At 68.6% G+C, this 56,352-nt stretch carries 52 protein-coding genes and 2 pseudogenes (2 of these 54 only partly in view); 25 read left to right on the forward strand and 29 right to left on the reverse strand.

From position 1 onward, the window contains the following. From glk to rpsD, 7 genes and pseudogenes are all read left to right on the forward strand, one after another. Positions 1–132, forward strand: partial view of a glucokinase gene (gene glk / locus IEW34_RS23755; RefSeq protein ID WP_188611715.1) — the end only. It extends 903 nt beyond the left edge of the window; the window shows 132 of its 1,035 coding nt (coding positions 904–1,035); its start codon lies off the left edge, out of view; it ends in the stop codon at positions 130–132. A gap of 4 nt (positions 133–136) precedes the next feature. Then, positions 137–961 (forward strand): RNA methyltransferase, encoded by an 825-nt coding sequence (locus IEW34_RS23760; RefSeq protein ID WP_188611716.1) that lies wholly within the window; start codon positions 137–139, stop codon positions 959–961. Positions 962–1,041: 80 nt separating this feature from the next. Further along, complete coding sequence (locus IEW34_RS23765; protein ID WP_188611717.1) at positions 1,042–2,265, forward strand: alpha/beta hydrolase family protein; 1,224 nt, start codon at positions 1,042–1,044, stop codon at positions 2,263–2,265. 219 nt (positions 2,266–2,484) lie between these two features. Then, positions 2,485–3,489: pseudogene (locus IEW34_RS23770) on the forward strand (flavin monoamine oxidase family protein); the annotation flags it as partial. Between the two features lie 79 nt (positions 3,490–3,568). Continuing rightward, positions 3,569–3,796, forward strand: coding sequence for an FAD-dependent oxidoreductase (locus IEW34_RS30960; protein ID WP_280516329.1), 228 nt, complete (start codon positions 3,569–3,571; stop codon positions 3,794–3,796). 43 nt (positions 3,797–3,839) lie between these two features. Further along, a complete protein-coding gene (gene murI, locus IEW34_RS23775) occupies positions 3,840–4,688 on the forward strand; it encodes a glutamate racemase (protein WP_188611718.1) in 849 nt (282 codons plus the stop codon). A 262-nt stretch (positions 4,689–4,950) separates the two neighbouring features. Further along, positions 4,951–5,568 carry a 30S ribosomal protein S4 gene (gene rpsD, locus IEW34_RS23780; protein WP_188611719.1) on the forward strand — a complete coding sequence of 206 codons (618 nt, stop codon included), beginning with the start codon at positions 4,951–4,953 and terminating at the stop codon, positions 5,566–5,568. 70 nt (positions 5,569–5,638) lie between these two features. Here rpsD and IEW34_RS23785 read toward each other — a convergent pair whose 3' ends face one another. The 6 genes from IEW34_RS23785 to IEW34_RS23810 all read right to left on the reverse strand — a co-directional run bounded on the left by IEW34_RS23785 (position 5,639) and on the right by IEW34_RS23810 (position 10,968). After that, positions 5,639–6,631, reverse strand: coding sequence for a bile acid:sodium symporter family protein (locus IEW34_RS23785; RefSeq protein WP_188611871.1), 993 nt, complete (start codon positions 6,629–6,631; stop codon positions 5,639–5,641). Positions 6,632–6,922: 291 nt separating this feature from the next. Further along, on the reverse strand, positions 6,923–7,471 hold the full coding sequence (locus IEW34_RS23790) for an RBBP9/YdeN family alpha/beta hydrolase (RefSeq protein ID WP_188611720.1): 549 nt from the start codon (positions 7,469–7,471) through the stop codon (positions 6,923–6,925). Between the two features lie 84 nt (positions 7,472–7,555). After that, on the reverse strand, positions 7,556–7,702 hold the full coding sequence (locus IEW34_RS30355) for a hypothetical protein (RefSeq protein ID WP_188611721.1): 147 nt from the start codon (positions 7,700–7,702) through the stop codon (positions 7,556–7,558). Positions 7,703–7,783: 81 nt separating this feature from the next. Next, entirely contained in the window at positions 7,784–9,088 is a 1,305-nt protein-coding gene (gene purB, locus IEW34_RS23800; RefSeq protein WP_188611722.1) for an adenylosuccinate lyase, read from the reverse strand. Positions 9,089–9,152: 64 nt separating this feature from the next. Further along, positions 9,153–9,836 (reverse strand): ribulose-phosphate 3-epimerase, encoded by a 684-nt coding sequence (gene rpe, locus IEW34_RS23805; RefSeq protein WP_188611723.1) that lies wholly within the window; start codon positions 9,834–9,836, stop codon positions 9,153–9,155. Between the two features lie 145 nt (positions 9,837–9,981). Next, positions 9,982–10,968: a hypothetical protein gene (locus IEW34_RS23810; RefSeq protein ID WP_188611724.1), complete on the reverse strand. Its 987-nt coding sequence runs from the start codon at positions 10,966–10,968 to the stop codon at positions 9,982–9,984. 151 nt (positions 10,969–11,119) lie between these two features. Between IEW34_RS23810 and IEW34_RS23815 the strand changes: the two genes are divergently transcribed. Further along, positions 11,120–12,361, forward strand: coding sequence for an NAD(P)/FAD-dependent oxidoreductase (locus tag IEW34_RS23815; RefSeq protein WP_210324574.1), 1,242 nt, complete (start codon positions 11,120–11,122; stop codon positions 12,359–12,361). A 67-nt stretch (positions 12,362–12,428) separates the two neighbouring features. Here IEW34_RS23815 and IEW34_RS23820 read toward each other — a convergent pair whose 3' ends face one another. After that, entirely contained in the window at positions 12,429–13,424 is a 996-nt protein-coding gene (locus IEW34_RS23820; RefSeq protein WP_188611725.1) for a P1 family peptidase, read from the reverse strand. Positions 13,425–13,694: 270 nt separating this feature from the next. Here IEW34_RS23820 and IEW34_RS23825 point away from each other — a divergent pair, with 270 nt between their 5' ends. Next, entirely contained in the window at positions 13,695–14,423 is a 729-nt protein-coding gene (locus IEW34_RS23825; RefSeq protein WP_188611726.1) for a cytochrome c biogenesis CcdA family protein, read from the forward strand. 190 nt (positions 14,424–14,613) lie between these two features. Here IEW34_RS23825 and IEW34_RS23830 read toward each other — a convergent pair whose 3' ends face one another. From IEW34_RS23830 to IEW34_RS23890, 12 genes and pseudogenes are all read right to left on the reverse strand, one after another. Then, positions 14,614–16,899: a xanthine dehydrogenase family protein molybdopterin-binding subunit gene (locus IEW34_RS23830; RefSeq protein WP_188611727.1), complete on the reverse strand. Its 2,286-nt coding sequence runs from the start codon at positions 16,897–16,899 to the stop codon at positions 14,614–14,616. 3 nt (positions 16,900–16,902) lie between these two features. After that, positions 16,903–17,373, reverse strand: a complete 471-nt coding sequence (locus IEW34_RS23835) for a (2Fe-2S)-binding protein (RefSeq protein ID WP_188611728.1) — start codon at positions 17,371–17,373, stop codon at positions 16,903–16,905. Positions 17,374–17,604: 231 nt separating this feature from the next. Further along, positions 17,605–19,821, reverse strand: coding sequence for a PQQ-dependent dehydrogenase, methanol/ethanol family (locus IEW34_RS23840; RefSeq protein WP_188611729.1), 2,217 nt, complete (start codon positions 19,819–19,821; stop codon positions 17,605–17,607). Between the two features lie 232 nt (positions 19,822–20,053). Then, positions 20,054–21,166 (reverse strand): pyrroloquinoline quinone biosynthesis protein PqqE, encoded by a 1,113-nt coding sequence (gene pqqE / locus IEW34_RS23845; RefSeq protein ID WP_188611730.1) that lies wholly within the window; start codon positions 21,164–21,166, stop codon positions 20,054–20,056. After that, positions 21,163–22,211: pseudogene (gene pqqC / locus IEW34_RS23855) on the reverse strand (pyrroloquinoline-quinone synthase PqqC). The gene pqqE and the pseudogene pqqC overlap by 4 nt, the downstream one beginning before the upstream one ends. Beyond that, positions 22,172–23,068: a pyrroloquinoline quinone biosynthesis protein PqqB gene (pqqB, locus tag IEW34_RS23860; protein WP_188611873.1), complete on the reverse strand. Its 897-nt coding sequence runs from the start codon at positions 23,066–23,068 to the stop codon at positions 22,172–22,174. The pseudogene pqqC and the gene pqqB overlap by 40 nt, the downstream one beginning before the upstream one ends. A 40-nt stretch (positions 23,069–23,108) precedes the next feature. Then, positions 23,109–23,198 (reverse strand): pyrroloquinoline quinone precursor peptide PqqA, encoded by a 90-nt coding sequence (gene pqqA, locus IEW34_RS23865; protein ID WP_188611733.1) that lies wholly within the window; start codon positions 23,196–23,198, stop codon positions 23,109–23,111. A 114-nt stretch (positions 23,199–23,312) separates the two neighbouring features. After that, positions 23,313–24,443, reverse strand: a complete 1,131-nt coding sequence (locus IEW34_RS23870) for a branched-chain amino acid ABC transporter substrate-binding protein (RefSeq protein ID WP_188611734.1) — start codon at positions 24,441–24,443, stop codon at positions 23,313–23,315. A 155-nt stretch (positions 24,444–24,598) separates the two neighbouring features. Further along, a complete protein-coding gene (locus IEW34_RS23875; protein ID WP_188611874.1) occupies positions 24,599–25,270 on the reverse strand; it encodes an ABC transporter ATP-binding protein in 672 nt (223 codons plus the stop codon). 53 nt (positions 25,271–25,323) lie between these two features. Next, positions 25,324–26,160, reverse strand: a complete 837-nt coding sequence (locus IEW34_RS23880) for an ABC transporter ATP-binding protein (protein ID WP_280516328.1) — start codon at positions 26,158–26,160, stop codon at positions 25,324–25,326. Further along, complete coding sequence (gene livM, locus IEW34_RS23885; RefSeq protein ID WP_188611735.1) at positions 26,160–27,602, reverse strand: high-affinity branched-chain amino acid ABC transporter permease LivM; 1,443 nt, start codon at positions 27,600–27,602, stop codon at positions 26,160–26,162. Before livM ends, IEW34_RS23880 begins: the two co-directional genes overlap by 1 nt. Before the next feature lie 10 nt (positions 27,603–27,612). Then, positions 27,613–28,530: a branched-chain amino acid ABC transporter permease gene (locus IEW34_RS23890; protein ID WP_188611736.1), complete on the reverse strand. Its 918-nt coding sequence runs from the start codon at positions 28,528–28,530 to the stop codon at positions 27,613–27,615. Between the two features lie 371 nt (positions 28,531–28,901). Between IEW34_RS23890 and IEW34_RS23895 the strand changes: the two genes are divergently transcribed. After that, a complete protein-coding gene (locus tag IEW34_RS23895; protein WP_188611737.1) occupies positions 28,902–30,911 on the forward strand; it encodes a hybrid sensor histidine kinase/response regulator in 2,010 nt (669 codons plus the stop codon). 146 nt (positions 30,912–31,057) lie between these two features. On the opposite strand, the gene pcaD is transcribed toward IEW34_RS23895, so the two are convergent. Next, entirely contained in the window at positions 31,058–31,837 is a 780-nt protein-coding gene (pcaD, locus tag IEW34_RS23900; protein ID WP_188611738.1) for a 3-oxoadipate enol-lactonase, read from the reverse strand. A 181-nt stretch (positions 31,838–32,018) separates the two neighbouring features. On the opposite strand from pcaD, the gene IEW34_RS23905 reads away from it, so the two are divergent. The 11 genes from IEW34_RS23905 to IEW34_RS30725 all read left to right on the forward strand — a co-directional run bounded on the left by IEW34_RS23905 (position 32,019) and on the right by IEW34_RS30725 (position 43,261). Then, a complete protein-coding gene (locus tag IEW34_RS23905; RefSeq protein WP_188611739.1) occupies positions 32,019–32,474 on the forward strand; it encodes an SRPBCC family protein in 456 nt (151 codons plus the stop codon). 238 nt (positions 32,475–32,712) lie between these two features. Then, entirely contained in the window at positions 32,713–33,918 is a 1,206-nt protein-coding gene (locus IEW34_RS23910; protein WP_188611740.1) for a GGDEF domain-containing protein, read from the forward strand. 400 nt (positions 33,919–34,318) lie between these two features. Continuing rightward, positions 34,319–34,816 carry a (2Fe-2S)-binding protein gene (locus tag IEW34_RS23915; protein WP_188611741.1) on the forward strand — a complete coding sequence of 166 codons (498 nt, stop codon included), beginning with the start codon at positions 34,319–34,321 and terminating at the stop codon, positions 34,814–34,816. Positions 34,817–34,922: 106 nt separating this feature from the next. Continuing rightward, positions 34,923–37,289, forward strand: a complete 2,367-nt coding sequence (locus IEW34_RS23920; protein ID WP_188611742.1) for a xanthine dehydrogenase family protein molybdopterin-binding subunit — start codon at positions 34,923–34,925, stop codon at positions 37,287–37,289. Positions 37,290–37,384: 95 nt separating this feature from the next. Continuing rightward, the gene (locus IEW34_RS23925) at positions 37,385–38,185 is read left to right on the forward strand and encodes an FAD binding domain-containing protein (protein WP_188611743.1); all 801 of its coding nucleotides are present in this window, start codon (positions 37,385–37,387) and stop codon (positions 38,183–38,185) included. 143 nt (positions 38,186–38,328) lie between these two features. After that, entirely contained in the window at positions 38,329–39,246 is a 918-nt protein-coding gene (locus tag IEW34_RS23930) for an AAA family ATPase (protein WP_188611744.1), read from the forward strand. A 26-nt stretch (positions 39,247–39,272) separates the two neighbouring features. Then, a complete protein-coding gene (locus IEW34_RS23935) occupies positions 39,273–40,478 on the forward strand; it encodes a vWA domain-containing protein (RefSeq protein ID WP_188611745.1) in 1,206 nt (401 codons plus the stop codon). A gap of 69 nt (positions 40,479–40,547) precedes the next feature. Then, on the forward strand, positions 40,548–40,871 hold the full coding sequence (locus tag IEW34_RS23940; protein ID WP_188611746.1) for an XdhC family protein: 324 nt from the start codon (positions 40,548–40,550) through the stop codon (positions 40,869–40,871). Positions 40,872–40,893: 22 nt separating this feature from the next. Next, positions 40,894–41,595, forward strand: a complete 702-nt coding sequence (locus IEW34_RS23945; protein ID WP_188611747.1) for an XdhC family protein — start codon at positions 40,894–40,896, stop codon at positions 41,593–41,595. Next, positions 41,592–42,638, forward strand: a complete 1,047-nt coding sequence (locus IEW34_RS30720; protein ID WP_244642166.1) for a molybdopterin-binding protein — start codon at positions 41,592–41,594, stop codon at positions 42,636–42,638. The genes IEW34_RS23945 and IEW34_RS30720 overlap by 4 nt, the downstream gene beginning before the upstream one ends. Then, positions 42,635–43,261 (forward strand): nucleotidyltransferase family protein, encoded by a 627-nt coding sequence (locus IEW34_RS30725; RefSeq protein ID WP_244642167.1) that lies wholly within the window; start codon positions 42,635–42,637, stop codon positions 43,259–43,261. The genes IEW34_RS30720 and IEW34_RS30725 overlap by 4 nt, the downstream gene beginning before the upstream one ends. A 34-nt stretch (positions 43,262–43,295) precedes the next feature. On the opposite strand, the gene sfsA is transcribed toward IEW34_RS30725, so the two are convergent. Continuing rightward, the gene (gene sfsA / locus IEW34_RS23955) at positions 43,296–44,009 is read right to left on the reverse strand and encodes a DNA/RNA nuclease SfsA (RefSeq protein WP_188611748.1); all 714 of its coding nucleotides are present in this window, start codon (positions 44,007–44,009) and stop codon (positions 43,296–43,298) included. Between the two features lie 90 nt (positions 44,010–44,099). Between sfsA and IEW34_RS23960 the strand changes: the two genes are divergently transcribed. Further along, the gene (locus tag IEW34_RS23960) at positions 44,100–44,852 is read left to right on the forward strand and encodes a competence/damage-inducible protein A (protein ID WP_188611749.1); all 753 of its coding nucleotides are present in this window, start codon (positions 44,100–44,102) and stop codon (positions 44,850–44,852) included. A 169-nt stretch (positions 44,853–45,021) separates the two neighbouring features. On the opposite strand, the gene IEW34_RS23965 is transcribed toward IEW34_RS23960, so the two are convergent. The 8 genes from IEW34_RS23965 to IEW34_RS24000 form a co-directional block, all read right to left on the reverse strand. After that, on the reverse strand, positions 45,022–45,333 hold the full coding sequence (locus IEW34_RS23965; RefSeq protein ID WP_188611750.1) for a hypothetical protein: 312 nt from the start codon (positions 45,331–45,333) through the stop codon (positions 45,022–45,024). Between the two features lie 214 nt (positions 45,334–45,547). Continuing rightward, positions 45,548–46,753, reverse strand: coding sequence for a CaiB/BaiF CoA transferase family protein (locus IEW34_RS23970; RefSeq protein ID WP_188611751.1), 1,206 nt, complete (start codon positions 46,751–46,753; stop codon positions 45,548–45,550). A gap of 172 nt (positions 46,754–46,925) precedes the next feature. Then, the gene (locus IEW34_RS23975; protein ID WP_188611752.1) at positions 46,926–47,645 is read right to left on the reverse strand and encodes a glutathione S-transferase; all 720 of its coding nucleotides are present in this window, start codon (positions 47,643–47,645) and stop codon (positions 46,926–46,928) included. A 281-nt stretch (positions 47,646–47,926) separates the two neighbouring features. Next, positions 47,927–48,442: a hypothetical protein gene (locus IEW34_RS23980; RefSeq protein WP_188611753.1), complete on the reverse strand. Its 516-nt coding sequence runs from the start codon at positions 48,440–48,442 to the stop codon at positions 47,927–47,929. 807 nt (positions 48,443–49,249) lie between these two features. Then, on the reverse strand, positions 49,250–50,485 hold the full coding sequence (locus IEW34_RS23985) for an FAD-dependent monooxygenase (RefSeq protein WP_188611754.1): 1,236 nt from the start codon (positions 50,483–50,485) through the stop codon (positions 49,250–49,252). Between the two features lie 205 nt (positions 50,486–50,690). Then, positions 50,691–50,939 carry a zinc-finger domain-containing protein gene (locus IEW34_RS23990; RefSeq protein WP_188611755.1) on the reverse strand — a complete coding sequence of 83 codons (249 nt, stop codon included), beginning with the start codon at positions 50,937–50,939 and terminating at the stop codon, positions 50,691–50,693. Between the two features lie 113 nt (positions 50,940–51,052). Beyond that, positions 51,053–51,790, reverse strand: coding sequence for a phosphatase PAP2 family protein (locus IEW34_RS23995; RefSeq protein ID WP_188611756.1), 738 nt, complete (start codon positions 51,788–51,790; stop codon positions 51,053–51,055). A gap of 37 nt (positions 51,791–51,827) precedes the next feature. Continuing rightward, entirely contained in the window at positions 51,828–52,943 is a 1,116-nt protein-coding gene (locus IEW34_RS24000; RefSeq protein WP_188611757.1) for a DUF2855 family protein, read from the reverse strand. A 146-nt stretch (positions 52,944–53,089) separates the two neighbouring features. Here IEW34_RS24000 and IEW34_RS24005 point away from each other — a divergent pair, with 146 nt between their 5' ends. The 3 genes from IEW34_RS24005 to IEW34_RS24015 form a co-directional block, all read left to right on the forward strand. Next, positions 53,090–53,713: an FMN-binding negative transcriptional regulator gene (locus IEW34_RS24005; RefSeq protein ID WP_188611758.1), complete on the forward strand. Its 624-nt coding sequence runs from the start codon at positions 53,090–53,092 to the stop codon at positions 53,711–53,713. Positions 53,714–53,925: 212 nt separating this feature from the next. Continuing rightward, on the forward strand, positions 53,926–55,596 hold the full coding sequence (locus tag IEW34_RS24010) for a class I adenylate-forming enzyme family protein (RefSeq protein WP_188611759.1): 1,671 nt from the start codon (positions 53,926–53,928) through the stop codon (positions 55,594–55,596). Positions 55,597–55,877: 281 nt separating this feature from the next. Then, positions 55,878–56,352: the start of an ABC transporter substrate-binding protein gene (locus IEW34_RS24015; protein ID WP_188611760.1), read on the forward strand. 872 nt of this gene lie beyond the right edge of the window; only the first 475 of its 1,347 coding nucleotides appear in the window; the start codon lies at positions 55,878–55,880; its stop codon lies off the right edge, out of view.

Raw genomic sequence — 56,352 nt, forward strand, 5'->3', positions numbered from 1 at the left:
ACCTTCCTCATCACCCATACGGATGCGACGTTCCTGGGCCTCAAGGCGATCGTCGACCTGCATCCGGCCGCCGCATCATCAGCCGTTCTCGCCGGCAGTGCGACGGTCCAGCCCGAGAGCGTGCGCCGATAGTCCGATGGCGGGAACAGATCACACCAAGCCGCCGATCTCCGGCGGCCCGATCGTCGTCCTGGTGCGACCGCAGCTCGCCGAGAACATCGGCATGGCGGCCCGGGCCATGGGCAATTTCGGCCTCGACCAGCTGCGGCTCGTCGCGCCCCGGGGCGGCTGGCCCAAGAAGGGCGTGCGGGAGGCGTCCTCGGGGGCCGTCCATATCCTCGACGGCGTCGCGCTCTACGACGATCTGCGTTCGGCCATCGCCGATTGCCACCTCGTGTTCGCCGCCACGGCGCGCGAGCGCGGCCAGGCCAAGCCGGTCGTCGGTGCCGACACGGCCGCCACCGCGATGGCGAGGCGCTTCGGCGCCGGCGAGCGCGTTGCCGTCGTCTTCGGGCCGGAGCGCAGCGGGCTCGACAACGACGAAGTGGGGCTGGCCGATCAGGTGATCAGCTTTCCCGTCAATCCGGCCTTCGCCTCGCTCAACCTGGCCCAAGCCGTGCTGCTGGTCGGCTACGAGTGGTTCAAGGCCGCGCGCATCGCCGAGCCCGCGCCCTTCGTCGTCCGGTCGCCGGCGGCGACGCGCGAGGCCTTGCTCTCGTTCTTCGATTTTCTCAAGCGGGAGCTCGACGACGCCGGCTTCTTCGTGCCGGCCGAGAAGCGACCGATCATGACGCGCAACCTGCTCAACATCTTTCACCGCATCTCGATGACCGACCAGGACGTTCGCACGCTGCGCGGTGCCGTCGTGGCGTTGGTGAAGGGGCGTCGGGGGAAGCTGGCCATGCCGCCCGATCCCTCCACCGCGGCGGGCCCGGCGGCCGGCCCGTCGGACAACCGCTGAATTGAACGTTGCCGTCGCCTCGGCCCCCTTGTACCGTTCCGGCCGCTCTGCGAGCGTCCGATCCACCGGAGAGCGTTCCCATGCTGGTCTTTCGTCGTGCGGTCCTGACCGTCGCCGTGGCCGTCGCCGTGTCGACGGCAGTCTTGCGCGCCGAAGCGGCGGCTCCGCCGCCGCAAGCGGCCAAGGGCCCGGGCGGGAGCGACTATGTCACCGCGGACGTCGTCAAGCAGGCCTTCGGCACGGGCAGCGGCCAGGGCCTCGTCTTCCGTCCGGCGGGCCCGGCCACCGCGCCGCGCCCGGTGGTGATCTTCGTGCATCCGCCGGGGGCCTTCTCGCCCAAATACTACGGCGCGTGGATCGAGCATCTGGCCCGCAAGGGCTTCATCGTCATCTATCCGCGATACCAGGAGGATGTCGGCAAGACGCCATTCGAGAAGATGGCGGAGGAGGCGGTCCAGGGCATCAAGGCGGCGCTCGCCGGCCTCAAGGCCGATCCTGATGCCAATCCCGATCTCGGCAAGGTGGTCGCGGTGGGTCATGCGGGCGGCGCCCTGATCGCCCTTGATGTCGCCAGCCGGGCGGCGCGGGATGATCTGCCGCCGATCAAGCTCGTCTTCGGCGTGACCCCCACCAAGGCGGCGGGCGAAAAGGTGCGCGGCGTGCCGCTCGCCGATCTCACGGCCCTGGATCCCAAGTCCGTGGTGGTCATGATGACCGGCGACCGCGACACGGTCAGCGGCGACCAGGGAGCCCGCGCGATCCTGCGTGCCGCCGCCAATCTGCCGCCGGAGCAGCGGTTGCTGATCCGCGCCGGGTCCGACAATCATGGGCAGCCGTCGCTCTATGTCGGCCACTACGCGCCGGTGTCGCCGAACGCCGCCTACGATCTCGCCGCCATCCCTGGCGCCAACGCTCCGCCGGCGCCGGCGCCTGCGGCCGATGAGCCGAAGGGCAAGCCTCCCCAGAAGGTCACGCGCAAGGAAGCAGCGGAGCTGTGGCGCGTCGGCTACGAGGAGCGCAAGGAATTGCCCTCCTTCGACAGCCAGAGTGTCGATGCGACGGACTATCTGCTGTTCTGGCGCACCTTCGACATCGCCGCCGCAACGGTCCTCGGCGGTGGCGATGCCCTCGCCATCAAGCGGGATGGCCGTCTCTACGATCTCGGCCAATGGAGCGATGGTTGGCCGCTGAAGCGGCTGACCACGGAATCGCCGAAGCCCGAGGCGCACAAGACCGACGCGCCGACCAGCGAGGCACCGGTGCCGCCGCCGCCCGCGACCAAGACCAAGCCCGGCCGCACCTGAGCGCGCGGCCTCGGCGTGGCCGCGGTGGCCGCGCGCAGGGGCGATGCGTCGGGATCGGGTGGAAGCATTCAGTCGCCGAGAAGCGCTGCGGATTCATTGGGACCTGGAGCATTTCTGCTTCATCGGATGATCTCATCCAATTGCGGAATGCTCTGGCGCCGGCACCGGGCCATCCTACATAAGGGCGGCCGCCTTCCGCCGTCATCGAACGCCATGGCCATGACCCGTCGCACGTTTGTCGCCGCCGCCGCGGCCGGAGCCGTCGCGGGGCCGGCCGTCGTCCGCGCCGCGGAGGCGCCTCACCATGTCGTCGTGATCGGGGCGGGGGCTGCCGGGCTTGCCGCGGCGCGCGAGCTGCTTCGCCTGCGCCGTCAGGTGACGGTGCTGGAGGCCCGCGAGCGCATAGGCGGCCGAGCCCACACGGACACCAGCCTGGGCCTGCCGTTCGACGCCGGGGCGGCCTACATCCACTGGGCTGAGGACAACCCGTGGCTCCGCTATGCGCGCGAGAGCGGCGCCAGCCTCGTGGTCGACCGCTGGACCCCAGGGGCCGTGCGTGTCTTCGACCGCGGCGCCGCCGTGCCGGCCGAGCGGGCGGCCCGGCGCCGCGCGTCCTTCGGCTCGCTGAGCCGGCTGACCGAGGACCGTGCCGCGAGCGGCGAGGACGCCTCCTTCGCCGAGCTGAGCGCCGGCGACGCCGAGTTGCGCCTCGCCGCCGGCGGCCTGACCCGCCTGGCGCTGGGCGAGGACCCCGAGCGGGTCTCCGTCGCCGACTACGTTCGGCTGGCATCCGGCACGGACTATCTGGTCGAGGAGGGCTATGGCCACCTCGTCGCCCGCTACAACGGCGCCGTGCCGGTCCGGCTCGGCACGGCGGCGACCGCGGTGCATTGGGACGGCGCCGGCGTTGTCGTCGACACGGCCGGGGGCAGCGTGCGTGCGGATGCGGCGGTGGTGACCGTGCCCGTCGGCGTGCTGCAGGGCGGCACCCTCGCGTTCAAGCCTGGCTTGCCGGCAGCCACGTGCGAGGCGATCGATGGCCTCGCCATGGGCGCGCTGACCAAGATTGCGCTGCGCCTTCAGGGCAACCGCTTCGGCTTCGCCGACGGCATGGACCTGTTCGACATCGGCGACGCGGACAACCCGGTCGACCTGGAGCTCTGGTCGTTTCGGCGGGACCTCGTGGTCGCCCATCTCGGCGGCGACGGAGCCCGCGCGCTGTGCGAAGCCGGCGAGCCCGCCGCCGTGGCGTTCGCGCTCGACAAGCTTACGGCCATCGTCGGCGGACGCCCGACGCGCCTTCGTGCAGGGGCGTCTGGCGGCCTGGTGGACGGATCCCCTGGCCCGCGGCAGCTATTCGCTCGCGCGGCCGGGCCATGCGGCGGCGCGGGCGGCGCTCGGTCGGCCGGTCGCTGGCCGCCTGATCTTCGCCGGCGAGGCGACCGCCGGGCCCGGGGCGATGACCGTCGGCGGCGCGACGCTTGCGGGCACGCGTGCGGCGCAGACCATCGTCCAGGCCAGGTCCGGCTGATGAACGTCGACGGCGGACTTCGAACATTGTATCGCCAGCGGCCATGACGCATCCCGCAATCCTGGTGTTCGATTCGGGCCTGGGCGGCCTCACCGTCTATCGCGAGGTGGCTCGGGCGCGGCCGGACGCCCGCTTCGTCTATGCAGCGGACGATGCGGTATTCCCCTACGGGCGGCTGGCCCCCGACGTGCTCGTGGCGCGCGTCATGGCGGTGCTCGAAGAGCGCATCGCCGCCTACGCGCCCGAACTCGTCGTCATCGCCTGTCACACCGCCTCGACGCTGGTGCTGCCGCACTTGCGGGCGCGGTTCACGATGCCGTTCGTCGGCACGGTCCCGGCGATCAAGCCGGCGGCGGCGGCCTCCCGCTCCAGGCGTGTCAGCGTGCTTGCGACGCCCGGCACGGTGGCGCGCGACTACACCCATGAGCTGGTGCGCGCCTACGCCGGCGATTGCGACGTCGCCCTCGTCGGCTCGACCCGGCTTGCAAGCTACGCCGAAACGATCATGGCCGGCGGCGCGGTGGCCGACACGGCGATCGCCGCGGAAATCGCGCCGTGCTTCCGCGAGGACGCGGAGCGCCGCACCGACACCGTCGTGCTCGCCTGCACGCATTATCCGCTGCTGCTCGACAGGCTGGAGAGGCTGGCGCCCTGGCCGGTGTCGTGGATCGATCCGGCCCCTGCGATCGCGCGCCGTGTCCTCCAGTTGATCGGCGACGATCCGGTCGACGGGGCAGCGCCGGGAGGGGGCACGGCGATTTTCACCGATGGCGCGGCGATCACGCCGGCGCTGGAGGCGACGCTCGCCGGCTACGGTCTGCCGCTGGTGGTGCGCGCGCCGCTGCGGGCCGACGAGGCCTTGTCGCAGCGGGCGGCCCCCGCCTCGGTTTGACAGGCGGGAGGCTTGGGTCTATGAGGCGCGCTTCTGCGCGGGCCTACTTCGGCCCGCGTGGTCGTTTCGAGCCCGCGCCCGCGGCAGCTGCCGCCGGGTCGGTCGAAACGAAGGGAGACGGCGGCCACAGGTCGCCGTTTCGCTCCAGCGCACCCGTGATCCCATCGGACCTCATCCCGTACCGGATCTGTCGGCCTCCCCCCGGGAGGCAGAGGAGGGCGCGTTCCTCGATAACCAACTCGTCTGACGAGAGGATACGCGTATGTCGAAGAGAATTGCGGCGAAGCACAAGATCGATCGCCGTATGGGCCAGAACATCTGGGGCCGCCCGAAGAGCCCCGTCAATCGCCGTGAGTACGGCCCCGGCCAGCACGGCCAGCGCCGCAAGGGCAAGATCTCCGACTTCGGCACGCAGCTGCGCGCCAAGCAGAAGCTCAAGGGCTACTACGGCAACATCACCGAGAAGCAGTTCAACAAGATCTATCAGGAGGCCATCCGCCTCAAGGGCGACTCGGCCGAGAACCTGATCGGTCTGCTGGAGCGCCGCCTCGACGCGGTGGTCTACCGCGCCAAGTTCGTGCCGACGGTTTTTGCGGCGCGCCAGTTCGTCAACCACGGCCATGTCCGCGTCAACGGTCGCCGGGTGAACATCCCGAGCTACAAGGTACGCCCGGGCGACATCATCGAGGTGAAGGACGCCTCCAAGCAGCTCGAGCTCGTGCTGGTGGCGAGCCAGCTCGCCGAGCGCGACGTGCCGGACTACATCGATGCCGACCACGGCAAGATGACCGCGACCTACGTGCGCGTGCCGACCCTGTCGGACGTGCCTTATCCGGTGCAGATGGAACCCAACCTGGTGGTCGAGTTCTACTCGCGCTGATCGGGCTCGCCTACGCGATGCATTCAGGGCCGCCTCCGGGCGGCCCTTTTGCGTTGGCGGGGCCTCTGGCTCATCGCGGGCTGGCGGCCGCCTCCAGCTCGCCCTCGGTGGGGGCGCGACGGGCGTAGCGCCGCGCCAGCACGGCGCAGACCATCAGCTGGATCTGATGGAACAGCATCAACGGCAGCACGATGATGCCGACGGTCTGCGGCGAGAACAGCACGCTCGCCATCGGCAGGCCGCTCGCCAGCGTCTTCTTCGATCCGCAGAACACGATGGCGATCTCGTCGGCCCGATTGAAGCCGAGCAGCCTGCTGCCGTAGGTCGTCGCGACCAGCACCAGCGCCAGCAGCGCCGCGTCGATCAGGAACAGGACGACGAAATCGTCGATGCTCAGGCTCGTCCACAGGCCGTGCACGACCGCCTCGCTGAACGCCAGGAAGACGACGAGCAGGATGGAGCCGCGGTCGACGACGTTGACCAGTTGCTTGTGGCGGCCGACGAAGGCGCCCACCCATGGCCGCAGCAGCTGGCCCAGCACGAACGGCACCAGGATCTGCCCGACGATGCCGCCGACGGCGCCCCATGAGACGCCGCCCTTCAGGTTCATGAAGAGGGCGACGAGCAGGGGCGTGAGGAACACGCCGAGCAGGTTCGAGGCCGACGCGCTGCACACGGCGGCCGCCACGTTGCCGCCGGCGATCGAGGTGAAGGCGATGGAGGATTGCACGGTGGACGGCAGCAGGCAGAGGTAGAGCAGGCCCGCGGCGAGCATCGGGTTGATGAGGCCGGCGAGCGCCCCGTTGATGGCGAGCCCGAGCACCGGGAACAGGATGAAGGTCGCCGCCAGCACCGTGAGGTGCAGGCGCCAGTGGACGAGGCCGGCGATGACGGCGTCGCGCGACAGGCGCGCCCCGTGCAGGAAGAACAGCAGGGCGATCGCGGCGGTCGTGATCGCCGAAAAGATCGGAATGCCCGCACCGTACACCGGCAGGAAAGAGGCCAGCGCCACCGTCGCGACCAGGAGTAGGGTGAATGGATCGGGACGAAGCAGGGAAAGCATACGCACGAGCCCCTCGCCAGGGATTGCGGTGCGCGCGCCGAGCCGCGCGCGGGACTGCGTTTCCTCTAGAGCATGTCGGGTGCCGGTGGATACCGGGAAGCGAAGGCCTTTTGCACGAATTCGCCGCCCACGGAGCCTTTTTTGCGATCGGGCGGTGGCGCTGATCACACCGCAAACGCGCCGGATCTTCTAGAGCATTTCCGCGTTTCTTCGAATCGTCGAAATGCTCTATCTGTTTGATTTGTCGCGTTTTATTCGCGCGAACCGGCGTCCGCTTGGCTCGAAGACGAACTAGAGGATCTTGAGGAATCCGGCGAAGCGCATCAGACCTTCGGGCCACGGTCCATGGCCGCTGGAGACATTGATGTGCCCGGCCTCGCCGGCATCGACGAAGGCGGAGCCCCAGGCGTACGACAGGTCCTCGGCCTCGTCCGGCGGGCAATAGGGATCATTGCGGCTGGCGATGAGCACCGACGGGAAGGGCAGCGGGTCGCGTGGAAAAGGCGTGAAGGCGGGGTCCATGCCGGGGATCGCGTTGACGGCCCGTTCGCCGGGCGGCGCCACCAGAAAGCCGCCGGCGACCTCGTCGGCAAGCAGCGGCGCCGCATGGGCGATGAGGATATTGCCCAGGGAGTGGCCGACCAGGACGACCGGGCGGACCGAGGCCATGCACGCATCGACCAGTCGGTCGGTCCAGCGCTCCAGGTCCGGGCTGTACCAGTCGGCTTGGGTCACGCACCGCGCGGTGCTGAGCTTGGCTTCCCAGCGGTGCTGCCAATGGTCGGGGCCGGAGCCAGACCAGCCGGGGACCATGAGAATTTCGCAGTCGGCGGTGCGCATCCCCCGCCGATAGCCTGTGCGCGGCTCCGGATCAATCGCCGTCCCCCGACGATCGAGCAGCCGTGACCGGTGGCCGTGCGGCCGTCACTCGACGTCGGCGTGGCCGACGACCGCGCCGCCGGCAGGCCCGAAACCTTCGAACAGCGCGATCAGAAACTCGATCATGGCCCGTCCTCCCTCGATGGAGAGAGGATCGCCGGTCGGTGATCGGGGGGCGATGCGCCGGCGCACACACGGGTGCCGCTCGCTCGCGAAGGAAGGCCCCAGACAAAGGGCTTCCGACCAGGACCCGTTCTCCGACCAGGACCCGTTCTAGGCCCCAAACACCCGCGCGAAGATCGTGTCCACGTGTTTCAGGTGGTAGCCGAGATCGAACTGCTCCTCGATCTCGGCATCGCCGAGATAGCGCGTCACCTCCGGATCGGCCTTGAGCAGGGTGAGGAAGTCGCCCTCGCCGCGCCAGACCGGCATGGCATTGCGCTGCACCAGCCGATAGGCGTCCTCGCGGCTCGCTCCCTTCTGGGTGAGCGCCAGCAGCACGCGCTGCGAATGCACCAGGCCGCCCAGGCGGTCGAGATTCTTCTGCATGGTCTGGGGATAGACGAGCAGCTTGTCGACCACGCCGGCGAGGCGCGCCAGGCCGAAGTCGAGGGTCACCGTGGCGTCCGGGCCGATCATGCGCTCGACGGACGAGTGCGAGATGTCGCGCTCGTGCCAGAGCGCCACGTTCTCCATGGCCGGCAGCGCGTAGGCGCGCACCATGCGCGCCAGGCCCGTGAGGTTCTCGGTCAGCACCGGGTTGCGCTTGTGCGGCATGGCCGAGGAGCCTTTCTGGCCCTCCGAGAAGAACTCTTCGGCTTCCAGCACCTCCGAGCGCTGCAGGTGCCGGATCTCGATCGCCAGCCGCTCCATGGACGAGGCGATGACGCCGAGGGTGGCGAAGAACATGGCGTGCCGGTCGCGCGGGATGACCTGCGTGGAGATCGGCTCGATCTCGAGCCCCATCTGCTCGGCCACGTAGGCTTCGACCCGCGGGTCGATGTTGGCGAAGGTGCCGACGGCTCCCGAGATGGCGCAGGTCGCCACCTCGCGCCGCGCGCCGACCAGGCGTTCGCGGTTGCGCGCGAACTCCGCGTAGGCCTGGGCCAGCTTGAGCCCGAAGGTGACAGGCTCGGCGTGAATGCCGTGCGAGCGGCCGATGGTCGGCGTCATCTTGTGCTCGAAGGCGCGCCGCTTCAGCGCCGCCAGCACCGCGTCGATGTCGGCGAGCAGGATGTCGGCGGCCCGCACCAATTGCACATTGAGGCAGGTGTCCAGCACGTCGGACGAGGTCATGCCCTGGTGGACGAAGCGCGCCTGCGGGCCGACGATCTCGGCCAGGTGGGTGAGGAAGGCGATGACGTCGTGCTTGGTCTCACGCTCGATCTCATCGATGCGGTCGATATCGAAGGTCGCGGGCGTGCCGAGCTCCCAGACCTTGTCGGCGGCCTCCTGGGGGACCACGCCAAGCTGGGCAAGGGCGGTCGTGGCGTGCGCCTCGATCTCGAACCAGATGCGGAACCGGGTCTCGGGCGACCAGATGGCGACCATCTCGGGCCGGCTGTAACGGGGAATCATCTGCTGCCTTCATGCGTCGTCGGCGTTGCCGAGGGGGTTGCTGCCGATGGTCGTGCGTGGGCGCTCACACCCACTCGCCGCGGGCGCTCTCGGCCGCCTTGCGCAGCGCCTCGATGTTGGCCGCGTAGTTCTGCGGCCCGCCGAGAAAAGCATAGGAGCCGGCGACGAACGCGTCCGCTCCGGCCCGTCCGGCGATGGCCGCGGTCTCGGGCGTGATGCCGCCGTCGACCTCCACGTGAATGGGCCGCCCGCCGATCAGCGCCTTCACGCGGGCGATCTTGTCGGCCGCGGCGGGGATGAACTGCTGGCCGCCGAAGCCGGGATTGACCGACATGATCAGCACCAGATCGACATCGTCGAGCACGAACTCGATGACATCGACGGGAGTCGCCGGGTTGATCACCACGCCGGCCTTCTTGCCGAGCTGACGGACGGTCTGCAGCGAGCGGTGCAGGTGCGGTCCCGCCTCGGCCTGAACGGTGATGCGGTCGGCGCCGGCCTTGGCGAAGGCCTCCAGGTAAAGGTCGACCGGCGAAATCATCAGATGGACGTCGAACGGCTTGCTCGTGCACGGCCGCACGTGGCGCATGACGTCGGGCCCGAATGAGATGTTGGGCACGAAATGCCCGTCCATGATGTCCACGTGGATCCAGTCGGCGCCGGCCGCATCGATGGCGCGGACCTCCTCGCCCAGGCGGGAAAAATCGGCGGACAGGATCGAGGGGGCGATCACGATCGGGTTTCGCATGAGCATCTCCAGCCGTGGCATGCCGGGAATGCGCTCCGGACGGGCGGCTTCGTCCGGCCGAAGCCGAGCGCTCCTGAGCCGGGAGGCTTCGCGCATCTCCGGACGGCCGGCCGGAGGCGCTCCGGAGCGCTGCACAGCGCGGGCTCTAGCACCCGGGCGGCGGCGAGACAATCGGTGCCGCCTCCTCGTCGCGCCGCAGGCGCCGCGCAATGGGCTGCAGCAACTGCGGCATGACGAAGATGGGGATCTGCGCCAGCGCGAAGAAGAGATAGGTGTTGTCCGGCGTGCCGGCGCCCATGGCGGCGATCAGCAGGCCCATGTTGCGCTGCCCGGTGCCGTAGCCGAGCATAAAGCGGTCCGACGGCTTCAGGAAACGGAGCGCCGGCGCGGTCATGATGAAGCCGGCGAGCGATAGCGCGAAGGCGAGGGCCAGATAGGCCACCACGGTCACGGGCCGCTCGAAGGCGGCGCGACTGACGCCGTCCATGGCCGCGGTGGCGAAGACGGCGAACAGCAGCACGACGACGCCGTCCAGAGTCGTGCGCACGGCGACGATGCGCCTGTGCCCCGCGATGGCGCGCACCACCAGGCCCGTCACGATGCCGCCGCCGATCAGGCCGACGAGCCGCAGGGTGAGCACGCTCGCATCGAGCGGGACGGCGGTGCCCGCCAGCCAGGCGGCGGCATGGGGCGCGATGAAGGGCGTGAGTGCGGTGGTGATCACCACCGCCGCGATGATCAGCGCCGGCTCGAAACCGTAAAGAATGGCGATCGCCGGCGACGAGATGATCGGCGGAGCTGCCGCCATCACCGCGAGCCCGAGCATGAGCCCCGGGTCGATGCGATCGTGGCCGATCAGGGCGCTGGTCACCATGACCAGCGCAAGGGGTGCCACGATCAGCCAGATGCAGGCACCGACGAGCGGGAGCGGCCGTCGCAGCCGTCCCACGATCGGCTCGAGCTCCGAGCGGGCAAACACCAGCGCCAGGAAGCCGAACAGCACAACCGGCAGCAGAGGGCGAAATGCCGAAGCCAGCCCGGGCAGCAGCAGGCCGAGGACGACGGCGGCGACGAAACCCTGCGTCCCGATCCGACCGAGGGTCGCAAGAGCCGTCTCAAGGGCACGCAGCACGGACACAACGCCTAGTTCGAGGGGGTGGGCCCGACGGATCAGGCGGAATCGGAATGATGACGGCCAAGCCCAGCCACATTAGAGATGGCCCGCGAGCCGCGACAATCTAGGAGAGGGCGTGCCAGCCATGCAAGTGGACGTCGATGGGGACATCTCGGCCGATGCGGCGGTCCTGGGAGCTGGCATCGTCGGCGTATCGGTGGCCCTCCACCTCGCCAAGCGCGGACTTTCGGTCGCGCTGATCGACCGCCGGGGCGCGGGCGAGGAGACATCCTTCGGCAATGCCGGCCTGATCCAGCGCGAGGGCGTCTACCCCTATGGCTTTCCGCACGATTTCGGGGCTCTGCTGCGCTACGGCCTCAACCGCACCATCGATGCCTCCTACCATCCCTCGGCGTTGCCGCGGCTGGCGCCGTTCCTGTTCCGCTACTGGCGGCATTCGCGGCCGTCGCGCCACGCTGCGATCGCGCGGCAATACGCGACGCTGATCGAGCATTGCGTCGACGAGCATCGGGGGCTGGCGGCCGAGGCGGGCGCCCAGGCACTGATGAAGCCGGACGGCTGGATCAAGGCGTTTCGCACCGAGCGCGAGCGGGATGCACGATTTGCGGAAGCCGAAGGCTGGCGTCGCGAGTTCGGCTTGAACTACCGGGCGCTGGACGCGGCGGCGATGCAGGCGAGCGAGCCCTACCTGACCCCCGGCCTGGTGGGCGGGCTGCACTGGACCGACCCGCTGAGCGTCGTCGATCCCCAGGCCCTGACGCTCGCCTATGTCGCCTTGTTCGAGCGCCTCGGCGGCCGCTTCGTGCAGGGCAACGCCGCATCGCTCGCCAGGGACGGCCAGGGATGGACCCTCCGCACGGCGGCAGGCCGCATCAGCGCCAGGAGCGCCGTCATCGCGCTCGGGCCCTGGGCCGACACGCTCACCAACTCGCTGGGCTACGACCTGCCGCTCGCGGTCAAGCGGGGCTACCACATGCATTATCGGGCGGCAGGCGCCGCCAAGCTCAATCATCCCGTGCTCGACGTGGAACGCGGCTATTTCCTGGCGCCGATGCGGCGCGGCATCCGCCTGACCACCGGGGCCGAGTTCGCGCTTCGCGACGCCCCGAAGACACCGATCCAGCTCGCCCGGGCCGAACCGATCGCCCGCGATTTCTTTCCGCTCGCCGAGCGGCTCGAGCCGGAGCCGTGGGTGGGCGCGCGGCCGTGCACGCCGGACATGATGCCGATCATCGGCCCCGCGCCCAGGCACCGGGACCTGTGGTTCGCCTTCGGTCACGCCCACCACGGGCTGACGCTCGGGCCGGTGACCGGGCGCCTCGTGGCCGAGATGATGTGCGGGGAGGCCCCGTTCGTCGATCCGGCTCCATTCAAAGCCGACCGGTTCTGAGCGGGCGACTTTCGAGCGGATGGATGGTCGGGCTTGACCCGACCATCCATCGACTTTAGCCCCGGCTCTAGCCCGCGCCGAACCGCTCGCGCCACGCGGGCAGGGCGCCGGGGAAGGGCAGCGCCGTCGCCTCGTAGACGCCGCGCGCCACCGCCCGCGCCATGGTGTCGGCGGCGGCGATGCACAGCTCGGTCAGTTCGCGCAACGGCTCGCCGAGGGGGCGTGCGCCGGTGGCCGCGGCGAAGATGATGTCGCCGTCGAGCGGCGTGTGCGCCGGCCTGATGGCGCGGGCGAAGCCGTCGTGGGCCGAGAGCGCCAGACGCTTGGCTTGGCCCTTGGTGAGCTGCGCGTCGGTGGCGACGATGCCGATGATCGTGTTTTCCACCCGCACCCCCTTGAGCGGCGTCGTCAGTGTCGCGCCGGAGATCGCCGCGGGCCAGCCCCGCCCGCCGTACTCGCCGTGCCACTCGAACGGTGCGGCCCAGAAGTGCGGGCCGTCGCCCACCGTCACTGAGCCCAAGGCGTTGACGACGACGAGGGTGCCGAGCGTATGGCCCGAGCCGGTGACCACGCTCGCCGAGCCGAGCCCGCCCTTGAGGTTGGCCGTGGTGGCGCCGTAGCCGCCGCCGGCCGTGCCGAGCGCGAAGACCGTCTCGGCCGCGGCGACCGCCTCGGCGCCGAGCCGGCGGTAGGGCGGCTCGTCTCCCCAGGCCTTGTCGCCGCCGTTGGTCAGATCGAAGCAGATCGCCTGCGGCACGATCGGGATCGTCGCGGTGCCCACCGCGAAGCCACGGCCCTGGGCGGCGAGCGCCATCATCGCCCCGTCAGCAGCGGCCAGACCGAAGGCCGAGCCACCCGACAGCACGATGGCATCCACACGCTCGACGGTCATCTCGGCTTCCAGCAGCGCGGTCTCACGCGCCCCGGGGGCGCCGCCCAGGACGGCCGCCGAGGCCACGGCGGGCTCGGCGAAGATCACCGCCGTGACGCCCGATGCGACACGGGCATCATGGGCATGCCCGACGCGCACGCCCGCCACATCGGTAATGAGATTTCGGCTCATGAGGTTCTCGCTATCGCCTGCCGCGGCACGGCGATGTCTCCGTTTGGGGTAGACAAGCGGCGCGGCGCATGGCCGGGTAGCCTATCGTGAAGCACCCGGTGTCGCCACTCCGTCGTCCCGACGGTGCGTTGACAAGGCGGCCGTCCGAAACGCAGTCGGAGAGGAGGCTCGGCGCGATCGCGTCGGAGCCTGAAAGCGGTAGAGTGAGTTGCCGTCGGCATGATCGCAAATCGAATTCCCCTCCCGGCGCCGTTGCCCTAGGAACCAGGCATGCCTGACGTGTCTTTTCCGGCAGCCGTGGTTGCCGGGCTGCAGAGCTTTTTGACGCCAGCCGTGCTGCTGCTCGTGCCGTCCTACCTCGCCTACCTCGGTGCCGAGACGCTCGACGAGATCCTCGATCGGCGGGAGCAGGACACCAATCGCCGCGCCCTGGCGGCCGCGGCGGCGTTCGTCGTGGGCTTCGCCACCGTCGTCATCCTGACCGGGGCCGGTTCGCCGCCGGCGGGTCTCGAGCTCCGACGCTATGTCGAGACGCTTCGCGTGCTGGGCGCCATCGCCGTGCTGCTCATGGGCTTCCATTTCTGCGGCGCCTTCAACATGCCGTTCGCCGCCAAGGGCACCCGTGCGCGGGTGCCCAAGCCGCCCGGCCTCTGGGGCCCCTACGTCATGGGTCTTGCCTTCGCCTTCGGCTGGACGCCGGTGGTCGGGCCCAAGCTTGCGGGCATCCTGTCGATCGCCGGTTCCCGGGACGGCGCTTTTTCGGGCGCCCTGCTGCTCGCAGTCTATGCGATCAGCCTCGGCATTCCGTTCCTGGTGCTGGCCTTCCTGGTCAGGCCGTTTGTCGCCCTGGTGCGGCGGCTGCACGCGCGCTTCTCCAAGGTGGAGCGCTGGCTCGGCCTCTTTCTCGTGTTGACTGGGATGCTGTTCCTGACCGGCACCATCGCCCGCTGGTCGCTCTGGGCGCTCGACGCCTTCCCGGCGCTGCAGCGTCTGGGGTAGACACGGCCGGCGCCCAGTCTGTCTGCGTTCGACCCCCGCAACGCCGCCAGCCGCCGCGCACAGGCACCGAAGAGGGCTTGACGTGCGACCCCGCCGCCCTCGCCGGCGCCGCGGCCGGGAAGCGCTCGAGACTCAAGGACCTGGGGCATTGCCGCGCAATCGGACGACGTCATCCGATTGCGAAACTACGTCAGGCCTTGATCGCGGCCTTGACGGTCTCCGGCGTGATCGGCAGCGATCGCACCCGCGCCCCGGCCGCCCGGAAGATGGCGTTGGCGATGGCCGGCGCCACGACGGTCACGCCCGGTTCGCCGCAGCCCGACGGCGGCTCGCCGTTGGCGATGATGCTGATGTCGATGTCCGGGACCTGGCTCATGCGGAGCGGTGTGTAGCTGTCGAAATTGGCCACCTGCAGGGCGCCGCCCTCGAGCGTCGCGTGCTCATACAACGCCAGCGACAGGCCCCACAGCACCGAGCCTTCGATCTGTGCCCTGACGCCGTCGGGATTGACGGCGGTGCCGACGTCCATCGCGATGGTCAGCCTGTTGACCTTGAAGGCGCCGCTGTCCGGCTCCACGTCTACCTGCGCCGCGCAGGCCGTCCAGGTGGCCGTGGCCCGCTCCTGCGAGCTGACGCAGGCCACCCCGATGCCTTGCCCTTTGGGCAGCGCCAGCGCGCCGTAACCGGAGCGGCCCACCGCCGTACGCAGGGCGTTGGCGAGTCGTTTGGCGCCGACGGCATTGGCGCCAGCGCCATCGAGGAGGGCGAGGCGGAAATCCACAGGATCCTTGCCGGCGGCGGCGGCAAGCTCGTCGATGAGGCTCTCGACCGCCCAGAAGGTCCATCCCGGCGCTACCGACCGCAGCTGGCCGGACGGCGTCGCCCGCTGTGCCACCTCGTTCAGCACGGCCCGCACCTGATGGTTCGGCACGGTGTACCAGAAGTCCGCGCCATTGACGACGAAGCTGTCGAGAGCGCCCTTCTTGTCGACCGACGGCGTCAGAAACTCGGGGATGCCCCAGCGGGCCGTCGGCCAGGCGCAGACGACGTCGTGCTCGAGGCCGACCAGCCGGCCGTCCCCGTCGAGACCGGCCCTGACCTTCTGGTAGGTCAGAGGGCGGGTGAAATCCATCTGCATGTCGTCTTCGCGGGCGTAGATCACCTTGACCGGCTTGCCGACGTCCTTGGCCGCCAGCACCGCCGGGATGACCATGTCGGCGTCGAGACGCCGGCCGAAGCCGCCGCCCAGGTAATGCTGGTGTACCACGACCGTCTTGGGATCGACGCCGAGGGCCGCAGCCGCGATGCCGCCGGTGCGGGTGGCGAACTGGTTACCCGTGTAGATGTGCCAGTGGCCGTCCTTTTGCTCGGCGAGCGCGTTCATGGGCTCGAGCGCCGCGTGGATGTTGATGCTGGTGAAGTATTCGGCCTCGACCACCTTCGCCGCTCCGGCGACCGCGGCCCCGGGATCACCGGCCTTGACGAAGAACTGGCCGGCGCTGGGGTCCAGCTGGAGGCGCTTGGCCTCCCGGATGATGGTCTCGTCCGAGACGGCGGCATTGGGGCCCTTGTCCCACTCGACCTTGAGCGCCTCGGCCGCGGCCTTGGCCGCGGGATAAGACCTGGCCACCACGACCAGCCAGCCCGTGATCGTCGCCGTCTTGTCGTCCAGGACGACGACCTTGACGAACCCGGGCACCTTTCGAGCCGCACTGTCGTCCACCGACTTGACGGTCGCGCCGTAGCGCACCGGTGGCACGACCGGCTTGCCGTAGAGCATGTCCGGCACCGCCGCGTCGATGCCGAAGGCCGCCGTGCCGTCGGTCTTGGCCGGCACGTCGAGCTGTGGCACCGATTGGCCGATCAGCTTGTACTGGCTCGCCGGCTTCAGCTTGATCGCCTTCAATTCGTCCGGCGTCCACGTTCTGTCCGCCTTGCCCGATCCGACGATCGGCCCGTAGCCGATGCGCTTGCCGGACTTGCCGTGGATCACCTGCGAGTTCTGGGCGAAGCACTCCGCCTCGGGCACGCCCATGATCTCGGCTCCGGCCTTCACCAGGGTGACGCGTCCGGCCGCACCGGCGCGGCTCATGGGGTCGAAATTCATCCGCACGCTCCAACTGCCGCCGGTGATCTGGGCACCGAGCAGCGGATCGTTGAATTTCGGGTCGTTGGTGGGAAAGACGACGGCGACCTTGCGCCAATCCGCCTCCAGTTCGTCGGCGACGATCTGGGCCATGGCGCTCGAGACGTGCTGGCCCATCTCGGCCTTGCCGCAGACGACGGTCACCTTGCCGTCGGGCGCGATCGTGTACCAGACGGTCGGCTCGAAGCTTCCGGCGCCCAGCGCCTTGGCCTCGTGCGGGCCGGTCCGCATCGCGCTGTAGCCGAGGAGAAGGCCGGTAGCCCCGGTGCCGATCAGGAAGGCGCGGCGGTTGAGGGTCGCACGTTCCGGCCAGCGGTCCATCTTGCCCATGGCTCAGGCTCCCTTCTGCGCGCGCAGCTCGCCCGCTGCCCGCATGATGGCCCGCTGGATGCGGGCGTAGGTCATGCATCGGCAGAGGTTGCCGTCCATGTGCGCGACGACCTCCTCCCGGGTCGGGTTGTCATTGCGGGCGAGCAGGGCGGCGGCCTGCATGATCTGCCCGGACTGGCAATAGCCGCACTGCGGCACCTGCTCGGCGATCCAGGCCGTCTGGAGCACGTGCGGCTCCTTGGCGCCCAGGCCTTCGATCGTGGTGACCTGCTTGCCGGCGGCGTCCACGACGCTGGTCTGGCAGGATCGCACCGCCTCACCGTCGAGATGGATGGTGCAGGCGCCGCACAGGCCGGCGCCACAACCGAACTTGGTGCCGGTCATCCCCAGCTGTTCGCGGATCACCCAGAGCAGGGGCGTATCGTCCGCGACCTCGACCTGCCGGGCTTGCCCGTTGACGGAGAGCATGACCATCGCAGTCCTCCCGCGGCTCTGCCGCCTGTTGCCGATGCCCTTGCGCGCCGGCTGATTGGATGACCCGGGCAACTCCCCTTGCCATCCAGCCAGGCACATACGTTGACTTGACCGTTGTCTGGAGCGGGACGACTTTCGTCGAACCATCCCGCTCCAAAGCATCGCCTCAAGCATGACCTAATCTAGAAAGCGGTCTTAGCCTCTCGGGGTCATGCCCTAGCTATTCTTTTCTTAGTTGTTCTTGACTTGGCTGCTTTGGGGCCGGACCGCGTCGGCCGTGCCTTGGATAAAAGCCTTGATCTTCACCACGTCGGCCGGCGTCAGCTTGCCCGTGAAGTCGGGCATGCCGCGCTCCATGAACGGCCCCTTGAAGACGATGCTCTCCAGGTGCTCGATCTCCTCGCGCGGCACGTAGCCGAGGTTGCGGATATTGCCGCCGCGGTCGACCCCCGGCACGCCATGGCAGAAGGCGCAATTGCTGACATAGAGCAACGTTCCGTGCGGCACGTCCGCCGGGTCGTACTTCACGCCCGCCAGCAGGTTCTCCGTCTGGTACTCGGCGAACTTGGGCAGCGGCGCCTTGCCGCCGGCGACGAAGGTGAACACCGTGCCCGGCCCCACCTTGTTGGTCGCCCGCTGCGCCTGGCCGTAAGCCCCGCCCCAGCCGACAGCGACCGACACATACTGCTTGCCGTCCACCACATATGTCGACGGCGCCGCCACGACGCCGGTGCCGGTCGGCGATTCCCACAGCTTCTCGCCGGTCTTGGCGTTGTAGGCGATGAAGCGCCCGTCGGCCGTGCCCTGGAAGACCAGGTTGCCCGCGGTGGTCAGCGTTCCGCCGTTCCAGGGCGACACGTGCTCGACCCGCCAGGCTTCCTTCTGCTGCACCGGATCCCAGGCGATCAGACGGCCGAAGATCTTGCTCTGGGGCGGCGTCGCGTTGATGAACATGGCCGTGTTCCAGCCCGTACCGGTTTGGGGCTGGCCCGGCTTGTTGGAATTGTGCACCCACTCCTTGTCGTCCATCAGCGTGAGCGGGATGTTCTGGGCCGGGATGTAGGCGAGGCCGGCCTGCGGATTGAACGACATCGGATGCCAGTTGTGCGCCCCGTAAGGCCCGGGGATGGCCTCGGTCGACTTGTCCCTGCCGCGGGCGTCGGCCGTCTCGATCGGCCGCCCCTTGTCGTCATAGCCCTTCGCCCAGTTCACATCGACGAAGTTCTTGGCGGAGATGAACTGGCCGCTGGCCCTGTCGATCACGTAGAAGAAGCCGTTCTTCGGCGCGTGCATGATGACCTTGCGCGGCGCGCCGTTGATCTGCAGATCAGCCAGGATCAGCGTCTGCGTCGCGGTATAGTCCCAGTCGTCGGCCGGCGTCTCCTGGTAGTGCCAGGCATATTGTCCGGTATCCGCGTTCAGCGCCACGATCGAGGACAGGAACAGGTTGTCGCCGCCGGCCGGGCTGCGCAGCTTGGCGCTCCACGGCGAGCCGTTGCCGGTGCCCAGGTAGAGCAGGTTCAGCTCCGGGTCGAAGACCATGCTGTCCCACACCGTGCCGCCGCCGCCGTTCACCCAGTACTTGCCGGCCGGATCCCAGGTCTTGGCGGCCATCGCCATCGACTCGTCCTCGAACGGCTTGGACGGGTCGCCCGGGACGGTGAACCAGCGCCACTTCTGCGCCCCCGTCTCGGCGTCGTAGGCGGTGACGTAGCCGCGCGCGCCGAACTCCGCGCCGCCGTTGCCGATGACCACGTTGCCCTTCACGACGCGGGGCGCGCCGGTGATGGTGTAGGAGTGGGAGCGGTTGACGATCGTGTCCTTCTCCCAGGCCTTCTTGCCGGTTGCCGCGTCGAGGGCGATCAGCCGCCCGTCGTAGGCGCCGACGAAGACCTTGCCGCGATAGAGCGCGACACCGCGGTTGACGACATCGCAGCAGCCCCGGTAGCCCAGCGCCTTGTCGACCTCGGGATCAAAGCTCCAGAGCCGCTTGCCGGTGCGCACGTCGATGGCGTGGACGACGCTCCAGGACGCCGTTACGTACATCACCCCGTCGACGACCAGCGGCGTTGCTTCGACGCCCCGGGTCGATTCCAGGTCGTAGGTCCAGGCCAGGCCCAGATCCTTGACGTTGGTTTCGTTGATCTGGTTGAGCTTGCTGAAGCGCGTCTCGGCGTAGTCGAGCCCGTAGGTCGGCCAGTCCTTGCTGGTCGCCGTGTTGGCGGCAATCCACGCGCCGTCGATGCCCGCGGTGGCCGCCGCGATCTGCCCGCCCGACGGCTTGGCGTCCTGCGCGCTGGCGCCCGGGCCCACCGCCGCCAGCGCACAGGCGCCGGCCAGCAGCCCTAGTCGCAGGAGGCCGGCGGAGGTCGATCGCGAGATCGGCCAGGTCGGCCGAAAGCCAAGCCGTTGGGCGCGCGCCAGCGGCCCGTGAGCAGCACGGTCCATCGTTTCCTCCTACGGTCTTCAGCGAGACCTGTTTGCCGCACGATGGCGGACTGATCCGTCCACCGGCAGCTTGTTTTGTCGCCCGGTGCGATCGTGGCGCTGCTCAACGGCCAGCCTGGGATCGCACTCAGACTGAAACAATTCTAAGCGTGTGCGCGGCGTAATGTCACGTGCGATCTTATGGTCGACGGATTTCCCGCGCGCAGCAGCGCGGCCCTCGCCAGATGCCGGCTCACGCGCCGCTGCGGCGGTCGAACGAGCGATAATGGTAGGGGGGCATCTGCGCCGAGGCTTCCGCCAGCGCCAGCGCGGCGACGCGGTCGTGATCGTGGCTCTTGACGCAGGCCGGATCGGTGGCCGCAGCATCGCCGGCGAGCGCCAGGGCCTGGCAGCGGCAGCCGCCCCAGTCCTGTTCCCTGCGATCGCAGCTCCGGCACGGCTCGCGCATCCAGCCGGTGCCGCGGAAGGCCTCGAAGGCCGGGGAACGCCGCCAGATATCGCCGAGGCTATGATCATGGACCGACCAGAATGTCAGCTCGGGAATGGTTGCGGCTGCGTGGCAGGGCATCACCTCGCCCGACGGCGTCACGTTCAGCAGGCGCCGCCCCCAGCCGCCCATGCAGGCCTTGGGGTGACGAGCGAAATAGTCGGGCACGACGAGGTCGATGACGAGCGTGCCGGCAAGCCTGCGCCGTGCGGCCTCGACCGCTGCGACGGAGCGGCTGACATCCTCGCGCCGCGGCATGAGCGCGGCGCGGTTGGCAAGGGCCCAGCCGTAGTATTGCGCGTGCGCGATCTCAAGCCGCCGCGCGCCCAGCTCGACGGCCAACGCGATGAGAGCTTCGACTTCGCCGATATTGCCCCGATGGATCACCGCGTTCAGCGTCAGCGGCAGCCCAAGCTGCGTCACCGCCGCGGCGAAGGCGAGCTTCTCGGCATGGGCGCCGGCCCGGCCGGCGATACGGTCGGCGCAGGCCGCGTCGGCCGCCTGCAACGAAAGCTGAACGTGATCGAGGCCGGCGTCGGCAAGCGCCGGCAACCGGCGGCCGGCTGGCGCGACACCCGAGGTGATCAGGTTCGTGTAGAGGCCGGCCCGTGCGCAGTGGCCGGTGAGAGGCGCGATATCGGCCCTTGCGGTGGGCTCCCCGCCGGACAGATGCACGTGCAGCACGCCGAGTTGCGCCGCTTGGTCGAAGACGCGCTGCCAGCTTGCCGTGTCGAGCTCGCCGTGTCGGCGCTCCAGCTCGACCGGGTTGGAGCAATAGGGGCAGCGCAGCGGACAGCGATGGGTGAGCTCGGCAAGCAGGCCGATCGGCGGCGCGAGCGGCGGTCGCTCGGCGCTCATCGCTCGACGACGCGCTTGCGCGCCAGCTCGTCGAGGAGCTCGATGACGTCGGCGGCGATGGCCTCGGGCGGCGCGTTGAACTCCTGCGCCAGCGCGGCAACGATGGCGCCGACCGAGCGCTCGCCGTCGACAAGGCCCAGCACCTTGACGGCCACCGGGTTCAGCGTGAATGCGCGCTCCGGCGCCAGCAGCATCACCGTGCCCCGGACCGCATCGCTCTTCAGCCGCACGCCTGCCGGAAGGTGCGGCACGTCGGTGTCGGCGAACGTCATGCGCCGTTCTCCCCTGATCGCCAGGCGCCGGGCGGAATGAGGCCCGGCGCGACATAGGCGAAGTGGAGCGCGTCGAGCTGGGCCCACAGCACGTCGCATTTGAAGCGCAGCGCCGCCGCCACGGCGGCCTGGGTGTCGGCCGTCGTGGCGTGGCGTTTCACGTAGTCGAGTGCAAAGTCCGCGTCGCGCGGTGCCTGCGTCAGGCGGTCGTCGAAATAGGACAGCGTCTGGCGCGAGATGAAGTCGTAGTTCGCCAGCATGCCTGTCACCCGCTGGGAGATGATGTTGGGGCTGAACAGTTCCGTCAGCGACGAAGCGATCGCCTCCAGCAACGATCGCTCGCGCACGAAATGCACGTAGGCCTCGACGGCAAAGCGTGTGGCGGGCAGCGCGCCGCGCCTGGACACCACGTAGTCGCGCGGCAACCCGAGTCCATCGGTCAGCCTGAGCCAGCGCTCGATGCCGCCCTCGCCGGGCGCGTTGCCGTCATGGTCGATGATGCGCTGGCGCCAGATGCGCCGCAAGGCAGGATCGTCCATGCGCGCGACGATCGCGGCATCCTTGATGGGGATGGCGGCCTGATAGAGATAGCGGTTGAGCGCCCAGGCCCGGACCTGATCCTTCGACAGGTGGCCGCCGTGCAGCAAGCCATGGAATGGATGCAGGTCGTGGTAACGCTCCCGGCCGATGGCCCGCAATTGCTCCTCGAGGGCGCCGGGGGAGAGCACCGGGCTCACAGCGAGGCCCGCCAGCCGTCGTAGCCGATCTCCCAGCCGGCCCGCTCTGCCTCGCGGTGTTCGGGCGAGCCGTCGATCAGCACCGGATTGGTGTTGTTGATATGCACGAAGACGCGCCGGGCCACCGCCACGTCCCTCAGCGCCGCGATCGAGCCGCGTTCTCCCGCCATGGATATGTGTCCCATGCGCAATCCCGTCTTGACCCCGACCCCCTCGGCCATCAGTTCGTCGTCGTGCCAGAGAGTGCCGTCGAAGAAGAGCACGTCGGCGCCTTCGAGCCGTGCCAAGACAGCCGAATCGACGGCGGCGCAGCCCGGGATCGACACGATGCGGCGGCCTCCTGCCGAGATGTCGAGGCCCACGGTCGACCCATCGGTGCCGCCGGCCGTCGCCACGCCCTCCTGCCACAACGGCACCTTCCCGGGCACGGCGAACAACGTCACCGTCATGCCGTCGAGGGGGACGAAGGGATCGCCCAGGCGAACCGCCCGGCGCGTCACCAGCGCCTGGTCCAGCACCCGGAAGATGGGATTCGCCTCGATCAGTCCCAGCACGGCCTCGCTGGCGTAGAGCGCCAGCGGCTGCCGCTCGCGCAGCGTCAGCAGCCCGGCGACGTGGTCGACATCGCCGTTGCTGAGCACCACGCTGGTGATGGGTGAATGACGCAGCCCCTCGTGGGGCGTCAGCTCCGGCGTGTCGGCGATCTGCTGGCGAAGATCGGGTGAGGCGTTGATGACGACCCAGCGCGCGCCGTCGGTCGACACGGCCAGGCTCGACTGGGTCCGCCAGCGCACACGCGGGTCACGTGTCCAAGCCAGCCGGCAGATCGTGCACCGGCAATTCCACTGGGGCACGCCGCCGCCGGCGGCCGAGCCGAGGAGAATGGCCTCCAGCATGCCGAGCCGGCGTGCCCTGGTGGGAGTGGCGGCGCGGTCAGAAATCCGGCGGCAGGTCCGCGGACTCGTAGCTCGTCACTTCCATGCCGACGCAGATCTCGACCGCGAGCGGTTTCTCCCAGGCCATGGCTTTCCTCCGTTCGTCGCTGTTCATTGCGTTCCGGGCGACGTACGGCTCAGCATACAAGCCAGACGCCGCCCGGCAAGCGAGAAGGCGGCCGCGACGCGGGCGGCCGCCGGCTCAATTGGTCAGCTGATTGCCGGCATAGTTGATCGAGCCGTCGCCGGTCCGCTTCCACTCGTAGACCACGTAGTCCGGCCGGGTGATGTCGCCCTTCTTGTCGTAGGCGATGTCCCCGATCACGGTCTTGAACACCTTGCCCGAGTGCATCACGTCGGCCATCTTCTTGGGATCGAGCGACTTCGCCTCGTCGGCCGCCTGCTTGAGGATCTCGACGGCGGCGTAGCTGTAGAGGGTATAGGCCTCCGGATCGAAGCCCTTCGCCTTGAAGCGCTCCACCACCTCCTTGGCCTGCGGGTTGCGCCGCGGGTCGGGCGCAAAGGTCATGAGGGTGCCGGCGGCGCCCGGGCCCGCGATTTGGGCGAACTCCTTGTCGGCGATGCCATCGCCCGACATGAGGGGCGCCTTGAGGCCCTGATCGTTCATCTGCCGGATGATGAGGCCGGCTTCGGGATGCAAACCGCCGAAATAGACCAGATCGACATTGGCGGACTTGAGCTTGGAGACGAGGGCCGAATAGTCCTTCTCGCTCGGGTTGATGCCCTCGTACAGCACCTCCTTCACGCCCTTGGCGTTCAGGGTCTTCTTGGTCTCATTCGCGAGGCCCTGGCCGTAGGGGGTGCGGTCATGGATGATGGCGACATTCTTGCCCTTGAACTTGTCGGCGATGTAGGTGCCGGCGATGTCGCCCTGCTGCTCGTCGCGGCCGCACGTGCGGAACGTGTTCCACATGCCGCGCTCGGTAAACTTGGGATTGGTCGATGCCGGCGTGATCTGGACGATGCCCGACTCCTCGTAGACCTCCGAGGCGGGGATCGAAATGCCGGAGTTGAAGTGGCCGACCACCATCTTGACGCCTTCGCTGGCGAACTTGTTGGCCACCGACACGCCCTGCTTGGGGTCGCCGGCGTCGTCGCCGATCGACAGCGAAACCTTCTGACCGAGGATGCCGCCCTTGTCGTTGATGTCTTGGACCGCCTGCTCGGCGCCCTTGCGCAACTGAGCGCCGAAGGCCGCAATCGATCCCGTCAGCGGTCCGCCGACGCCGAGCTTGACCTCGGCATGAGCCATCGAGGCGCCAAAAACGCCCACGCCGAGCGCGAGCGCGGCCAGAATTGGTCTCGTCGTCATCGTCTCCCTCCGCTTCGATTTATCGAATGCCTGTCTGTTCGCCCATCGCGACAATAGATGATCCGCAGACGGCGGCATGACTATTTTTGCAGCTCTGTTCCGCCTCGGCGCCGCGCGCCGGTTGGCGCGCTTGCGGCGATCAGCTGGACCCGCCTCTAATGCCGGCCGCCCTCCAGGTAGGCCGCCTGAACCTCGCTGCTGCGCAGCAGGTCCGCGCCGCTGCCGGTCATGGTGATCTCGCCGTTGACCATGATGTAACCGCGGTCGGCGAGGCGCAGGGCATGGAAGGCGTTCTGCTCGACCAGCAGCACGGTCATGCCCTCCTTCTGGTTGAGCTCGCGGATGACGCTGAAGATCTGCTTGACGATGAGCGGGGCGAGGCCAAGGGATGGTTCGTCGAGCAGGAGCAGCCTGGGCCGGCTCATGAGCGCGCGGGCGATGGCCAGCATCTGCTGCTCGCCGCCGGAGAGCGTGCCGCCGCGCTGGTCGAGGCGCTCGCGCAGGCGCGGGAATAGCCCACAGACGCGCTCCAGGTCCTCTTCGTAGTGGGCGCCGCCCAGCACGGCGGCGCCCATTTGCAGATTCTCGCGCACCGTCATGCGCGGGAAGATGCGCCGACCTTCCGGCGACTGCGCGATCGAGAGGCGGGCGATCTCGTGCGTGGGCAGGCGCGAGATGTCGCGGCCGCCGTAGACGATGGCCCCATCCTGGGCCCGCGGGTTGCCGAAGATGGTCATCATCAGCGTGGACTTGCCCGCGCCGTTGGCCCCGATCAGCGTCACGATCTCGCCCTCGTTGACCTCCAGGTCGACGCCCTTGAGAGCCATGATGCGCCCATAGAATGCCTTGACGCCCCGGATCGACAGCAGCGGCGCCGGGCTCACGAGCCCACCTCCGCCACGACCGCGGGCAGTTCCTGGTCCTCCACGCCGAGGTAGGCGGCGATCACCCGCTCGTCCCGGCGCACCTGGGCGGGCGTGCCGTCGGCGATCTTGCGGCCGTAGTCGAGGACGATCACGTGGTCGGAAATCTCCATGACCACCGACATGTCATGCTCGATGAGCAGGATCGATGTCGGCGTGGTCTCGCGAATGCCGAGCAGCAGGTCGGTCAGGGCGGCGCTCTCGCGCGGGTTGAGCCCGGCCGCTGGCTCGTCCAGGCACAGCAGGATCGGATCGGCGCACATGGCCCGCGCGATTTCCAGCCGCCGCTGGTCGCCGTAGGCCAGCTCGCCCGCCGCGACGTCGGCCCGGCTGGTCAGATTGATCTTGTCCAACCAGTGCCGTGCCTTGTCGATGGCGGCGCGCTCGGCCGCCGGGTAGGCGATGCCGAGGAGGCCGAGGAAGCTCATGCCGGAGGCCCGCATCAGGGGATTGTGCTGCGCGACCAGGAGATTCTCCAGCACGGTCATTCCGGCGAACAGGCGGATGTTCTGGAACGTCCGGGTCACCTTGGCCTTGGCCGCGATGGCGTGGCCCGGCATCTTCTCCAGTGCGAAGGTCTGCGCGCCGCCGCGCACCGTGAGCGCCCCGCCGCTCGGCCGGTAGAAGCCGGTGATGCAGTTGAACACGGTTGTCTTGCCGGCGCCGTTGGGGCCGATCACAGCAGTGATGTCGGAGCGGCCGACGTTGAACGACAGGTCGTCGACGGCAACCAGCCCGCCGAAGCGCATCACGAGGTGCTCGACCGAAAGCAACGGATCGTTCAGCCACCGCATCAGCGCGCCTCCGCGGGGGCGGCGGCGGGACTGCCCCCCCCGTGCAAGAGGACGCTCGGTGTGCGTTGCGAGATCAAGCCGCGCGGCCGCCAGACCATCATCGCAGCCATCGCGAGGCCGAACAGCAGCAGGCGATACTGGTTGGGGTCGAAATGCTCGCCGAAGACGACCTGAAGGATCTCGAGCCGCCGCAGCAGCTCGGGGCCTGCTACCATGGCGACGGCGGCGATGGCGACGCCCACCTGCGAGCCCATGCCGCCGAGCACGACGATCGACAGGATGATCGCCGATTCCATGAAGTTGAAGCTCTCGGGGCTGACGAAGCCCTGGCGCACGGCGAAGAAGGAGCCGGCAAAACCGCCGAACATGGCGCCGATCGCGAACGCCGTCAGCTTGGTGTTGCGGGTGTTGATGCCAAGCGCGCGGCAGGCGATCTCATCCTCGCGCAGCGCCTCCCAGGCGCGGCCGATGGGCAGCCGCCGCAGCCGGAGCGTGACCGCGTTGGTCACCAGCGCCAGCACCAGAATGAGGTAGTAGAGGAAGATGATCCGCTGCATCGGATCGAAGGCGAGCCCGAAGGTGGCGGCGAAGCCGTCGTCCTCCCTGGTGAAGGGGATGCCGAAGAACGAGACGCGTGGAATCGACGAGATCCCGGCGCTGCCGTTGGTGAGGCTCACCCAGTTGATGAGTACGAGGCGGATGATCTCGCCGAAGGCCAGCGTCACGATGGCGAGATAGTCGCCGCGCAGCCGCAGCACCGGGAAGCCGAGCAGAATGCCGAAGAAGGCGGCCATGATGCCGGCCACCGGCAGGCAGATCCAGAACGAGACGCCGAAGGTGGTGGACAGCAGCGCGTAGGAATAAGCGCCGACCGCGTAGAAGGCAACATAGCCCAGGTCGAGCAGACCGGCGAGGCCGACGACGATGTTCAGGCCCCAGCCCAGCATCAGATAGGTCAGCACGAGAATGGCAAGGTCGATCCAGTAACGCGCCGGGGTCAAGCCGCCGAGGGCGTAGGCCGCCAGGAACGGGAAGGCGATGGCGGCGCCGGTCAAGGCGTAGCCGAGGAGCCCGGCGACCCGGCCGACAACCGGCCTCGTGCCGACGGGGGACGCCGCCGCCATGCGCCGCGGATGGCTCCGGCGCCAGGCCCCGCGTACGAAGGCGATCGCCAGGCGGCCGAAGAAGACGATGGCGCAGGCCGCCACCACCAGCGGCACCCGCGGCGTCAGAACCAGCTCGTTGTTGGAACCCACGTCCGAGCGCAGCAGCAGGATGGGGAAGGAGAGGCCGAGCATCACCAGCGCGGCAAGGGCGGCGTCCTTGAGTGCGGCCGCCATGGCGCCTTGCGGCGAGGGCGCCTGGGGGACCGCGCGGGCGCCGCCCCGTGCCGTCCCGGGGCGGTCTGCGGCTGCCGTCGTCGCGCGGGCGAGGTTGGTCATCGCGGAACGCTCACACCTTCTCGACTTCCGGGCGCCCGAGCAGACCGGTTGGCATGAAGATCAGCACGATGATGAGAATGCCAAAGGCGGCGACGTCCTTGTATTCGATCGAGAAGTAGGACGACCACATAGTCTCCACGAGGCCGATGATGAGGCCGCCGACGACGGCGCCGGGCAGGGAGCCGATGCCGCCCAGCACCGCCGCGGTGAAGGCCTTGATGCCGGGAACGAAGCCGTCGGAAAACGACACGACGCCGTAGTAGAGAAGGTAGAGCGTGCCAGCGACCGCGGCGAGCGCAGCGCCCATCACGAAGGTGAGCGAGATGGTGCGGTCGACGTTGATGCCGAGCAGGGCGGCCATGCGCCGGTCCTGCTCGCAGGCACGCTGCGCCCGGCCGAGCGGCGTCTTCTGCACCACGTACCAGAAGACCGCCAGCAGCCCGGCGGTCACCGCCATGATGATCAACTGCTTGTAGGACACCGTCGCCTCGTAGTGACCGTCGGCGAACAGGACGATGACGTCACCGACCATCGGCGGTGTCGGCTTGGGCCGGGCGCCCTGCGTGACCTGGATCAGGTTGGGCAGGAAGATCGAGATGCCGATCGCCGAGATCAGCGGGGCGAGGCGGAAGGAGCCACGCAGCGGGCGATAGGCCAGCCGCTCGATGGTCCATCCCCACAGCCCGGTGAGGCCCATAGAGATGACCATGACGATCAGCAGGGAGAGGATGATGGCGCCGGCGCCGAGCACCGCGTTCACGAACAGGAAGAGCAGCAGGGCGATGAAACAGGAGACCATGAAGACGTCGCCATGGGCGAAGTTCACCATCCCGATGATGCCGAAGACGAGAGTATAACCGATGGCAATGAGGCCGTAGATGGAGCCCAAGGTAAGCCCGTTCACCAATTGCTGAACGAAATCTGCCATTCTTCAGCCGTCCCTCTGATAAAACCCGGTCGTTCGAGGTCGGAGGTCGAGGCGCGCCCCTCTGGTTGCACTTCCGCCGCAAACCTCAGACCAAGTGTAGCAAGCCTCAGACCAAGTACCGCTCCACGTTTGTCTTATCCTGCCTGCGCGCACGATGCCAAGCGACAGGCCCGATTTTTGCCGGGAAGGGCTGGCCCAGCTAGGCAGGAGATGGCTCCGGCGGCCGTCCGCGAGGGGCGCCGCGGTCCGCGCGATCGGTCGGCGCGCCGCGGCGCCGACGCGAAGCCGGAGCCACGCTGGGCGGGGCGTGCTATAAGCTGATGCTGCCAGCGGCGTTGCGGCGCCGGCGGCCGGTAGGTTGGGGCGGTTCCATGGCGAGTGTCGATCACTCCGCGCCGGATTTGGTGCGCACGTCGCTTCAGGCCGGCAACGGTGGCGTCTGGGCCAGCGCCGCCGTCGACGCGGCGGCATTGGCCGAGATCATCGATTCGCTTCCGGTGTTGATCGCCTTCATCGATCGGGATTTCACCTATCGCTTCGCCAATGCGGCCTACCGGGACTGGTTCCATCGTTCGCCGGAGGACGTCGTCGGCAAATCGGTGACGGATCTGGTCGGGCCCATCGGGTTCGCCGAGCGGTTGCCGGCCATGCGCCGGGCGCTCGCGGGCGAGCCGACGGCGGTCGAGCTCTACATCCCGCATGTCGATGGCCGATCGCGGTGGGGCGAGTGCCGCCTGACGCCGCGCCGCACCGAGACCGGCGAGGTGGACGGCTTCTTCCTGTTCGTCGTCGAGAGCACCAAGCGGCGGCTGGCGGAGGACGCGCTGCGCCAGAGCGAGGAGCGCTTCAGAAGCCTCGCCCAGAGCATCCCGGTGCCGATCTGGATGGAGCGCGTCGACGGAGGGCTGGGCTTCATCAACCAGGCGTATGTCGATTACGTCGGGCTGACCCACGATCAGGTGCTCCAGACCCGCTGGCGCACCGGCGTCCACCGTGACGACCTGCCGAGCGTTCTGGCGGCGATCGAGGCCGGCCGCGTCTCGCTGAAGCCGTGCGGGATGGAAGCGAGGGTCATGCGCTGCGACGGGCAATGGCGATGGCTGCGCGCCACCATGCAGCCCGTGTTCGGCCCGGCCGGCGAACTGGAGGGCTACATCGCCGCGGCGCACGACGTGACGGAGGCGAAGCAGGCGGAGACCGACCTCCGGCGCGCCAACGCGCAGCTCGAGGAGCGGATCCTGGAGCGCACGCGCGAGCGCGACCGCCTGTGGCGGACCTCGAAGGACATCCTCGTGGTGGCCGACCGCGAGGGCCGCTGGCTCGACGTCAATCCGGCGGCGGAGCGCTGCCTCGGGCGGAGTCGCAAGGAGTTGATCGGCCGGACGCCGGAATGGCTGGAGCTTCCGGAGGAGCGGGCGCGCTCGCGGGCCGAGCTGCTCATGCATCTGGCAGGCCCCGGCCGCGGCACTTACGAGAACAGGCTGGCCACGCGCGGCGGAGACATCGTCTGGATCTCCTGGTCGTCCGTCCATGACGGGGACCTCATCTACTGCATCGGCCGTGACGTCTCGGCCCAGAAGCGGGCGGCGATGGAGCTGGAGGCGGCCCAAGCGCAACTGCGCGAGGCCCAGAAGATGGAGGCGATCGGGCAGCTGACCGGCGGTATCGCGCACGATTTCAACAACATGCTCACCGCGATGATCGGGTCGCTCGACCTGATGCGGCGCAAGCTCGAGAGCGGGCGCGTCTACGAGGTCGGCCGCTACATCACGACCGCCACGGCATCGGCGGAGCGTGCCGCGGCGCTGACGCAGCGGCTGCTGGCGTTCTCGCGGCGCCAGGCGCTCAATCCGCGGCCGCTCGATGTCAATGAGTTGGTCTGCTCGATGAGCGATCTGCTGGAGCGCACGCTCGGCGACGCGATCCAGATCCGGACCGTGCTCGACGGCCAGCTGTGGACCGCCTACACCGACTCCAATCAGCTGGAGGCGGCGATTCTCAACATCGCGCTCAACGCTCGCGATGCCATGCCCGCCGGCGGCGTGCTGCGCATCGAGACCGCCAACGTCGAGGCGACATGCGGCACCGGCGGCAGCGCGGATTGCGCCCCCGGGCCCTATGTCCTGATCGCCCTGTCCGACACCGGCACGGGCATGGATGCGCGGGTGCTCAACCGCGTGTTCGAGCCCTTCTTCACCACCAAGCCGGTCGGGCAGGGGACCGGCCTCGGCCTGTCGATGGTGTACGGCTTCGTGAAGCAGTCGGGCGGCCATGTCCGCATCGACAGCGAGGGCGGCAGCGGCACGACGGTCAGGCTGTTCCTGCCGCGCTTTGGCGCCGATGCCGGCGCTGGCGGCGCCCAGGCGCAGCCCACGAGCTGACGCCGCTCCACTGGGCGATCGCCTCCGGGGGAGCATCCATGTGCGTTTGGATGAGGTCATCCAACGGCGCAATGCTCATGGTCTTTTGAACTGGCGCGCTTCTCTTTGCGATGCGTAGTCCCCCGATCGCGAAGCGCTCAAGGCGCTCATCCCAGCAGGAATTTCAGGAGCGCGCGGGTGAAGGCGTCCGCCTGCTCGACGTTGGAGAGATGCGCGGCATCGAGCTCGACGACACGGGCCCCGGCGATCCGTCGCGCGATGAGGCGGCCGGCCGCCGGCGGCGTGCCCGGGTCTTGGGAGCCCACGATGACAAGCACCGGATTGCGGGCTCCGGCGATGGCGGCGCGCAAGTCCATGTCACGAAGCGCCCCCGAGCAGGCCGTAAAGCCATGCGGAGGCGTGGCAAGGACCAGGGCCCGAATGCGGTCCACCACGGCCGGGTGCGCTGCGCGGAACCCCGGCGTGAACCAGCGCGCCATGGTGGCGTCGGCAACGGCGGTCATGCCGGCCTGCCGCACGAGGCGGATGCGCTCGTTCAGGCCATCGGGCTGTCCGGCGACGGCCGCGGTATTGGCGAGCGCCACACGGGCCAACCGATCTCCCGCATGCGCCAACAGCCACTGCCCGACCATCCCGCCCATGGACAGGCCGCACCAATGGGCGCGGTCGATGTGCAGGGCATCGAGAAGGCTGAGCGCATCGCGGCCGAGCTGATCGATGCCGAAGGGCCGCGCCGGGCCGACCGAACCGCCGTGGCCGCGAGCGTCGTAGCGGATGACCCGAAAGTGCTGCGCCAGGGCCGCGACCTGCGGCTCCCACATGGTGAGGCCGGCGGCGACGGAGTGCGCCATGACGAGAGCCGGCGCGGTGTGAGGGCCGTCGCTCGACACATGGAAGCGGCCCGCGGCCGTCTCGATCATCGACATGGGGATTCTCCTGGCGTGGCATCGATCCTATGGCTGGCCGCTCGGCGGCCGGCTGGGGCATTTCGCAGTGGGATGAGATCATTCAATTGCACAGAAATGCTCCCGCGCTCTAGGCTTGGACTCAGCGCGCCGCTTACGGTGGTTAGCCTGTTCCAGACCGCGGGCCTCAAGGAGCGAAGCAATGGCGATGACGATGACGGGCGAGGTGGTGTTGTCCGCCGATCGGAACACCGTTTGGGCCAAGCTGAACGACGCTGAGGTCCTGAAATCGTGCATCCCCGGATGCGAGTCGCTCGAGAAGGTCGGCGACACCGAGTTCAGGGCCACCGCGAAGGTCAAGGTAGGCCCGGTGAAGGCCACCTTCAAAGGCAAGGTTCAGCTGAGCGACATCAAGCCGCCGGAGAGCTACCGCATCAACGGCGAGGGCGAAGGTGGCGTCGCGGGGTTCGCCAAAGGGGGGGCCCTGGTGACGCTGACGGAGGTGGAGGGTGGAACACGCCTCGCCTACGACGTGGAGACGCAGATCGGCGGCAAGCTGGCGCAGCTCGGCGGCCGCTTGGTGAACGGGGTGGCCAAGAACTACGCCGACAGCTTCTTCGAGAACTTTGCCAAAGCGGTAACCCCCGCTGCGGGCTGATATTTCGCCGGTCGGGTGAACATAACATGACAGACCCGCGCGGCGCGCGGGGGCAAAGCGGAACCAAGGGGTTGGGCGCGCAATTGGGCCCATGGAGAACTCCCCAGGCGAGGCCGGTTTTTCCGAAAGCGTCCGCAGGCGTGAACTGAACGGTTCGGCGGCGGTGTCGTTGCGGCTATCCGGTCCCGCGGAGCTAGGCTAGTGTAGGCGGAAGCGCGCGGGGGGGGCGTTGACAGCCATGCAGCTCGACTCGGCCACCCTGTTGATCGCCAGTTTCTGCACGACCCTGGTGCAGGGTCTGCTGTTGTTGTTTTTCTGGTGGCAGGATCGCAAGGCCAAGGCGCTGGGCGTTTGGGGCAGTGCGTTCATCATCGGCAGCGTCGGTGTCGGGCTGTTTGCCGGGCGCGGGGTCATTCCCGACGTTTTATCGATCATCGTGGCCAACGCGCTGATTTTGGTGGCGTACGGACTGTGCTGGGCTGGCGTGCGCCTGTTCGAGGGCCTGCGCACAAGCGTACTGGCGATTGTAGCGGCGCCGCTCATCTGGGTGCTGGCGTGTCTGGACGAGCGGATTATCGGCTCGCAGCCGACCCGCACGGCGATCATGTCCGTCCTGATCGCGGTGCTGTGCGGCGCATCGACGGTGGAGTTCTGGCGGGGCCGGGCGGAGCGGCTGGCGTCGCGCCGCCCGCTCATCGGGCTGTTCGGCGCATGCGCGCTCATCTACGGGGTCCGCAGCGTCTACGGCAGCCTGCCCTATCCGGTCGGAGGCAATCCGGCGGCCGGCCCCGGCTGGTACGCCGCATTCGCGTTCTTCATCTTCGTGTCCATCTCGATCATGGCTTTCCTGTTCGTGGCGCTGTCCAAGGAGCGGATGGAGGCCAGCCAGCGTCACAACGCGGCTGTCGATCCGGTGACCGGCGTGCTGCGGCGGGGCGCCTTCATGCTGCAGGCGGCTCGCCTGGTGGCCCACTATGCAATTGAGCGTCGCCCCGTCTGCCTCCTGCTCATCGACTTCACCGCGCCCGGCGGCATCGTCGATGATGCGATGCTGCGAAGGTTCGCGGCGCAGACGCTCGACCTTCTCAAGCCGAACGACCTGCTGTCCCGCATGGGGCAGAACGAGTTCGCGTGCGTGTTGACGAACGTGACGCACAACGACGCTGTCCCGATCGGCGAGAGCATCCACGCCATGGTTGCCTGCGACCGGGCGCTGCCACAGGGCGCCCGCGCCCGGATCGGCATCGCGAGCTCGACCCAGGTCGGCCACGACGTGCGGACGCTGGTCGAAGCGGCCGATGCCGCGCTGGAGCGTGGCCGGCAGCGCGACGAGGGAGTGGTGCTCTACCACCCCTCGCTCGAGCGGGCGGTCGGAGAGGCCATCGCCAGCGCCGCCGGCCGCATCATCCCCTTCACCGGCCGCGACCGGGCCTGGCACCGGTAAGCGTTCGACGGGCGGGCCCGTCCTGTCGGCGGCGAGCGGTGCATCGTCCAATAGGGCATTCCCGTCACGACGTAGGTGCGCGCGGCTCTCATGCCGCGGCGGCTTCCACTCACCCACACCAAGCCCGGCCTTCTTCCGACAGCGGTCCGGATCTGATGGGGATGGCGCCAAGCGCCGACCCCTGGCCGCCATCACGTCGTGCCGGGCGTTTTCGGGGCGTTTTCCTGGCTAAGACCCACCCATCGTCTACTTGACCCCCAAAACACGGGGGTTCAGATTTGATTTCGACAAATTCCAAACGGCAGCTTAAAAGCTGCCGCCGCGCCCCCCGGCCTCTCGGCCCCGGGGCATTCCCACCCGCGCCGGCGGAGCGGGGCTTGCCGAGGAGGAGGAGAGCCGCATGGTCGCCGTGAACATGACGGTGAACGGAAAGCCGGCGTCCGCGGAACTGGATCCGCGCACTCTGCTCGTTCAGTTTTTGCGCGATCACCTGCGCCTGACGGGCACGCATGTGGGGTGTGACACCAGCCAGTGCGGCGCCTGCGTCGTCCACATGGACGGGCACGCCGTGAAGAGCTGCACCGTGCTGGCGGCGACCTGCTCGGGATCACAGGTCACGACGATCGAGGGCTTGGCCAATGCCGCCGGGCTGCACCCGATGCAGGAGGCATTTCGCGAGAACCATGGCCTCCAATGCGGCTTCTGCACGCCCGGCATGATCATGACGGCGGTCGACCTGGTGCACCGCAAGGGCTTTGCGCTCGACGAGACGACGATCCGCGAGGAGCTGGAGGGCAACCTCTGCCGCTGCACCGGCTACCACAACATCGTCAAGGCGATCGCGGCGGGCGCGCAGGCGATGGCGGCCGAGGGGCCGGCGCAACAGGTGGCCGAGTAGCCGGACAGCGGCTCCGGCAACCCGCCGGTGAATCATAATCAACGAGCATGCGGTCATCGCGGCGCTCGCACATGCTGAGCATGCTCTCGTCCTGGGGAGGACCATCATGGGCGTGACGAAGATCGGCACGGCGGTGCGCCGAAAAGAGGACCAGCGCTTCATCACGGGCCGTGGCCAGTATACCGACGATCTCGATCGGCCGGGCCAGGCTCACGCCGTATTCGTGCGCTCGCCCCACGCTCATGCGCACGTCCGCGGCATCGATGCGGCCTCCGCTCGCGCCATGCCGGGGGTGCTGGCGGTGCTGACGGGGGAGGATGTCGCGGCCGACAGCGTCGGCGGCCTCATCTGCGGCTGGATGATCCATTCCAAGGACGGCAGCCCGATGAAGGCCGGGCCGCATCCGGCGCTCGCGCAGGGCAAGGTGCGCTACGTGGGCGACCATGTCGCGGTGGTGATCGCCGAGACGCTGATCGCCGCGCGGGACGCCGCCGAGGCCGTCCTCGTCGACTACGAGGTCCTGCCCGCGGCGGCAGATACCGCCAAGACTCAGGCGGCGGACGCCCCGCAGGTGCACGAGGTCGCCCCCCGTAACACGGTCTACGAATGGCAGCTGGGCGACAAGGCGGCCACCGAGGCCGCCTTCGCGCGCGCAGCCCACGTGACCAAGCTCGACCTGGTCAACAATCGCCTCGTTCCCAATCCGCTCGAGCCGCGGGTGGCGATCGGCGAATACGAGCCTGGCACCGAGGTCTTCACGCTCCATACCACCAGCCAGAACCCGCATGTGGCACGGCTGGTGCTGGCCGCGTTCATCGGCATCGCCCCCGAGCACAAGCTACGGGTCATCGCCCCCGACGTGGGCGGCGGCTTCGGCTCCAAGATCTTCATCTACGCCGAGGAGACCGTTTGCGTATGGGCCGCCAAGCGGGTCGGGCGGCCGGTCAAATGGACGAGCGACCGCACCGAGGCGTTCCTCTGCGACGCGCATGGGCGCGACCACGTCACCCATGCCGAGCTGGCGCTCGATGAGCGCGGCAAGATCCTCGGCCTCAAGGTGAAGACGATCGCCAATCTGGGCGCCTACCTGTCGACCTTCGCGTCGTCGGTGCCGACCTATCTCTATGCGCCGCTGCTGTCGGGCCAGTACGACATTCCCGCCATCTATTGCGAGGTCGACGGCGTCTACACCAACACGGCGCCCGTCGACGCCTACCGCGGCGCCGGCCGGCCGGAGGCCACGTTCGTCATCGAACGGCTGATGGAGATTGCCGCCCGCGAACTCGGCGTCGAGCCCGTGCAGTTGCGCCGGCGCAACTTCGTGAAGAGCTTTCCTCACCAGACGCCGGTGATCATGGCCTACGACGTCGGCGACTACAATGCCTCGCTGGCGCGGGCGCTGGAGCTGATCGATTACACGGGGCTCGCCAAGCGCAAGCGCGAGAGCGCGCGCAAGGGCCTGCGCCGCGGCATCGGCTTCTCCGCCTACATCGAGGCCTGCGGCATCGCCCCCTCGCAGGCCGTGGGCTCGCTCGGCGCCGGCGTCGGCCTGTGGGAATCGGCCGAGGTTCGCGTCAACCCGACCGGCTCGGTGGAGGTGCTCACCGGCTCCCACAGCCACGGCCAGGGCCACGAGACCACGTTCGCCCAGTTGGTGTCGGACCGGCTCGGCATCCCGATCGAACAGGTGTCGATCGTGCACGGCGACACCGACAAGGTGCAGTTCGGCATGGGCACCTACGGCTCGCGCTCGGGCGCCGTCGGCATGTCGGCCATCGTCAAGGCCATGGACAAGGTGATCGCCAAGGCCAAGAAGGTCGCCGCCCACGTGCTGGAGGCGTCCGAAGGCGACATCGAATTCAAGGACGGCCGCTTTTCGGTGGCGGGCACCGACAGGGGCCTTGCCTTCGGCGAGGTGGCGCTGCAGGCCTACATCGCACACAAGTTCTCGGGGCAGGAGCTGGAGCCGGGGCTCAAGGAGGGAGCATTCTACGACCCCACCAACTTCACCTTCCCGGCGGGCATGCACGTCTGCGAGCTGGAGATCGACCCGGACACCGGCATCGCGACGATCGACAAATGGGTCGCAGTCGATGATTTCGGCAATGTCATCAATCCGATGATCGTCGAGGGGCAGGTTCACGGCGGCATCGCCCAGGGTGTCGGCCAGGCCCTGTTCGAAGGTGCCGTCTATGACAGCGCCGGACAGCTGGTGACTGCGAGCTTCATGGACTATCGCATGCCGCGGGCGGCCGATCTGCCGTCGTTCACGGTGGACATGACGGTGACGCCGTGCCCGTCCAATCCGCTGGGGATCAAAGGGTGCGGCGAGGCTGGCGCCATTGCGGCGCCCCCCGCGGTGATCAACGCCCTGACCGATGCGCTCGGCCACGAGAACATCGAGATGCCGGCGACGCCGCAGGCAATCTGGCGGGCCTGCCGGAACACGCCGGCGCAGCTTGCCGCCGAATAGGGACCGCCCCCGCGGGCGAGGTGAACGAGCTGCCCATCGGCCTTCTCACGAGCATCTGACGAGCCCGCGCCGCAGCGGGAGAGCGGAGAGCCACAATGTACGCTTTCGACTACCATCGCCCGACGACCGCCCGGCAGGCTGCGGGCCTGCTCGGCAAGGACGAGGACGTCCGTCTGCTCGCCGGGGGCCAATCGCTGCTGCCGATGATGAAGCTGCGGCTGGTCCAGGCCGGTGACCTCGTCGATCTCAACGCCGTCGACGAGCTGCGCGGGATTGCGCGAAGCCCGCGCTCGCTGACGATCGGCGCCATGACACGCCACGCCGAGGTGGCCGATTCGCCCGACGTCGCCGAGGCGATTCCCGCGCTCGCCGCGATGGCCTCGACGATCGGCGACCCGGCCGTGCGCGCCATGGGCACGCTCGGCGGCTCGATCGCGAACAACGATCCGGCCGCCGACTATCCTTCCGCGTGCCTGGCACTCGGCGCCACTATCGTCACCAACAAGCGCAAGATCGAGGCGGACGACTTCTTCAAGGGCCTGTTCGAGACCGCGCTGGAGCCCGGCGAGCTCGTCGTCAAGGTGAGCTTCCCGGTGCCCGCCAAGGCGGGCTACGCCAAGTTCCGCCATCCCGCGTCGCGCTTCGCCCTGGTCGGCGTGTTCGTCGCCAAGCGCAGCGCCGACATCCGCGTCGCCGTCACCGGTGCCGGCGCCAATGGCGTCTTTCGCTGGCTGGAGGCGGAGGAAGCCCTGAAGGCGCGGTTCATCGTCAAGTCGCTCGACGGGCTGGTCGCGTCCACCGACGGCCTCAACAGCGATATCCACGCAGACGCGGAGTATCGGGCGCATCTGATCGCCGTGATGGCCAAGCGGGCGGTGCAGCAGGCCACGGCCTGACGCAGCCGCGGATCGGTGCAGCAGCGGGGAGCAGAGCCTCCAGGAGTCCGTCTCCCGCCGCGCCCGCGACGTCACGGCGATTTCCTTCACGTGGAAAGCGCTTTAAGACCGGGAGTGGTTTGCCGTCGTTCCATCGGATCGCCATGCCCCACTCGCCGCCCACCAGCATCGACCAGACCCTGAAGCTGCTGGAGGCCGGCGGCTATGTCGCCGACCGGTCTTTGGCGACCGTGCTGTTCCTGTCGCTGCGCATGGGCCGGCCGCTGTTCCTCGAAGGTGAGGCCGGCGTCGGCAAGACGGAGATCGCCAAGGTCCTGGCGCGGACTCTGGGGCGGAGCCTGATCCGGCTGCAGTGCTACGAGGGCCTCGACGTCGCGGCCGCCGTCTATGAATGGAACTACGCGGGCCAGATGATGGCGATCAGGCTCGCCGAGGCGGCCGGCGACATCGACCGCGAGACGCTCCAGAGCGATATCTTTTCGCAGCGCCACCTGATCAAACGGCCGCTGCTGCAGGCGCTGGAGCCCGATCCGGCCGGCCCGCCGGTGCTGCTCATCGACGAACTGGACAGAACCGACGAGGCGTTCGAGGCCTATCTGCTCGAGGTGCTGTCGGACTTCCAGATCACCGTGCCCGAGCTCGGCACGATCCGCGCCGAACGGCCGCCCATCGTCATCATCACCTCTAACCGCACGCGCGAGATCCATGACGCCCTGAAACGGCGTTGCCTCTACCACTGGGTCGACTATCCCGACAGCGACCGCGAGCTGGCGATCCTGAGGGCACGACTGCCCGAGGCCCCAGCCAAGCTGTCGAAGGCCATCGTCGGTCTGGTGCAGGCGATGCGCAAGGAGGACCTGTTCAAGCTCCCGGGCGTGGCCGAGACGCTCGACTGGGCGTCGGCCCTGATCGAGCTCGACGCGGTCGCCCTCGACCCGGCCGTCGTCGCCGACACCCTCGGCGTGCTCCTCAAGTATCAGGACGACATCGAGAAGATGAAGGGTTCGCGCATCAAGGAGATGCTCGACAGCCTGGAACGCGATCTCAAGGCGGCTGAGTGACCGCCGGTGGCGGACAAGCATCGGACATGACGGGCGCGGAGCAAGCGGAACAGGGCCGGCTCGCCGACAACATTGCCCATTTCGCGCGGGCGCTGCGGGTGGCGGGGCTGCCCGTAGGCCCCGGCGCGGTGCTCGACGCCATATCCGCGCTTCACCTCGCCGGCCTCGGCAACCGTGACGACTTCTACTGGACGCTGCACGCCGTGTTCGTCACGCGCCGCGAACAGAGCGTCATCTTCGAGCAGGCATTCCGTCTGTTCTTCCGCCGCCGCGGCCTGATCGAAAAGCTGATCGCCATGATGAGCCCCGTGGCGCCAGCGGCGGCGGAGCACAAGCCACCCAAGCCCGGCTCGACGCGCGTCGCCGAGGCATTCGCGCCCAAACGCCGCGAGGACGAGCCGCGGCCGCAGGAGGTCGAGCTGTCGGCGCGCCTCAGCGTCTCCGACCGCGACATCCTGCAAGCCAAGGACTTCGCTCAGATGAGCGCGGCGGAAATCGCCCAGGCCAAGCAACTGATTGCCGCGCTGCGCCTGCCGGTCGACCGCGTCGTCACGCGCCGCTTCGTGCCGGATCCGCGCGGGGCGCGTATCGACGCCCGCCGCTCCTTTCGCCGGTCGCTGCGCTCCGGCGGGGCGATGATCGAGCTGGCGCTGCGCGAGCGGGCTACGCGCCACCCGCCGGTGGTGGCGCTGGTCGACATTTCCGGCTCCATGGCCGAATACACGCGCCTGCTCCTTCACTTCATGCACACGCTGGCGGAGCGCGGTCAGCGCGTGCACACGTTCCTGTTCGCCACGCGCCTCACCAACGTCACCCGCGAGCTCGCGGGCCGCGACCCGGACGAGGCTTTGGCGCGGGCTTCCAAGGCCGTGCCGGACTGGGAGGGCGGCACGCGCATTGCGGCAGCCTTGCAGCGCTTCAACCGGCTGTGGTCGCGCCGTGTGCTGTCACAGGGCGCGGTCGTGCTCTTGTTCACCGACGGGCTGGAGCGCGACGTTACCGGCGAGCTCACCTTCGAGCTCGACCGGCTGCGCCGCTCCTGCCGCAAGCTGGTCTGGCTCAACCCCCTGCTGCGCTACGACGGCTTCGAGGCGCGCGCCGCCGGCATCCGCGCCATGCTGCCCCATGTCGACGAGTTCCGCTCCATCCACTCGGTCGCCTCGATGCAGGATCTCGTAGCGGCCCTGAGCGGGACCAGGGCCGGTGACGAGCCAAAGCGCTGGTTGCGCTGACCTGCGCCACGCGCGGCCTTGTGCGCCGGCGGGCAAGGCTTACTTTGAACTGGCGTGGAGGCGAGCGACATGCTGGCAAGCGACGACGATATCCTGAGGGAAGCGGAGAAATGGCGTCGCGCCGGCAAGGGCGTGGCGCTGGCCACCGTGGTGGAGACATGGGGCTCGGCGCCCCGCCCGGTCGGCAGCCATCTCGTCATCGACGAGGAGGGCAATTTTCTCGGTTCGGTCTCCGGTGGCTGCGTCGAAGGCGCCGTGGTGACGGAGGCCCTGGACGTGATCGGCGAAACCCGGCCCAGGATGCTGGAGTTCGGGGTGGCCGACGAGACGGCCTGGCAGGTGGGCCTCTCCTGCGGCGGCCGAATCAAGGTCTATGTCGAGCCGGTGAACTGACCGGCGGCCGGGAACAGGTGCGATGCAGCTCGACATTCTCGCCGCCCTCAACCGCTCGCGCCGCGAACGCAGGGCGGCCGTCCTGGTGACGGATATGGAGTCGGGCGCACAGCGCCTGGTGGAGCCGGAGGCGATCGGGGTCGATCCCTTGGGCCCCGTGCTCGCCGAGCGGCTGGCGCAGGGCCGCAGCGGCTTGGTCGAGGCGGACGGACGCAGCTATTTCCTGTCGATCCACGTGCCGCCGGTGCGGCTGGTGGTGACGGGAGCTGTCCACATCTCGCAGGCCCTGGCGCCGATGGCGCGCCTTGCCGATATCGACGTGACGATCATCGACCCCCGCACGGCGTTTGCGACGCCGGAGCGCTTCCCCGACGTGCGGCTGCTGCCGGAGTGGCCCGACGAGGCGCTCGCGCGCGCGCCGCTCGATCGCTACACCGCCTTCGTCGCGCTGACGCACGACCCCAAGATCGACGATCCGGCCCTCACCGCGGCGCTCCGCTCGGACTGCTTCTACATTGGTGCGCTGGGATCGCGGAAGACCCACGCCAAACGGCTCGACCGCCTGCGGGAGGCGGGCTTCGGCGAGACCGACGTCGCCCGCATCCACGCCCCCATCGGCCTGAACATCGGCGCGGTCAGCCCGGCGGAGATCGCCGTTGCCATCCTGGGCGAGATCGTTGCGACGCTGCGGCGCGAGCGCGCCGAGCGGAAGCGGGCCGCATGAGGTTCGGCGCCATCCCCGTTGCCGAGGCGGAGGGCGCTATTTCGGCCCATGCGATCCATACGGGCGATGTGCACATCAAAAAGGGAACGCGGCTCACGGCGGCGCATGTGCGCCAGCTCCTGGCCCTTGGCCTGCCATCGTTGATCGCGGCACAGCTCGAGGCGGATGACGTCGCCGAGGACGAGGCGGCGGAGCGGCTCGCGGCTGCCGTGAGCGGGGAGGGCGTGCGCCTCGAGGCGCCGTTCACCGGCCGCTCGAACCTGTTCGCGACCGTCGCCGGCGTGCTCGTGGTCGACCCGGCCGCCGTCGACGGCATCAATGCGGTGGACGAGCGGATCACCATCGCGACCTTGCCGGCTTTCAAGCCGGTGGTGCCCGGCGAGATGGTCGCAACCGTCAAGATCATCCCTTACGCAGCGCCGGGCCATCTGCTGGCGCGCGCCGAGCAGGTGGCCCGCGCCGCGCATCCCGTCGTGCGCGTCGCCCCCTATGTGATCAGGCGCCTCGGCGTCGTGTCCACGGTGCTGCCGGGCCTCAAGGACAGCGTCATCGCCAAGACCCTGCGGGTGCTCGCGCGCCGTCTGGACGGAACCGGCGTGCGCATCATCGCCGAGCGGCGGGTAGCCCACGCCGGCGATGCCCTGGCGGTCGCGCTGGCGGACCCGGTACTGGCCGAGGCGGACCTCGTCATCGTCTTCGGCGCGTCCGCCATCGCCGACCGGCGCGACGTGATCCCCGCCGCGATCGAAGCGGTCGGCGGCCGGGTGGAGCGGCTCGGCATGCCCGTCGACCCGGGCAATCTGCTGCTGGTCGGCAGCCTGCCCACCGGGACGGGCCGCCGACCGGTGATCGGCGCCCCCGGCTGCGCCCGCAGCCCGAGCGAGAACGGCTTCGACTGGGTGCTGCACCGGCTGCTGGCCGGCCTCTCCGTGTCCTCCGCCGACATCGGCGCATTGGGTGTGGGCGGGCTGCTGATGGAGATCGGCTCCCGGCCGCAGCCGCGGGCCGGCGGGGCGAGCACCGACGAGGACGACACGGAATGAGCATCGCCGGCATCGTCCTGGCGGCAGGTCGCTCGACCAGGATGGGCAGCAACAAGCTGCTGGCGACCTATCGCGACCGGCCACTGGTCGTTCATGCCATCGCCGCCGCGCTCGCCAGCCCCCTGCAATCCGTCGTGGTGGTCACCGGCCACCAGGCCGCCACCGTGGCGGCTGCCATCGCCGCGGCGATGGCCGGCGGCGATCTGCCCGACGCCGCCGACCGGCTGCGCGTCGTGCACAACCCGCGCTTTGCCGACGGGTTGGCGGCATCCCTGCAGGCGGGGCTCGCGGCTCTCGGAGGCGATGTCGACGGCGCGATGGTGATGCTCGGCGACATGCCGCTGGTCACCCCGGCGCTGGTTGCCCGTCTGCTGGCGGCACATGCTGCGCATCCCGAGGCGGCCGCGATCGCGCCATTGATCGAGGGGCGGCGCGGCAACCCCGTGCTGATGATGCGGCCGCTGTTTCCTGCGCTTGCGACCCTGGTGGGCGATGAGGGCGCCCGGCGGCTTCTGGCCGGCCGAGCCGACGTGGTCGACGTCGAGATCGCCGATCCGGGCGCGGCCCTCGACATCGATACGCCCGATGCGTTGCGCGATCTGCTCGCGACGCAGCGAACCTAGAGAGCGTTTTCGAGCGAAGTGGACGCCGGTTCGCTCATAAACGTTCTAAGGGGATCGTCCGGGTGATGCGGGCATCCTGGGAGTCGATGGTGCAGGTGGCGACGATGGTCTCCACGCCGCGCGCCGTGGCCTTGGCGAAGGCGGCGGCATAGCCCGGGTCGAGATCGGCGGCGAGGCGGAAGGCCGTGGCACGCATCTGCACGACGAACAGCATCACCGCGCGGTAGCCGTCCTCGACCATGTCGCCCAGCTCGACCAAATGCTTGGCGCCGCGCAAGGTGACGCAGTCGGGAAATTCGGCGAGGCCCGGCTGGCGCATCAGATGGACGTTCTTGACCTCGACGTAGCAGAGTGGCCGATCTGGCGTGTCGAGCAGGATGTCGATCCGGCTCGACCTGCCGTATTTCACCTCGCGACGCAGCCCCGTGTAGCCCGCGAGGTCGGGCAGGATGTCATTGCGGATGGCTTCCTCGGCCAGCGCATTGGGCCGGCCGGTGTTGATGCCGACCCATTGCGGGCCGTCTCCCAAATCAATTTCCACGAGCTCCCACGACAGCGGCAGGGCGCGGGCGGGATTGGCGGAGCGGGACAGCAGCACCCGGCTGCCCGGCGCGGTGAGGCCGAGCATGGCGCCGGGATTGGCGCAGTGGACGGTGGTGACCGTCCCGTCCACCAATTCGACATCGGCGAGGAAGCGCTTGTAGCGGCGCAGGAGGCGCGCCTCGATCAGGGGCGAGGGAAACAGCATGAGCCCTGCCCCATAGCGGGCGGCGCACCACTTCTCAAGCTTGAGGCATGCGCGGCGGAGGGATAGAGGGATGGGACAGGAGGCCCCCCAATGGACCAAGAAGAAGCGGTGACCGCAGCCGTGCTCGTGATCGGGGACGAGATCCTCTCCGGGCGCACCAAGGACAAGAATATCGGCTTCATCGCCGAATACCTGACCAGCATCGGCATCGACCTCAAGGAGGTCCGCGTGGTGCCGGACGAGGAAGACGAGATCGTCGCGGCGGTGAACGCGCTCCGGGTGCGCTACACCTACCTGTTCACCACCGGCGGCATCGGCCCCACGCACGACGACATCACCGCCGACAGCATCGCCAAGGCATTCGGTGTCGGCATCTCGGAGGACGAGCGGGCCATCGAGGAGATGCTGACGCGCGTGAGCCGGGCCGACCTGACACCGGCCCGGCTGCGCATGGCGCGCATACCCCACGGTGCCGACCTGGTGCGCAATGCCGTCTCCAGCGCCCCCGGCTTCCGGCTGGACAACGTGATCGTCATGGCCGGCGTGCCTGCGATCATGCAGTCGATGATGGATTACGTGACGCCGACGCTGCGCACCGGCAAGCGCATGCTGTCGGTCAGCCTTCGTGCCGACGCGCGCGAGGGCGATGTCGCGGAGCCGTTCGGCCTGCTGGCCAAGGCCTATCCCGACGTGATGATGGGCAGCTACCCGTTCAACGACGAGCACGGCTACAACACCAACCTGGTGCTGCGCAGCCGCGATCCGGACCGACTCGCCGCTGCGAAGGCGGAGGTCGAGGCCATGCTCGCCGCGCTGCCCGGACGGGCTGGCAAGATCCCTTGACGGGCTTGAGCATTCCCGATCGGGCGTAACCGCCCGATCGGCGAAGCGCTCAGGGATCAGAGGCCTGAAGCAATCCTGTTTCGATAGCACTCGGGAGCGCTCTTGATTGCCCCCGGACGCCATCGTCTGCACCTGGGAGCCGCCGTGCGCGCTCTGCAGGTGCAACGCATCAGCGGCTGGTGCCGTCGCCGCCCGGGTTGCCGCCCGTGCTTCGATTGGGGCCGCCCTTGATGCTGCCTGTCGCGTCGGTCCGCGCCGGATCGGACGCACTGTTTGGTCCCTTGGTGCCCGAGCGCTTGCCTGAATCCATCTTCCCCGGGGCCATGGCGCCGCCATCGGCACCGCCGGTACCCATGCGGTCAGAGGTTGGCGAGTTGGCGCTGCCGCCCATGGTGCCAGCGTTTCCCGGAGCTTGAGCCAGGGCCACGGTTGCGCCACCGGCGAGAAGGGCGGCTGCGAGCGGAAGAGCAAAATGCTTCATCGGTGATATCTCCCTCGAACTAGGACACTCGGCTAACCGGCTCGGACTGCCGATGTTCCAGATTGAGGGAAGATGATTCGAATGTTAGCGAAGCTTAAGTTCGAATAAGTCATTTTGGTGCCAAAATAGGAAACATTATTTATTTCGAGGATTGTCGCAATCTATAGAATTGAATTATAGATTCGATCTTCATAATAATTATAATTTATTGAATTTACCTTTCATTTTTGCTGAGATTATCAAGTATTTCGCGTGTGTGTTCGCCAAGGCCGGGCGGCGGCCCCGCCGGCCGCTTGGGTTGGTCAGCGAACCAGAAGGGGCTCGAGATCGTGAGCCCGCCCTTGGCGGCAGGCATCGCGGTGACGACGCCCGCCACGCGCATCTGCTCGTCGCCGACGGCATCGCCGGCTTTCGCGACGACGCTGAGCGACACGCCGAGGGGCACGAGGATGGCGCGCCAGTCGATCGAGGTGCGCGCTGCAAAGGCTTCGTCCAGGAGGTCGATGAGGGCGCTCGCGTTCTGCGTCCTCGCATCGCTGCTCCGGTAACGCGGGTCCTCGACCAGATGGCCGAGGCCGACCGCCTGGGCGAGCGCGGGCCATCCACTCGCCTGCTGCGGCGGCGTCATGGCGATCGACAGCCAGCGGCCGTCCGCGCACAGGTAATGGTTGCCGAGCGGGTTGGTGGCCAGATCGCGCGGCGGCGGGTAGGCGATGGGAACGCCGGCCGCGGCCTGCTGGATGCTGACGGCGTTGGACCAGGCGCCATTGGCAATGAGGGACGAGCCGACGTGCGCCCCCTTGCCGGTGATCGCGCGGCGGTACAGCGCCGCGGCGATGGCACCGAACAGGGCGAGCGAGGCCATGTGGTCGCCCATGCCGGGGGTGGACCGGGCCGGCGGGCTGGCGTCGCCGCCGCGCACCTGATCCATCAGCCCTGATCGCGCCCACCACGCCGTCGCGTCGAAGGCGGCGACGTCCTTCTCCGGCCCGGTCTCGCCATACCCTGTGAAGGACGCGTAGATCAGGCGGTCGTTGAGGTGCGCCAGGTCGCCATAGGCGATGCCGAGTCGGTCGCGCACCTTCAGCGGCATGTTGGTGATGAACACGTCGGCGGTGGCCACCAGCCGGCGGAGCAGCACCCGGTCGTCCTCCGCCTTGAGATCGAGGGCGACGCTGCGCTTGTTGCGGGCCAGCAGGGTCCAGTAATAGGCCTCCTCGCTCGGCGGCAGCCCGGGCGTGAGGTGAAAGGTGCGCATCGGATCGCCCGAGCCGGGCGGCTCCACCTTGATCACGTCGGCACCGAAGTCCGCCAGGATGGTTGCGGCCGCCGGCACGGCGACGAAGGAGCCGGCGTCGATCACGCGCAGGCCCGAAAACACGTTCTGCTGCTGGCTTGGTTCCTGGGCGGCGTCGGCCAAAGGGCATCTCCCGATCATCATGTCCCGTCGTGCTGCGGGGCTGCCGGGAACCTGTCATGCGTCGATGAGCGCCGCAACGTCCCTCAGTGCGTGGCGTCATGCCGCTGCGGCACCGGCCGATCCGCCGATGGGTGCGCCGGCCGGATCGGATGGTCCGTGAGGCGCAGCTCGGTCAGCCGTCGAGCTCGGGATAGTGCCGGAAGATGCCCTCTTCGTTGAGGGGGATGCGGCGCGGGCTCGCCAGATAGGCGGCGACCGCAGGAATCCCCTTCACGCGCGCGGCCAGGGCGGCCACCCGGGGTGTCTCGGCCAGCGTGCGCTGCGCCGCCTGCGGGAAGGCATAGGTCAGGCCTTGCACGATCTGGAACAGGGACAGGTCGGCATAGGTGAGGTCCGCGCCGACCAGGTGACTGTCGCCCGCGGGGTTCTGCCCGAGCACGCGCTCCAGCCAGCCGAGGAACTTGGGCATGCGCTCGCGGCAGAAGTCCTGCGCGCGCCGTTTCGCCTCCTTGCGCTGATCCTCGTAGTAGAGGCCGACCGCGATCGGATGATGGCTATCGTGTGCCTCGGCCACGAGGTCGGTCACGGTGAGCTGGATCTGGTGCGTCCACAGCCGTCCGGCCTCGTCCGCCGGTGCGAGGCCGAGCTTGCCGCCCAGATGCAGCAGGATCGCCGCCGTCTGGCCGATGACGAGGTCGCCGTCGCGCAGGAACGGCGGGGCGAAAGGCGGCGTCGCGAGGTCCGCGCCCTGCATCAGGCCGAGCATCTCGTCCATCCCGCGCCGACCGCTGCGGGCCACGTCGACGTAGGGGGCGGCGGCGGCCTCGAGTGCCAGGCGAACGAACTCGCCGCGCCCCTGGATGTTCGGCCAGTAGTAGAGCTCGTAGGGCATGGACCCGTCTCCATCGTGTGTCGCCGCAGGCGAACGGATGATTCGCGACGATGTTCCGTGATCGGGCAGCCGCCGCGGCGCGCAGAAGTGACACGCCCTGTCAATTGCTCAACGTCGACGTGGGGACCATAGCCGCAGTTGCCGCGCTGCCATCATCTCTTGTCGCTGTGCTGGCTCGGTTCCGGAAGCGGCAAAAGCCGCCTGCCTATGCGGGGTGATCTTTAGTGCGGTACGCGTCGCGGCGCCGAACGCCTGGTGCTCATGGTGGAACGCGGGCAACGTCAGCCTTTGTACGCCGACTTCCAGGCCCTGATGCTGGCACCTAGCGCTCTACGAACCTGCCGCCTGTCGTCAGTCGAGCCAAGGCAGAGCTTGCGAAAGATGACGTTGGCATACTCGAAAACAGCCTTGTTCATCATAGACCGATATTCGGAAGGTAGTTTATCGCTATCAATTAGTGTAAATAAGATTTTTTTGATCCAGACTCCATCATTTTTGATGTATATATCGACGCCATATGGCATTTTATCTCGGATAAGCAATTTAAAAAGCTTAGCGCGACCCTCGTTGTCCTCGCTTAAAATGTAGAAATTGACGATACCGGATCCATTGCTAGGGCATCTCAGATTGGTGATTCTGAAGTTGATTTCACTATTAGTCGGATCGCTGGGGAAATCCCACGGCTCCGGCGCATGTGACGGGCCCGCGGCACGAGCCTGGTCCCCAAAGCACGCCAGAGCCAAGCTTACAAGGATCGCGCGCATCAGCCTCACCCCACCGAGGGCGGCTTTCGCCAAGCCCTTCTTCCGTAATCTAGGTCGTTGTCAGCGTCAGCAGTGAATATTTCGCGGCGAGGAACGCGACCACGGCAGCAATGGGTCGCCCCATGAGAATGCATGCGGACTGCCGCCAGCCCGGCTTGATATGCGTGCGGCAGTAGCCCGCGCGCGCAGCGAGCGCTCAGCCGATGACAATGAACGCGGCGAACATCTCGACGACGATTAGCGTGCGTCCACATTGGTACGTGAATCGGGCTACTCGACACAACCAATTTTAATAGGCCAACCCGGAAACGACCTAGCAGTCAGAGTCTTGGAAGCTATGAATCCGGAGCGGAGTCTGGAGCGATCGAAGTTCGTGCATAGAGACAGCGACGAAGGTCAGCAAAGCTGACAACTAGGTTTCGCAATTCGCTCTCACAAGTGACCACATCCCGATATAAAATAATTGAAAAGAAAGGAAATTTGAAGTGGTGCGGGCGGGGGGACTTGAACCCCCACGGGCCGAAGGCCCTACGGATTTTCGTACCAGCTACGGCTTTCGCCGCCGCCCGGAGGGGCGTTTGTGGTCTGGACTATCCCTTCACCTTAGCGGAAGCCTTAGGTGCTGCCCGTCTAGTCTCTACACCTTCCCCGGATGGGGCTTGGCTCGGGATTGCCAGTGAAGGTTTCCCCGAATTTGGGCAGTTCTACATCCTGCGTTTCCGCGGGAGCACTCAATCGCTCAAGTCCGATGCGTCTACCATTTCGCCACGCCCGCGTGACGCGACCTCTATAGCCGTGCTTGGGCGTGCGGCCAAGCGTCGGGTCGGCACCGGAACCGGCTCACGCCGCGGCGATACGGTGCTCCGACGGATCGCCGAGCTCTGCCGGCGTCCAGCCGTAGAGCCAGTCGTAGCGGTCGATCAGCCGGCCGCCGAGCCGGGCCATCATCAGGTTGCGGCCGATGCTGAGCGGGGCGGGCAGGTGATAGACGCGCCCGTTCAGCTGCGCCGCCCGCTGCACGCGGGTGGCCCGTTCGCGGCGGGCCTCGGTGTAGAAGGCGAGGGCCGCATCGAGCGCCGTCGTCGTTGATGGAAGGGAAGCCAGGCACTGGGCGAGCACGGCGGCGTCCTCGATGGCGAGGGCGCCGCCCTGCGCCAGGAACGGCAGCACCGGGTGAGCGGCGTCGCCCAGCAGCACGATCCGGCCGGCGTGCCAGCGCCGCAACGGCGACAGGTCCTGGAGCGACCAGATACGCCAGTCCGCGGCTTGAGCCACCAATGCCCTGATCGGCGCCGCAGCGCGCAGGAAGGCCCGGTTCAGCTGGCGGCTGTCGCCCGCCTCGGTCCAACCCGACACCGGCTCCGCGGCGCGCTGCACGGCGACGATGTTCATCTGCCGGCCGGCGGCGACCGGATAATGCACGAGATGGCAGCCCCGCCCGAGCCATAGCCCGGTTTCTTTCCGCGGCACGCCCTCGGGCACCGCCTCGGCCGAAATCGTGGTGCGCCAGGCATGGTAGCCGTGCAGGCGTGGCCGCGCTCCGGGCTCCACGGTGCTGCGCAAGCGCGACCCGACGCCGTCGGCGGCGATGAGGAGCGCACCGCCCAGGGTGTCGCGCTGCCCTCCCGCCGTCTCGATCGCCACCTGCACGCTGTCGTCGCGCGAAACGGCGCCCAGGGCCGTGCGGCCGACGAGCAGGCGGGTATCGGTGCGGCTGCGGACGGCGTCGAGCAGGATCGTGTGCAGGTCGGAGCGGGCGATCGCCAGATAGGGGGCGCCGAAGCGCTCGCGCATGCCGGCGCCGAGCGGCGCCTCGGCGAGGCGACGGCCGCGTGCCAGATCGTGCACCGTGAGCCGGGCCGGCTCGACCGCATGGCGCATGAGGGCGGGCCCGAGCCCTAAGCCGAACAGGATGCCGCTGGCGTTGGGCGACAGCTGGATGCCCGCGCCGGCCTCGTTGAGTGCGGTGCGGCGCTCCAGCACGATCGCGGCGATGCCGACCTTGGCCAGGGCCAGAGCGGCGGTGAGACCGCCGATGCCGGCTCCAGCGATGATGACGCGTGCGGCGTCGGTCATGGAAAGATCGTCCGTCGGCGGCGACCCCGCATCGCTGCCGCAGGCAGGTGTCGATGGAGCGGTGCCACTAGGCTGGAAGGGTCACGATCGTCGCGCCGGGGTGCTCGAACATTTCGGCGCTTCTTCGAATCGCTGAAACGCTCTATCTCTTTGATTTGTCGCGCTTTCTCCACGCGAACCGGCGTCCACTTCGCTCGAAAACGCTCTAGGCGGCGACCTCGTCCGCCCACTTGCACTCCGGCGGCTCGCAGCGCCCCGATCCAAGGCTCGGGTCGAACTTGTACAGCGTCGAGCAATAGCTGCAGATGGCCTCGTCCGAATCGCCCATGTCGATGAAGATGTGCGGGTGATCGAATGGCGGCCGCGCTCCGATGCACATGAATTCGCGTGCGCCCACATGGATGGTGGCGACGCCAAGGTCGTTCTGGAAATGCGGGACGCCGTGCTCGGCCATGTCGCGTTTCTCGGGGCTGGGATCGAACTGCGCCGCACCATAGGCACTTGCGCCCGATGCCGCTAGTCTCGAATAGGCGCAAAACGGTGCACGGCGGCGGCTCCGGCAGAGCTTCAGCTCTTCTCCGCCCTATCCGCGCCGTCGCCTTCGATCTCGCCGCGCCGCTGCAGCCATTGCGCCGTCTGCCAGCATAGGATCGCCCAGGCGGCGCCGACGGTCCAGCCGGCCAGGATGTCGCTCGGGTAGTGCACGCCGAGGTAGATGCGGCTGGCGCCCACGAGCAGGGTCAACGTGATGGCGAGGCCGAGCAGGTAGGCCTTCAGCCGCCGTTTGGGCTCGACGCGGGCGAGCAGCGCGCCGAGGGTCAGATAGGTGATTGCCGACATCATGGCGTGACCGCTGGGGAAGCTCCACGAGCTCGCATCGACCACGTGCGCGACGAAATCCGGACGCGGCCGGCTGAAGATCTGCTTCAGCGCCCAATTGAGCACCGTGCCGCCGCCGATCGCCGCGAGCACAAGCAGCGCGGCGTGGCGTTTGCTGGCCATGGCGAGGTAGCCCACGGCGGCGAGGGTGATCAGCGTCAGCACGGCAGTGCCGCCCAGGCTGGTGAGATCCTTGACGGCCAGTTCGAACCAGCGCGGGCCGATGGGGTCGCCCACGTCGCCCGGGGTGCGGAGCGCCAGCAGGATGGCCTTGTCGAAGCCGAGCGTTTCGCCCTCGGCAACCTCGTTGGCAATGCTGACGAAGCCGAGCAGCAGGGCCGCCGAGACGAGGAGCGCGACGAGCGCGCCGACCTCCTGGCGACCGATGCGGCTGGCAAGGCTGCGGACGGACGGGATCTGGCTCATGATCCCGGTCTGCCACGCCGGGCCGTCCGGTTCCAGTTCAGCGTGCGGGTCGGGCGATCTGCAGCCGGGCCGGATCGGCCCTGCCGTCGGCAAGCGAGGCGTAGGTGGCGGTGAGGGCCTCCGGCCCGTCGGCGTAGCTCCGCGCGAACCACGGGGCCGATAGATCGGCAAAACGGTCGAGCGCCGCGGACAGCCGCTCCTCGAACCCGCCGGGCCCCCACGCCTTCACCAGGCGCTGGATGTGGGTGGGGGCAAAGAAGGCGTCCGCGTCCTGCCCCTGCCCGGCATCCCAATGCGTGCTGCCGACCCGGATGGCGCGCACCACACCGTCGCCGAGCGCCGCGGTGACGCGCCCGGCAAGAGCGGCATCGCCCGCCAGGTCGATCACGACGCTGGGGCCGAACCGGGGCAGGCGGTCGAGGTCGTCGTAGGCCAGCACCGGCTCGTAGCGCCGCGTAGCCTCGACGAAGCCGACGTTGCGCCGGGACGTCAGGCCGGCGACCGGAACGGACCCGTGCAGGAGCGTGGCGAGGCCCAGCGCCACCTTGCTCGACGCGCTGATCACCACGACCGTGCCGGCGCCGAAGAAGGCGTTCTCGCGCAGGAAGGCGTCGAGCACGAACGAGGCGATCAGCAGTGGCCGGAACAGGGCGTCGTTCTCGAGACGGACAGCATCGTTATCGTGCGTGGCCGCATACTGATTGTAGACCGGGTTGAGCCCGGCGCGGTGGGGGCTGTCGTCCCGCAGGCCGAGCCGGCTGCGGCTCGCCAGAATGGAAAAGCGGCTGCCCATCGGCACCAGGCCGAAGTAGCGCTCACCCGGGCGGACGTCGTCGTGGCCCGATGCAACGACGACGGCGTGCCCCCATGCCGGGATTCGTCCCCAGCCGGCCGCCGCCGGGAACAGCTGCCAGTAGCCGAGCGTGTCGCCGGTGGCCGCGTAGGTGAGGTTGTTGGCGCTGAGCGCAAAGCGCTCCACCGCCAGCACCACCTCGCCCGGTTCCGGTGGCCGGCCATCGACCTCGGCGACGACCCGCGTCCGATGAACGTCGGTGCGGGCGACCTCCAGCGTCCAGCTGGTCGCGGCGGGTCCGTGTTGAATGAAGCTTGCCATGGCCGCGGCATAGCCGAACGGCGCGGGCCGGGCGATCACGAAGGATGCAACGCCGATTGCGCGGCCCGCACGCGGCGGCGCGCCCTCGTCGTCCGGTGCTGCAATTGGCCCCATCATAGGAGCGAAAACTGGCCGTTTACCCCGGACCGGTTCCGGACAATGGTGGAGACCCGAAGGAGCCTCCGATGTATATCCCGCCCGCATTCCGCGAGAGTGAGCTGCCGGTCTTGCACGAGATGATGCAGGCGGCGCGGCTTGCCAACCTGGTCACCGCGACGCCCTCCGGCCTCATCTGCACGCCGCTTCCGCTGCTTCTGGATCCGGGCGAGGAGGAGCATGGCGTGCTCTATGGCCACCTCGCCCGCGCCAACAGCCAGTGGAAGGAGCCGGTGATCGGGGACGCCTTGGCCCTGTTCAACGGCCCGGATGCCTACGTCACCCCGTCCTGGTACGCGACCAAGCAGGAGACCGGGAAGGTCGTCCCGACGTGGAACTACATCGCCGTGCACGCCTACGGGCCGGTCGAGTTCTTCGAGGACGCCGACCGTCTGCTGGCGGTGGTGACCCGGCTGACGGAGCTCCACGAGCGCCCGCGGGCCCAGCCCTGGGCGGTGAGCGATGCGCCGCCGGAGTTCGTCAAGGCACAGCTGCGGGGCATCGTCGGCCTGCGCCTGCCGATCGCGCGGCTGGAGGGCAAGCGCAAGATGAGCCAGAATCGCGGCGCTGCCGATCGGGCCGGCGTCGCCGCCGGGCTCGCGGCGAGCGCGGATGCGAACGACCGGGGCGTCGCGGGCCTCATCCCACCCTGACCGCCCCGGGACTGGCTGGTGTTCACGCTGCGCGCCAGGGCCATTGCCGCTGCGCATAACCGAGCTTATGGTGCCTGCAACGTCCGCCGCCAGTCGGTCGAGAGGAAGCGCACTCCGTTCCATGGCCTGCACGATCGAGCCTCCCGAGCCCATGCTTTCGCGGCAAAGCCGCATCGCCATCCCCTCCGCCCATCGTACCTCAGGCTCCGCCCATGCCGACGCGCGCTGAGCTGATCACCGCGCTCTCGCGGGAGGGTACGTTCCAGATCATCGAGTCCACCGATGCCCACGGGCTGCCGACGCGCGTTTATTCGCACGCGCCGCGCTCGCTGCGGGCTGTGCTGGAGGCGACCCGCGCCTGGGGCGACCGGCCCTTCCTCACCTACGAGGATGAGACGCTGAGCTTCCGCGACCATTGGCGCCGCGTCGCGGCGCTGGCCCATCACCTGCGCGCCAGCGGCATCGCCAAGGGCGACCGCGTCGCCATCGGCATGCGCAACTACCCGGAATGGGTGGTGAGCTTCTGGGCCTGCCAGGCCATCGGCGCGGTCACCGTCGCTCTCAATGCCTGGTGGACGGGGCCGGAGCTCGTCTTTGCGCTTCAGGACAGTGGGGCGAGCGCGTTGCTGCTCGACGGCGAACGGCTGGAGCGCCTGGGGCCGGAACTCGCCCGCCTGGCGCCGAAGACCCTGGTGGTGGCTCGCGCCGGCGACCGTCCGGGGCAGGGGCTGAGCTTTACGGCCGTCACCGCGGGCGAGGCCGATGAGCTACCGGAGGCCGAGATCGGCCCGGAGGATTTCGCGACGATCCTCTACACGTCCGGCACGACCGGCCGGCCGAAGGGGGCCGTCGCCACCCACGCCAACCACGTCACCAATCTCTGGAATTCGCTGCTCGGCGTGGAGGCCGGCCGCCGGCTGGCGGGGCTCGCGCCGGGCGCGGAGGTGCCGCAGCCGCGCGCGCTGCAGACATTTCCCTTCTTCCACATCGGCGGCATGACCGGCCTCTACGTGAACACAGCGCTGGGGGCCCAGCTCGTGGTCATGTATCGCTGGAGCGCGATCGAGGCCGTCAAGCTGATCGAGCGGCACAAGCTCACCAGCGCCGGCGGCGTGCCGATGGTGGTGCGCCAGCTCCTCGAAGCGGCGGCGGAATTCGGAGGCGATCTCTCGACCCTCCAGGGGCTGACTTCGGGCGGGGCCTCGGTGCCGCCCGACCTGATCCGCCGCATCGGCAGCGATTTCGACGCCAAGGTGGCGCCCGGCAACGGCTACGGCCTGACCGAGACGACGAGCGCCGTCATCTCCAACAGCGGCGCCGAATACCTCGCCCATCCCGATAGCATCGGGCGGCCGATGCCGACGGCCGACATCCGCGTCGTCGACGATGGCGGCCGGGACGTGCCGGACGGCGCCGTGGGCGAATTGTGGGCACACGGGCCCAACATCATCCCCGGCTATTGGGACAATCCCGACGCCACCGAGGCCGCATTCGGCGGCGGTTGGTTCCGCACCGGCGACCTCGGCTACCGCGATCCGAGCGGGCTCTATTACGTCGTCGACCGCAAGAAGGACGTGGTGATCCGCGGCGGCGAGAACGTCTATTGCGCCGAGGTGGAGAGCGCCATGATCGAGCACCCGCTGGTGCTCGACGTCGCCGTCCTGGGCGTGCCGCACCGGGAGTGGGGCGAGGAGGTCGCGGCCGTCGTGCAGGTGGCCGCGGACGGCGACGGCGATCCGACGCCGGAGATCGTGGCGCATGTCGCCGGAAAGCTCGCCCGCTTCAAGGTGCCGACCACCGTGCGGCTGACCACCGAGGAGCTTCCGCGCACGGCGACCGGGAAGATTCTCAAGCGCGAGCTTCGGCGCCTGTTCGAGGCGTGAGCCCCAGTTGGAGGCCACGCGTGCCCATGGCGCGTCACTTGGCGCGCGCGCCCGCGGCGGGCCAGCGGCCGGCCCGGTCCGTGCATTCGTGCTCAATTCGCAGCGCTTCCGTTCGGCGATCTGCGCATTCGGCGAGCACATGAGTTTCGTTTATAGTCGTTCTCATAACTTCTAATTTTTCATTTCCAGTTCTCTTTCATAGCCTTCCTCCCAGTTCAGCCAATCTGCGCAAGCAGTCGCGTTCAGCTGAAAGTAATCGTCAAGCTGGGAGAGCTGCTGTCATGAGCAAAGACACCGCCGGTCCGTCTGCGCCCGCTCGATCCGACGTTGCGGCGACGGGCGAAGGGCTCAACCGCAGGACCTTCCTCAAGGCAGGGGCCGCGACAGCCGGCGCCGCCGCAGGCGCCGGCGCGATCACCGGGTTCCCTACTATCTGGGCGCAGGAGATCAAGGACATCGAGCTGCGTCACGTGGGCGTCTCCTACTCCGTCGTGAAAGCGATCGGCGACCAGGCCTCCAAGGACCTGGGCTTCAAGGTGACGATGCAGAATCTCGACACCTCGGCCGCCATCAACCGCTTCGTCACCCAGCCCAATTCCGTCGACATCGCCGACGTCGAGGGCTGGCAGTCCAAGGTCGCGACCCGGCGCGGTGTGATTCAGGGCATCGAGGTGAAGAAGATCAAGGAATTCGATAATATTCTGCCGATTTTCACCAAGGGCGAGATCAACGGTCACAAGATTCCGCGCCAGGGCA

It is taken from the genome of Chelatococcus reniformis (genome assembly GCF_014640075.1).
Taxonomy (GTDB): domain Bacteria; phylum Pseudomonadota; class Alphaproteobacteria; order Rhizobiales; family Beijerinckiaceae; genus Camelimonas; species Camelimonas reniformis.

What these genes read in the sequence shown, in the direction of transcription:
- IEW34_RS23760 (WP_188611716.1), top strand. Translation starts at nt 137, where the DNA reads ATGGCGGGAACAGATCACACCAAGCCGCCGATCTCCGGCGGCCCGATC.
- IEW34_RS23765 (WP_188611717.1), top strand. Translation starts at nt 1,042, where the DNA reads ATGCTGGTCTTTCGTCGTGCGGTCCTGACCGTCGCCGTGGCCGTCGCC.
- murI (WP_188611718.1), top strand. Translation starts at nt 3,840, where the DNA reads ATGACGCATCCCGCAATCCTGGTGTTCGATTCGGGCCTGGGCGGCCTC.
- rpsD (WP_188611719.1), top strand. Translation starts at nt 4,951, where the DNA reads ATGTCGAAGAGAATTGCGGCGAAGCACAAGATCGATCGCCGTATGGGC.
- IEW34_RS23785 (WP_188611871.1), bottom strand. Translation starts at nt 6,631, where the DNA reads ATGCTTTCCCTGCTTCGTCCCGATCCATTCACCCTACTCCTGGTCGCG.
- IEW34_RS23790 (WP_188611720.1), bottom strand. Translation starts at nt 7,471, where the DNA reads ATGCGCACCGCCGACTGCGAAATTCTCATGGTCCCCGGCTGGTCTGGC.
- purB (WP_188611722.1), bottom strand. Translation starts at nt 9,088, where the DNA reads ATGATTCCCCGTTACAGCCGGCCCGAGATGGTCGCCATCTGGTCGCCC.
- rpe (WP_188611723.1), bottom strand. Translation starts at nt 9,836, where the DNA reads ATGCGAAACCCGATCGTGATCGCCCCCTCGATCCTGTCCGCCGATTTT.
- IEW34_RS23820 (WP_188611725.1), bottom strand. Translation starts at nt 13,424, where the DNA reads ATGAGCCGAAATCTCATTACCGATGTGGCGGGCGTGCGCGTCGGGCAT.
- IEW34_RS23825 (WP_188611726.1), top strand. Translation starts at nt 13,695, where the DNA reads ATGCCTGACGTGTCTTTTCCGGCAGCCGTGGTTGCCGGGCTGCAGAGC.
- IEW34_RS23830 (WP_188611727.1), bottom strand. Translation starts at nt 16,899, where the DNA reads ATGGGCAAGATGGACCGCTGGCCGGAACGTGCGACCCTCAACCGCCGC.
- IEW34_RS23835 (WP_188611728.1), bottom strand. Translation starts at nt 17,373, where the DNA reads ATGGTCATGCTCTCCGTCAACGGGCAAGCCCGGCAGGTCGAGGTCGCG.
- IEW34_RS23840 (WP_188611729.1), bottom strand. Translation starts at nt 19,821, where the DNA reads ATGGACCGTGCTGCTCACGGGCCGCTGGCGCGCGCCCAACGGCTTGGC.
- pqqE (WP_188611730.1), bottom strand. Translation starts at nt 21,166, where the DNA reads ATGAGCGCCGAGCGACCGCCGCTCGCGCCGCCGATCGGCCTGCTTGCC.
- pqqA (WP_188611733.1), bottom strand. Translation starts at nt 23,198, where the DNA reads ATGGCCTGGGAGAAACCGCTCGCGGTCGAGATCTGCGTCGGCATGGAA.
- IEW34_RS23870 (WP_188611734.1), bottom strand. Translation starts at nt 24,443, where the DNA reads ATGACGACGAGACCAATTCTGGCCGCGCTCGCGCTCGGCGTGGGCGTT.
- IEW34_RS23875 (WP_188611874.1), bottom strand. Translation starts at nt 25,270, where the DNA reads ATGGCTCTCAAGGGCGTCGACCTGGAGGTCAACGAGGGCGAGATCGTG.
- IEW34_RS23880 (WP_280516328.1), bottom strand. Translation starts at nt 26,160, where the DNA reads ATGCGGTGGCTGAACGATCCGTTGCTTTCGGTCGAGCACCTCGTGATG.
- livM (WP_188611735.1), bottom strand. Translation starts at nt 27,602, where the DNA reads ATGACCAACCTCGCCCGCGCGACGACGGCAGCCGCAGACCGCCCCGGG.
- IEW34_RS23890 (WP_188611736.1), bottom strand. Translation starts at nt 28,530, where the DNA reads ATGGCAGATTTCGTTCAGCAATTGGTGAACGGGCTTACCTTGGGCTCC.
- IEW34_RS23895 (WP_188611737.1), top strand. Translation starts at nt 28,902, where the DNA reads ATGGCGAGTGTCGATCACTCCGCGCCGGATTTGGTGCGCACGTCGCTT.
- pcaD (WP_188611738.1), bottom strand. Translation starts at nt 31,837, where the DNA reads ATGTCGATGATCGAGACGGCCGCGGGCCGCTTCCATGTGTCGAGCGAC.
- IEW34_RS23905 (WP_188611739.1), top strand. Translation starts at nt 32,019, where the DNA reads ATGGCGATGACGATGACGGGCGAGGTGGTGTTGTCCGCCGATCGGAAC.
- IEW34_RS23910 (WP_188611740.1), top strand. Translation starts at nt 32,713, where the DNA reads ATGCAGCTCGACTCGGCCACCCTGTTGATCGCCAGTTTCTGCACGACC.
- IEW34_RS23915 (WP_188611741.1), top strand. Translation starts at nt 34,319, where the DNA reads ATGGTCGCCGTGAACATGACGGTGAACGGAAAGCCGGCGTCCGCGGAA.
- IEW34_RS23920 (WP_188611742.1), top strand. Translation starts at nt 34,923, where the DNA reads ATGGGCGTGACGAAGATCGGCACGGCGGTGCGCCGAAAAGAGGACCAG.
- IEW34_RS23925 (WP_188611743.1), top strand. Translation starts at nt 37,385, where the DNA reads ATGTACGCTTTCGACTACCATCGCCCGACGACCGCCCGGCAGGCTGCG.
- IEW34_RS23930 (WP_188611744.1), top strand. Translation starts at nt 38,329, where the DNA reads ATGCCCCACTCGCCGCCCACCAGCATCGACCAGACCCTGAAGCTGCTG.
- IEW34_RS23935 (WP_188611745.1), top strand. Translation starts at nt 39,273, where the DNA reads ATGACGGGCGCGGAGCAAGCGGAACAGGGCCGGCTCGCCGACAACATT.
- IEW34_RS23940 (WP_188611746.1), top strand. Translation starts at nt 40,548, where the DNA reads ATGCTGGCAAGCGACGACGATATCCTGAGGGAAGCGGAGAAATGGCGT.
- IEW34_RS23945 (WP_188611747.1), top strand. Translation starts at nt 40,894, where the DNA reads ATGCAGCTCGACATTCTCGCCGCCCTCAACCGCTCGCGCCGCGAACGC.
- IEW34_RS30720 (WP_244642166.1), top strand. Translation starts at nt 41,592, where the DNA reads ATGAGGTTCGGCGCCATCCCCGTTGCCGAGGCGGAGGGCGCTATTTCG.
- IEW34_RS30725 (WP_244642167.1), top strand. Translation starts at nt 42,635, where the DNA reads ATGAGCATCGCCGGCATCGTCCTGGCGGCAGGTCGCTCGACCAGGATG.
- sfsA (WP_188611748.1), bottom strand. Translation starts at nt 44,009, where the DNA reads ATGCTGTTTCCCTCGCCCCTGATCGAGGCGCGCCTCCTGCGCCGCTAC.
- IEW34_RS23960 (WP_188611749.1), top strand. Translation starts at nt 44,100, where the DNA reads ATGGACCAAGAAGAAGCGGTGACCGCAGCCGTGCTCGTGATCGGGGAC.
- IEW34_RS23965 (WP_188611750.1), bottom strand. Translation starts at nt 45,333, where the DNA reads ATGAAGCATTTTGCTCTTCCGCTCGCAGCCGCCCTTCTCGCCGGTGGC.
- IEW34_RS23975 (WP_188611752.1), bottom strand. Translation starts at nt 47,645, where the DNA reads ATGCCCTACGAGCTCTACTACTGGCCGAACATCCAGGGGCGCGGCGAG.
- IEW34_RS23985 (WP_188611754.1), bottom strand. Translation starts at nt 50,485, where the DNA reads ATGACCGACGCCGCACGCGTCATCATCGCTGGAGCCGGCATCGGCGGT.
- IEW34_RS23990 (WP_188611755.1), bottom strand. Translation starts at nt 50,939, where the DNA reads ATGGCCGAGCACGGCGTCCCGCATTTCCAGAACGACCTTGGCGTCGCC.
- IEW34_RS23995 (WP_188611756.1), bottom strand. Translation starts at nt 51,790, where the DNA reads ATGAGCCAGATCCCGTCCGTCCGCAGCCTTGCCAGCCGCATCGGTCGC.
- IEW34_RS24005 (WP_188611758.1), top strand. Translation starts at nt 53,090, where the DNA reads ATGTATATCCCGCCCGCATTCCGCGAGAGTGAGCTGCCGGTCTTGCAC.
- IEW34_RS24010 (WP_188611759.1), top strand. Translation starts at nt 53,926, where the DNA reads ATGCCGACGCGCGCTGAGCTGATCACCGCGCTCTCGCGGGAGGGTACG.